The 45,374-nt window shown below is 70.3% G+C and carries 48 protein-coding genes; 27 read left to right on the forward strand and 21 right to left on the reverse strand.

From position 1 onward, the window contains the following. Nucleotides 1–126: 126 nt before the first annotated feature. The 4 genes from QQ657_RS51675 to QQ657_RS51690 all read right to left on the reverse strand — a co-directional run bounded on the left by QQ657_RS51675 (nucleotide 127) and on the right by QQ657_RS51690 (nucleotide 4,428). Complete coding sequence (locus QQ657_RS51675) at nucleotides 127–879, reverse strand: lytic polysaccharide monooxygenase (protein WP_284749831.1); 753 nt, start codon at nucleotides 877–879, stop codon at nucleotides 127–129. 145 nt (nucleotides 880–1,024) lie between these two features. Continuing rightward, nucleotides 1,025–1,741, reverse strand: a complete 717-nt coding sequence (locus QQ657_RS51680; protein WP_284749832.1) for a dienelactone hydrolase family protein — start codon at nucleotides 1,739–1,741, stop codon at nucleotides 1,025–1,027. Between the two features lie 52 nt (nucleotides 1,742–1,793). Then, nucleotides 1,794–2,969, reverse strand: a complete 1,176-nt coding sequence (locus QQ657_RS51685; protein ID WP_284749833.1) for a globin domain-containing protein — start codon at nucleotides 2,967–2,969, stop codon at nucleotides 1,794–1,796. A 283-nt stretch (nucleotides 2,970–3,252) separates the two neighbouring features. Then, nucleotides 3,253–4,428, reverse strand: a complete 1,176-nt coding sequence (locus tag QQ657_RS51690; protein ID WP_284749834.1) for a globin domain-containing protein — start codon at nucleotides 4,426–4,428, stop codon at nucleotides 3,253–3,255. Between the two features lie 321 nt (nucleotides 4,429–4,749). On the opposite strand from QQ657_RS51690, the gene QQ657_RS51695 reads away from it, so the two are divergent. The 4 genes from QQ657_RS51695 (at nucleotide 4,750) to QQ657_RS51710 (ending at nucleotide 10,181) form a co-directional block, all read left to right on the forward strand. Further along, nucleotides 4,750–5,232, forward strand: coding sequence for a MarR family winged helix-turn-helix transcriptional regulator (locus tag QQ657_RS51695; RefSeq protein WP_284749835.1), 483 nt, complete (start codon nucleotides 4,750–4,752; stop codon nucleotides 5,230–5,232). 100 nt (nucleotides 5,233–5,332) lie between these two features. Beyond that, nucleotides 5,333–6,520 carry an MFS transporter gene (locus QQ657_RS51700; RefSeq protein WP_284749836.1) on the forward strand — a complete coding sequence of 396 codons (1,188 nt, stop codon included), beginning with the start codon at nucleotides 5,333–5,335 and terminating at the stop codon, nucleotides 6,518–6,520. 108 nt (nucleotides 6,521–6,628) lie between these two features. Next, on the forward strand, nucleotides 6,629–9,223 hold the full coding sequence (clpB, locus tag QQ657_RS51705) for an ATP-dependent chaperone ClpB (RefSeq protein WP_284749837.1): 2,595 nt from the start codon (nucleotides 6,629–6,631) through the stop codon (nucleotides 9,221–9,223). 199 nt (nucleotides 9,224–9,422) lie between these two features. Beyond that, nucleotides 9,423–10,181 (forward strand): type III secretion system chaperone family protein, encoded by a 759-nt coding sequence (locus tag QQ657_RS51710; RefSeq protein ID WP_284749838.1) that lies wholly within the window; start codon nucleotides 9,423–9,425, stop codon nucleotides 10,179–10,181. Here the strand turns inward: QQ657_RS51710 and QQ657_RS51715 are convergent. Continuing rightward, nucleotides 10,178–10,864, reverse strand: a complete 687-nt coding sequence (locus QQ657_RS51715) for a hypothetical protein (RefSeq protein WP_284749839.1) — start codon at nucleotides 10,862–10,864, stop codon at nucleotides 10,178–10,180. The two genes, QQ657_RS51710 and QQ657_RS51715, sit on opposite strands and share 4 nt — an antisense overlap. A gap of 71 nt (nucleotides 10,865–10,935) precedes the next feature. Between QQ657_RS51715 and QQ657_RS51720 the strand changes: the two genes are divergently transcribed. The 4 genes from QQ657_RS51720 (at nucleotide 10,936) to pyrE (ending at nucleotide 15,605) form a co-directional block, all read left to right on the forward strand. Next, on the forward strand, nucleotides 10,936–11,703 hold the full coding sequence (locus QQ657_RS51720) for an SDR family NAD(P)-dependent oxidoreductase (RefSeq protein WP_284749840.1): 768 nt from the start codon (nucleotides 10,936–10,938) through the stop codon (nucleotides 11,701–11,703). Between the two features lie 102 nt (nucleotides 11,704–11,805). After that, nucleotides 11,806–12,567, forward strand: a complete 762-nt coding sequence (locus tag QQ657_RS51725) for an ABC transporter ATP-binding protein (RefSeq protein WP_284749841.1) — start codon at nucleotides 11,806–11,808, stop codon at nucleotides 12,565–12,567. Continuing rightward, complete coding sequence (locus QQ657_RS51730) at nucleotides 12,567–15,014, forward strand: ABC transporter permease (RefSeq protein WP_284749842.1); 2,448 nt, start codon at nucleotides 12,567–12,569, stop codon at nucleotides 15,012–15,014. The genes QQ657_RS51725 and QQ657_RS51730 overlap by 1 nt, the downstream gene beginning before the upstream one ends. 27 nt (nucleotides 15,015–15,041) lie before the next feature. Then, on the forward strand, nucleotides 15,042–15,605 hold the full coding sequence (pyrE, locus tag QQ657_RS51735; RefSeq protein ID WP_284749843.1) for an orotate phosphoribosyltransferase: 564 nt from the start codon (nucleotides 15,042–15,044) through the stop codon (nucleotides 15,603–15,605). 43 nt (nucleotides 15,606–15,648) lie between these two features. Here pyrE and QQ657_RS51740 read toward each other — a convergent pair whose 3' ends face one another. Further along, nucleotides 15,649–15,834, reverse strand: coding sequence for a CsbD family protein (locus QQ657_RS51740; protein WP_284749844.1), 186 nt, complete (start codon nucleotides 15,832–15,834; stop codon nucleotides 15,649–15,651). A gap of 160 nt (nucleotides 15,835–15,994) precedes the next feature. Between QQ657_RS51740 and QQ657_RS51745 the strand changes: the two genes are divergently transcribed. The 8 genes from QQ657_RS51745 to QQ657_RS51780 all read left to right on the forward strand — a co-directional run bounded on the left by QQ657_RS51745 (nucleotide 15,995) and on the right by QQ657_RS51780 (nucleotide 19,624). Then, nucleotides 15,995–16,558 (forward strand): RNA polymerase sigma factor, encoded by a 564-nt coding sequence (locus QQ657_RS51745; protein WP_284749845.1) that lies wholly within the window; start codon nucleotides 15,995–15,997, stop codon nucleotides 16,556–16,558. Next, nucleotides 16,549–17,103, forward strand: coding sequence for an Asp23/Gls24 family envelope stress response protein (locus QQ657_RS51750; RefSeq protein WP_284749846.1), 555 nt, complete (start codon nucleotides 16,549–16,551; stop codon nucleotides 17,101–17,103). The genes QQ657_RS51745 and QQ657_RS51750 overlap by 10 nt, the downstream gene beginning before the upstream one ends. Continuing rightward, complete coding sequence (locus QQ657_RS51755; RefSeq protein ID WP_284749847.1) at nucleotides 17,100–17,456, forward strand: Asp23/Gls24 family envelope stress response protein; 357 nt, start codon at nucleotides 17,100–17,102, stop codon at nucleotides 17,454–17,456. Before QQ657_RS51750 ends, QQ657_RS51755 begins: the two co-directional genes overlap by 4 nt. After that, complete coding sequence (locus QQ657_RS51760; protein WP_284749848.1) at nucleotides 17,453–17,764, forward strand: hypothetical protein; 312 nt, start codon at nucleotides 17,453–17,455, stop codon at nucleotides 17,762–17,764. The genes QQ657_RS51755 and QQ657_RS51760 overlap by 4 nt, the downstream gene beginning before the upstream one ends. Before the next feature lie 69 nt (nucleotides 17,765–17,833). Then, entirely contained in the window at nucleotides 17,834–18,259 is a 426-nt protein-coding gene (locus tag QQ657_RS51765) for an Asp23/Gls24 family envelope stress response protein (RefSeq protein WP_284749849.1), read from the forward strand. A 25-nt stretch (nucleotides 18,260–18,284) separates the two neighbouring features. Further along, complete coding sequence (locus QQ657_RS51770; RefSeq protein ID WP_284749850.1) at nucleotides 18,285–18,449, forward strand: hypothetical protein; 165 nt, start codon at nucleotides 18,285–18,287, stop codon at nucleotides 18,447–18,449. A gap of 111 nt (nucleotides 18,450–18,560) precedes the next feature. Beyond that, nucleotides 18,561–18,953 carry a DUF2784 domain-containing protein gene (locus QQ657_RS51775; protein WP_284749851.1) on the forward strand — a complete coding sequence of 131 codons (393 nt, stop codon included), beginning with the start codon at nucleotides 18,561–18,563 and terminating at the stop codon, nucleotides 18,951–18,953. A gap of 14 nt (nucleotides 18,954–18,967) precedes the next feature. Further along, nucleotides 18,968–19,624, forward strand: coding sequence for a TrmH family RNA methyltransferase (locus tag QQ657_RS51780; RefSeq protein ID WP_284749852.1), 657 nt, complete (start codon nucleotides 18,968–18,970; stop codon nucleotides 19,622–19,624). Here QQ657_RS51780 and QQ657_RS51785 read toward each other — a convergent pair whose 3' ends face one another. Both QQ657_RS51785 and QQ657_RS51790 read right to left on the reverse strand, forming a co-directional pair. Beyond that, nucleotides 19,625–20,596, reverse strand: a complete 972-nt coding sequence (locus tag QQ657_RS51785; RefSeq protein WP_284749853.1) for a cellulase family glycosylhydrolase — start codon at nucleotides 20,594–20,596, stop codon at nucleotides 19,625–19,627. Further along, on the reverse strand, nucleotides 20,593–22,728 hold the full coding sequence (locus QQ657_RS51790; RefSeq protein ID WP_284749854.1) for a molybdopterin-dependent oxidoreductase: 2,136 nt from the start codon (nucleotides 22,726–22,728) through the stop codon (nucleotides 20,593–20,595). The genes QQ657_RS51785 and QQ657_RS51790 overlap by 4 nt, the downstream gene beginning before the upstream one ends. Before the next feature lie 72 nt (nucleotides 22,729–22,800). Between QQ657_RS51790 and QQ657_RS51795 the strand changes: the two genes are divergently transcribed. Beyond that, complete coding sequence (locus QQ657_RS51795) at nucleotides 22,801–23,799, forward strand: glycoside hydrolase family 76 protein (RefSeq protein WP_284749855.1); 999 nt, start codon at nucleotides 22,801–22,803, stop codon at nucleotides 23,797–23,799. Nucleotides 23,800–23,808: 9 nt separating this feature from the next. On the opposite strand, the gene QQ657_RS51800 is transcribed toward QQ657_RS51795, so the two are convergent. The 3 genes from QQ657_RS51800 to QQ657_RS51810 form a co-directional block, all read right to left on the reverse strand. Continuing rightward, complete coding sequence (locus QQ657_RS51800; protein WP_284749856.1) at nucleotides 23,809–25,320, reverse strand: hypothetical protein; 1,512 nt, start codon at nucleotides 25,318–25,320, stop codon at nucleotides 23,809–23,811. Nucleotides 25,321–25,425: 105 nt separating this feature from the next. Further along, nucleotides 25,426–26,292, reverse strand: coding sequence for a LacI family DNA-binding transcriptional regulator (locus QQ657_RS51805; RefSeq protein ID WP_284749857.1), 867 nt, complete (start codon nucleotides 26,290–26,292; stop codon nucleotides 25,426–25,428). Between the two features lie 69 nt (nucleotides 26,293–26,361). Continuing rightward, nucleotides 26,362–27,399: a LacI family DNA-binding transcriptional regulator gene (locus QQ657_RS51810; RefSeq protein WP_284749858.1), complete on the reverse strand. Its 1,038-nt coding sequence runs from the start codon at nucleotides 27,397–27,399 to the stop codon at nucleotides 26,362–26,364. Nucleotides 27,400–27,519: 120 nt separating this feature from the next. Between QQ657_RS51810 and QQ657_RS51815 the strand changes: the two genes are divergently transcribed. The 6 genes from QQ657_RS51815 to QQ657_RS51840 are packed head-to-tail and all read left to right on the forward strand — an operon-like array spanning nucleotide 27,520 to nucleotide 32,533. After that, on the forward strand, nucleotides 27,520–28,536 hold the full coding sequence (locus QQ657_RS51815) for a substrate-binding domain-containing protein (RefSeq protein WP_284749859.1): 1,017 nt from the start codon (nucleotides 27,520–27,522) through the stop codon (nucleotides 28,534–28,536). Continuing rightward, nucleotides 28,533–29,528, forward strand: a complete 996-nt coding sequence (locus QQ657_RS51820; protein WP_284749860.1) for an ABC transporter permease — start codon at nucleotides 28,533–28,535, stop codon at nucleotides 29,526–29,528. Before QQ657_RS51815 ends, QQ657_RS51820 begins: the two co-directional genes overlap by 4 nt. After that, a complete protein-coding gene (locus QQ657_RS51825; protein WP_284749861.1) occupies nucleotides 29,525–30,334 on the forward strand; it encodes an ATP-binding cassette domain-containing protein in 810 nt (269 codons plus the stop codon). Before QQ657_RS51820 ends, QQ657_RS51825 begins: the two co-directional genes overlap by 4 nt. 2 nt (nucleotides 30,335–30,336) lie before the next feature. After that, nucleotides 30,337–31,164: a PfkB family carbohydrate kinase gene (locus tag QQ657_RS51830; protein ID WP_434056865.1), complete on the forward strand. Its 828-nt coding sequence runs from the start codon at nucleotides 30,337–30,339 to the stop codon at nucleotides 31,162–31,164. Then, on the forward strand, nucleotides 31,161–31,796 hold the full coding sequence (locus QQ657_RS51835; protein WP_284749863.1) for a nucleoside/nucleotide kinase family protein: 636 nt from the start codon (nucleotides 31,161–31,163) through the stop codon (nucleotides 31,794–31,796). The genes QQ657_RS51830 and QQ657_RS51835 overlap by 4 nt, the downstream gene beginning before the upstream one ends. Beyond that, entirely contained in the window at nucleotides 31,793–32,533 is a 741-nt protein-coding gene (locus QQ657_RS51840; RefSeq protein ID WP_284749864.1) for an SDR family oxidoreductase, read from the forward strand. The genes QQ657_RS51835 and QQ657_RS51840 overlap by 4 nt, the downstream gene beginning before the upstream one ends. A gap of 10 nt (nucleotides 32,534–32,543) precedes the next feature. On the opposite strand, the gene QQ657_RS51845 is transcribed toward QQ657_RS51840, so the two are convergent. Then, the gene (locus QQ657_RS51845; protein ID WP_284749865.1) at nucleotides 32,544–33,332 is read right to left on the reverse strand and encodes a hypothetical protein; all 789 of its coding nucleotides are present in this window, start codon (nucleotides 33,330–33,332) and stop codon (nucleotides 32,544–32,546) included. Nucleotides 33,333–33,719: 387 nt separating this feature from the next. Between QQ657_RS51845 and QQ657_RS51850 the strand changes: the two genes are divergently transcribed. Beyond that, nucleotides 33,720–34,133 carry a VOC family protein gene (locus QQ657_RS51850; RefSeq protein WP_284749866.1) on the forward strand — a complete coding sequence of 138 codons (414 nt, stop codon included), beginning with the start codon at nucleotides 33,720–33,722 and terminating at the stop codon, nucleotides 34,131–34,133. Between the two features lies 1 nt (nucleotide 34,134). On the opposite strand, the gene QQ657_RS51855 is transcribed toward QQ657_RS51850, so the two are convergent. The 4 genes from QQ657_RS51855 to QQ657_RS51870 form a co-directional block, all read right to left on the reverse strand. After that, a complete protein-coding gene (locus QQ657_RS51855; RefSeq protein WP_284749867.1) occupies nucleotides 34,135–34,803 on the reverse strand; it encodes a DedA family protein in 669 nt (222 codons plus the stop codon). Nucleotides 34,804–34,936: 133 nt separating this feature from the next. After that, complete coding sequence (locus QQ657_RS51860) at nucleotides 34,937–35,758, reverse strand: YceI family protein (protein ID WP_284749868.1); 822 nt, start codon at nucleotides 35,756–35,758, stop codon at nucleotides 34,937–34,939. Further along, the gene (locus QQ657_RS51865) at nucleotides 35,755–38,346 is read right to left on the reverse strand and encodes an MFS transporter (protein WP_284749869.1); all 2,592 of its coding nucleotides are present in this window, start codon (nucleotides 38,344–38,346) and stop codon (nucleotides 35,755–35,757) included. Before QQ657_RS51865 ends, QQ657_RS51860 begins: the two co-directional genes overlap by 4 nt. Beyond that, nucleotides 38,343–38,873, reverse strand: coding sequence for a MarR family winged helix-turn-helix transcriptional regulator (locus tag QQ657_RS51870; RefSeq protein ID WP_284749870.1), 531 nt, complete (start codon nucleotides 38,871–38,873; stop codon nucleotides 38,343–38,345). The genes QQ657_RS51865 and QQ657_RS51870 overlap by 4 nt, the downstream gene beginning before the upstream one ends. Nucleotides 38,874–39,062: 189 nt before the next feature. Between QQ657_RS51870 and QQ657_RS51875 the strand changes: the two genes are divergently transcribed. Beyond that, complete coding sequence (locus QQ657_RS51875; RefSeq protein WP_284749871.1) at nucleotides 39,063–39,488, forward strand: PPOX class F420-dependent oxidoreductase; 426 nt, start codon at nucleotides 39,063–39,065, stop codon at nucleotides 39,486–39,488. Between the two features lie 57 nt (nucleotides 39,489–39,545). Then, on the forward strand, nucleotides 39,546–40,937 hold the full coding sequence (locus QQ657_RS51880) for an FAD-binding oxidoreductase (protein ID WP_284749872.1): 1,392 nt from the start codon (nucleotides 39,546–39,548) through the stop codon (nucleotides 40,935–40,937). 114 nt (nucleotides 40,938–41,051) lie between these two features. Here QQ657_RS51880 and QQ657_RS51885 read toward each other — a convergent pair whose 3' ends face one another. The 4 genes from QQ657_RS51885 to QQ657_RS51900 all read right to left on the reverse strand — a co-directional run bounded on the left by QQ657_RS51885 (nucleotide 41,052) and on the right by QQ657_RS51900 (nucleotide 44,020). Further along, nucleotides 41,052–41,756 carry a DedA family protein gene (locus QQ657_RS51885; protein WP_284749873.1) on the reverse strand — a complete coding sequence of 235 codons (705 nt, stop codon included), beginning with the start codon at nucleotides 41,754–41,756 and terminating at the stop codon, nucleotides 41,052–41,054. 45 nt (nucleotides 41,757–41,801) lie between these two features. Then, nucleotides 41,802–42,179: a hypothetical protein gene (locus tag QQ657_RS51890; protein WP_284749874.1), complete on the reverse strand. Its 378-nt coding sequence runs from the start codon at nucleotides 42,177–42,179 to the stop codon at nucleotides 41,802–41,804. Between the two features lie 25 nt (nucleotides 42,180–42,204). Then, nucleotides 42,205–43,356, reverse strand: coding sequence for an N-acetylglucosamine-6-phosphate deacetylase (gene nagA, locus QQ657_RS51895; RefSeq protein WP_284749875.1), 1,152 nt, complete (start codon nucleotides 43,354–43,356; stop codon nucleotides 42,205–42,207). 91 nt (nucleotides 43,357–43,447) lie between these two features. Beyond that, nucleotides 43,448–44,020, reverse strand: coding sequence for an RNA polymerase sigma factor (locus tag QQ657_RS51900; RefSeq protein ID WP_284749876.1), 573 nt, complete (start codon nucleotides 44,018–44,020; stop codon nucleotides 43,448–43,450). A gap of 209 nt (nucleotides 44,021–44,229) precedes the next feature. Here QQ657_RS51900 and QQ657_RS51905 point away from each other — a divergent pair, with 209 nt between their 5' ends. Beyond that, nucleotides 44,230–44,514, forward strand: coding sequence for a YciI family protein (locus tag QQ657_RS51905; RefSeq protein WP_284749877.1), 285 nt, complete (start codon nucleotides 44,230–44,232; stop codon nucleotides 44,512–44,514). On the opposite strand, the gene QQ657_RS51910 is transcribed toward QQ657_RS51905, so the two are convergent. Next, nucleotides 44,509–45,225, reverse strand: a complete 717-nt coding sequence (locus QQ657_RS51910; protein ID WP_350310773.1) for a PDR/VanB family oxidoreductase — start codon at nucleotides 45,223–45,225, stop codon at nucleotides 44,509–44,511. The two genes, QQ657_RS51905 and QQ657_RS51910, sit on opposite strands and share 6 nt — an antisense overlap. Nucleotides 45,226–45,374 lie beyond the last annotated feature (149 nt).

A 45,374-nucleotide genomic window follows, 5' to 3' on the forward strand; every position in this document is an offset into this window, starting at 1 on the left:
GGGGGCGGTGTGTGTGGGGGGTTACCACCATCTCATGCAACAGCCGGGGGGCGGGTTTTAGGGCGGGGGGCGCGCCCGCGCCGCTCCCGCCGGCCCCCCGCCGCGCGACGACGGCCAACCACACTCTCACTGGCGCTGCCACAGCGCCGGGGTGTTCGGCGGCTCCCAGCCCGCGATCGCCGTGTGCGGCTGCAGGCAGCGGTAGCTCACGCCGTTGTACGTCACCACATCGCCGGCCTTGTACGCCGTTCCGGCCGCCCACGTGCCACTCGACGGCGGCGTGGTCGGCGTTGTGGTCGGCGGGCGGGTCGTCGTCGGGGGCGGGGTCGTCGTGGTCGGCGGCGGGGTGGTTCCGCCGCCGCCGATCTGGAGGTCGACGCAGCTGTAGAACGCGTTGGTCGTGTCGGAGATGTTCCAGATCGCCAGCACCTTCACCCGGCCCGAATAGCCGGCCAGGTTCACCGTGTGCTGCACCGTCGCCGGGGGCTGCTGGTTGTTGCCGGCGATGTTCGCGACGCGCGTGTTGCCGATGTAGTACTCGTAGTTCGAGGTGGCGTGCCGGGCGGTGAACACCCAGTTGAACGTCACCATCGTGCCGACCGACTTGGCCGGCCACGGCTTCGAATCGTCGGAGAGCTGCGAGAAGCGGGAGTTGCCGCCGTCGCAGCTGCGCAGGCCCTTGGGCCCTTCGACGCTCTGGGGTTCGTAGACGATGGCGCCGCAGTCCGGGACCTTCCCCGCCGCGCAGTTGGCCTGCCGGCTGGGTGGGTCCGAGATGTAACCGTGGGCGCTCGCGGTGGTGGCGGGGAGGACGACGACCAGCACCGGGGCGAGGAGAACACCGGCAGCGGCCGCGAAGAGCTTGCGTTTCCAGGTCATTTCGGCTCCTCGAGGGGGAACAGCGTTGTTCCGGAGGGAGGACGAACGAGCACATCCGGGGAAGATGTGGTCTAGACCATAAGGCGATTCGGGCACAACGGTCAACAAACAACAGCCGTTCGGAGACTTCGCTAGCCCGCTCGGCTCAGTGCGAAGGTCGGGCCGGTTGCTGCAGGTGTTCGCCGAAGAACGACGTCACCCGGCGCCACGCGTCTTCCGACGCCTCGTGGTGGTAGGTGAACCCGATGACCTTGAGCAGCAGGTTCAACGGCGCCGCGACCTCGATCTTGTTCGCGAACCCGTGGCTCGCGCCGGCGTACTCCTTGACGTCGTGCGGGATCTCACGCTCGGTGAGCGCCGTCTCGAGCTTCGCGGCCGCGCCGCGCAGCGAGAAGTCCTTCTTGCCGAAGCTCGCGACGATCGGGCACGCGTCGTCGAGCACGGACAGGTTCTTCGGCAGCTGCCCGTAGTAGGGCGCTGAAGCCTCGAAGCCGCGTGACACCGCGACGAGCGCGAAGCCGCCGCCCATGCAGAACCCGGCGATGCCGATGCGGCCCGAGCAGTCCTCCCGTGCCGCCAGCAGCGAACGTGACGCCTCGATGTCGTCGAACGTCCGGCCCTGGTTGGCGAACATGTCCGAGAACACGCGGCGCACGCACCGGCGAAAGCCGCCGCGCGCGTACAGGTCGGGGCTGAGGGCGAGATAGCCCTCGGCGGCGAAGCGGTCGGTGATGTTCTTCGTGTCCTGGCTCAGCCCGAACGCGTCGTGGATGAGCACCACGCCCGGGTGCGGACCCTCGCCCGCGGGCTCCGCCAGGTAACCGCCGATGGTCCCGTCCGGAACCGGAATGGTCATCTCCATATCGGCAACATAGCGAGAATCCATCCCGCACGCGCGGTCTGCTGAGAGTTCCTCAGTCCAGGGTGAACGGGTCGAAGCGGATGCGTTCGAGCTCGATGCCGATGGTCAGCAGCTTCGCGATCGTCGCCCGGATCATCGGGGGCGAGCCGGAGACGAGGATGTCGTGGTCCTTCCAGGTGCCACGCTGGCTCACCGCGTGGGCCAGCGTGCCGCGGTCGCCGCCCGGGATCGCGCCCTCTTCGGTCACCGGGGTCACCGTCAGCCACTTCGACACCGCGGTGAGCCGCCTGAGGTCGTCCAGTGCGTACAGGTCCTCGGGTCTTTTGCCGCCGAAGAACAGGTGCACCGGCGGGTTGCGCTTCCAGTGCGCGAGATCGTCGAGGATCGAGACGAACGGGGTGACCCCGGTGCCGCCGGCGATCATCAGCAGCCGTTTTCTGGTGGCGGTCGGGCGCACGTTGAGCGTGCCCATCGCCGGCCCGAGCCGCCAGGTGTCCCCCTGCTTGGTGTGGTTGACGATCGCGCCGCTCACCCAGCCGCCGGGCACCGCGCGCACGTGGAACGTCATCTGGCCGTCGCCGCGCGGCGCGGTCGCCGGGGAGAGGTAGCGCCACATCCGCGGCCGCTGCGGCACCTCCACGCTGACGTAGCTGCCGGCCCGGAACGGCAGCAGCCCCTCGGTCTGCACCCGCACCATCGCGACGTCGCGGGACAGCTTGCGGTGGTCGAGCACCCGCGCCGTCCACGACGCCGGCCCGGTCTCGGCCTGCGCGGCCTCGCGCATGGTCTTGGCGATGAGCCCGTACGCCGTCGTCCACGCGGACTCGACCTCGTGCGTCCACTTCTGCTTGAGGAACCGTTTCAGCGCGGCCAGCAGCGCGACGCCGACGGCGTCGTAGTGGCGGGCGACGACGGCGAACTTGCGGTGGTCGCGGCCCAGTTGCCCGAGGAAGGTGGTCAGCTCGTCGGGCCGGTCGACCATCTGCACCACGTACACGAGCGCGCGCAGCAGCCGGCTGCGCTGGCTCGCCATGGTGACCGGGAACAGGTCGCGGCAATCCGGGGCGACCACGAACAACGCGCCGTAGAAGTACTGGGCGACCTCGTCGGCTTTCGGTTCGATCTCCGCAAAACTTTCACGAATCAACCGGGCGAGTTCGCGACCTTCCACGGCCGAAACGGGAACGGTCTTGGGCGGTGCGGAGATCTTCAGGGATTCAGCAGTCATCGGGAACGGTAATCTCCAGTCCTGCAAAGGCATTTTTCGCGCCGTGCATGCGGCGTCGCCGTGCGGTGCCGCCCCCGAGGGTTTCCGACTGTAGGCGAATTCCCGTGCAGATGCGCGTGATTCCGCGCGGTCCGCTCGAACGGACCAATTTCGCCACACCGGGTAAACCCCATCTGGCGCAGGGTAAAAACGATCACCCGGATGGTTTACGCGAGTCGCGTAACAATTCCCGTCGTTCGTTCGATTTGTGCATCGGACCGGTGGGCCCGCAATTGACGGGGTGCTAGTCGATCGTGAACGGGTCGTACTGGATCTGGTCCAGTGCGCTGCCCGCGACCAGCATGCGCGACACCGTCGCGCGGATCATCGCCGGCGAGCCGGACACGAGGACGTCGTGGTCCGGCCAGGCGCCGTACCGCGTGATCGCCTCGGCCAGCGTCCCCTGCTCGAACCCCGGGACGTCGCCGCCGCGCTCCACCACCGGCGTCACGTTCAGCCAGGGGTTGGTCGACGCGAGCGCGCGCAGTTCCTCGAGGTCGTAGAGGTCTTCCCGGGCCGGCCCGCCGTAGAACAGCCACGTCTTCGGGTTGTCGCCCCACAGCGCGAGGTGGTCGAGGATCGACCGCAGCGGCGCGATGCCCGTCCCGCCCGCGATCATCAGCACGCCCCGCGACGTTTCGCGGTCGACCGCCAGCCTGCCGAGCGGCGGGCCGAGCCGCCAGACGTCGCCGGGCTGGGTGTGGCTGACTATCGCCCTGGACACCCAGCCGCCGTCGATCGCGCGGACGTGGAACTCGATGCCGCCGTCCTCGCGTGGCGCGTTCGCCGGCGAGAGGTAGCGCCACAGCCGCGGCCGCTGCGGGACTTCGACGCTCACGTACTGGCCGGGGTGGTAGGGCACGGGCTGGTGGGGCATCAGCCGCACCAGTGCGAGGTCCCAGGTCAGCCGCCGGTGCTCGACCACGGTGGCCTGCCACGACGGCGGGTTCGTGTCGGACGCGGCGGCGTCCTGCATGGCCCGCGCGGCGATGGTGAACGCCTCCGCCCAGGCCCGTTCGACCTCGGGTGTCCACTCCCGGCCCAGGTGGTTCTTGAGCGACGCCAGCAGCGCGGTGCCGACGGCTTCGTAGTGCCGGGGCACCACGCCGAACTTGCGGTGGTCGCGGCCCAATTGGCGCAGGAACGGCGCGAGGTCGTCGGGCCGGTCCACCATCTGCACGATGTGCACCAGCGCGCGCACCAGCCGGCCGCGCTGGATCTCCATGTTGATCGGGAAGAAGTCGCGCGTGGTCGGCGCCAGGGTGAACAGCATCCCGTAGAAGAACTGGGAGATGTCCGCGATGTACGGCTCGGACTTCGCCCAGCTGTCGCGGATGAGCTGGACCATCGCGACGACGGCGGCGGGCGCCTCACGCGGCGACGAAGACCTGGGGAGCGGGCTGACCGAGTCGGCTGTCATGGAGTGGAGTTCGCTCGCTGGGGACGGAAGGACGACGGCACCCGATCATTCACCGCCGGCCCGGGCGCGGTGACGGCAGTTTCGCTCACAGCCGCCTCCTCGCTCCTTCGTCACCACGTCCACCTCGTCACTCTTCGGGGCCGCGCGCAGGCCCGTCCGCAGGGTAGCCGTCGACCGCCCTTTTGCCTGCATTGTTGCTCCGACCGGGTGTATTGCCCCCGGTTACGGCGTGGGCGACCTCACCGGGGCTGATCCTTGCCCGCGCAAGCGATCGGCAATAAACTTGTATTGCACAAGTAATAGCTGCGGCAGGAGGGTCCGATGGGCTTCGACGACACCGACGACGTCCGGGTCGAGCTCATGCGCGAGCTGAAGACCGCGTCGCAGCTCCAGCACGCCTGGATCATGCAGGCCTGGCAGGACCAGCCGGGGTTGCACCCGGCGGCCGCGATGCTGCTGTCCGACCTCGCGAAGAACGGCGAAGCCAGGCCGTCCGAGCTGGCCAAACGCCGGTTCGTCGACCTTTCGGTGGTCAGCAGGCAGATCACGCAGCTGTCCGCGGCCGGGCTGGTCGACCGCCGTCCCGCGCCCGAAGACGGCCGCGCGTCCCTGGTGAGCGTGTCCGAGAAGGGCCGGGAAGAGCTCGGCCGCTGGCGCGCCAACTACTTGGAGTTCATGGAGAAGGCCCTCGGCGGCTGGGACGACGAGCGCGTCACCGACCTCATCGGCCGGCTCGCCGAGATGAACGCCGACCTCCGCCGCGCGCTCGGCAGCGCCGCCTACTTGGCTGACACGACCAAGTGACGTAATGGCGCCGCGAGAACACCGCCAGTGGCATCGGTCCCGCCGGAATGTCTCCGTTCGGTCCTGACTTGGCGGTGTGCCAGGGAGTTAACGTCGACGGGTGACGCGTAGCCGGGTGGCGCTGCTGTGCGCGCTGGGGACCGACAACTTCGGCTCGGGTCTGTTCCTCCCGTTGGCACTGGTCTACGTGACGCAGGTGGTCGGCGTGCCGCTCGCGGTGGCCGGGACGGCCGTCACGCTCGGCACCGTCGGCGGGCTCGTCGTGCCGCCGCTGGCCGGCCGGCTCGTGGACCGCGTCGGGCCGCGGGTCGTGGTCATCGGCGCCCAGCTGCTGCAGGCCGCCGGTGCGGGCGCGTACCTGCTCGCCGACGGCGTGGGCCCGGTGGTGGCCGCCGCGGTCCTGCTCTCCGCCGGCCAGCAGCTGTTCTACAGCTCCCTGTTCGTGCTCATCGCCGACGTCGCGGGCGACGTCCCGAAGGATCGGCCGTTCGCCGAGGTGGGGATGGTGCGGGCCGGCTGCTTCGGCCTCGGCGGCCTCGTCGCGGGGGCGTTGCTGACCTTGCTCGGCGCGGGCGGGTACCGGATCGCGCTCCTCCTCGACGTCGCGACGTTCTTCGTGGCCGCGTCGATCCTCGCCCTGTTCGTCCGGCTCGCGCGACCGCACCGGCGGCACTGCGAGCGGTCGGTCAAGGTGCTGCGCGACCGGCCGTACCTCGCCCTGATCCTCTTCAGCGGCCTGTTCGGCCTCTCGCTCGAGTTCTTCCTGATCGGCACGCCGGTGTTCGTGCTCGACCGGATGCACGGCCCGGCCTGGCTGCCCGGCGCGATCCTGGCCCTGCTGACCGTGCTGACCAGCGTCGGCGGCACGCTCGCGCTGCGGCTCACCGCCCACCTGAGCCGGATCACGGCGATGCGCGCGGGCTCGGCGCTGTTCGCCGCGTGGTGCCTGGTCAGCCTCGGCGTGCTGCTCGTGCCCGACGGCTGGCGCGTGGCCTACCTGCTGGCGTCGACGCTGATCTTCGCCGCCGGCGACCTGGTCTTCGGCCCGCGTTCGGGTGCTCTCGCCGAAGCCGCGGCACCTCCGATGGCCCGCGGCCGTTATCTCGCTGCGTACCAGTACGCGTTCACCGTGGCGCAGGTCCTCGCGCCCGCCGTGGTGGCGTTGTTCTCGGTGGCCGACTGGTTACCCTGGGTGCTGGTCGGGGCGTGCGCGGGCCTCGCCGTGGCCGGGCTCGGGATGCTCGGATCGCGGTTGCCGGCCGACGCCGTCGCACCTGGTCAGAGTTGAGCGGAACAGACTCAAGTTTTCGTGCGTTAAGGATAGTGTCAGGTCTCGGTCAGGCCTGTCACCAGGCGCTTTGAGTGTTTCAGCGAGTTATCGAGCATGAGGTGAGGGATGGACGCTTTCAACCCGACCACGAAGACCCAGCAGGCGATCTCGTCCGCGGCGCAGGCGGCCACCATGGCCGGCAACCCGCACGTGTCGGCCGCCCACCTGCTGGGCGCCCTGCTGGCGCAGGGTGAGGGGCTGACCGCACCGCTGCTGACCGCGGTCGGGGCCGACCCGGGGGTGGTGCACAAGGAGCTCGAGCCGCTCATCGCGGCGCTGCCGTCCGCGACCGGCGCGACGGTGTCGAGCCCGCAGTTCGACACCTTCGCCGTGAAGTCGCTCACCCACGCGCAGAAGCTCGCCACCGAGCTGGGCGACGAGTACGTCTCCACCGAGCACCTGCTCGTCGGGCTCGCCACCGAAGGCGGCCAGGTGGCCGACCTGCTCAAGCGCCACGGCGCGACCCCGGACGCGCTGCGCGAGGCGTTCGTCAAGGTCCGCGGCTCGGCCCGGATCACCAGCGAGGACCCGGAGAGCACGTTCAAGGCGCTCGAGAAGTACGGCGTCGACCTCACCGCGCGCGCCCGCGCCGGCGAGCTCGACCCGGTCATCGGGCGCGACACCGAGATCCGCCGCGTCGTGCAGGTGCTGTCGCGGCGCACCAAGAACAACCCGGTCCTGATCGGCGAGCCGGGCGTCGGCAAGACGGCCATCGTCGAAGGGCTGGCCCAGCGCATCGTCGCCGGGGACGTGCCGGAGTCGCTGCGCGGCAAGCGCGTCGTCGCCCTCGACCTCGGGTCGATGGTGGCCGGCGCGAAGTTCCGCGGCGAGTTCGAGGAGCGGCTGAAGGCCGTGCTCAAGGAGATCACCGACTCCGCGGGCGAGGTCGTCACGTTCATCGACGAGCTGCACACGATCGTCGGCGCCGGCGCGACCGGCGAAGGCGCGATGGACGCCGGCAACATGATCAAGCCGATGCTCGCCCGCGGCGAGCTGCGGATGGTCGGCGCGACCACCCTCGACGAGTACCGCCAGCACATCGAGAAGGACGCCGCCCTGGAGCGGCGCTTCCAGCAGGTGCTGGTCGGCGAGCCGTCGCCGGAGGACACCATCGCGATCCTTCGCGGGCTGAAGGAGCGTTACGAGGTGCACCACGGTGTCCGGATCACGGACGCCGCGCTGGTCGCCGCGTCGACGTTGTCCGACCGCTACATCACCGCGCGCTTCCTGCCGGACAAGGCCATCGACCTGGTCGACGAGGCCGCGTCCAAGCTGCGCATGGAGATCGACTCGCGGCCGGTGGAGATCGACGAGGTCGAACGCGCCGTGCGCCGCCTGGAGATCGAAGAGATGGCGCTCGCCAAGGAGAGCGACGCGGCTTCGAAGGATCGGCTCAGCGCGTTGCGCGCCGAGCTGGCCGAGAAGCGCGAGACGCTGACCGCGCTGACCGCGCGTTGGCAGAACGAGAAGGGCTCCATCGAGAAGGTCCGCGAGCTCAAGGAGCAGCTGGAGCAGCTGCGCGGTGAATCCGAGCGTGCCGAGCGCGATGGCGACCTCGGCAAGGCCGCCGAGCTGCGTTACGGCCGGATCCCGGCGCTGGAGAAGGAGTTCGAAGCGGCCACCGCGGCGAGCGAGGCCAGCCAGCAGAACGTGATGCTCAAGGAAGAGGTGGGTGCGGACGACGTCGCCGACGTCGTGGCCGCGTGGACCGGCATCCCGGCGGGCCGGCTGCTCGAAGGCGAGACCGGCAAGCTCCTCCGGATGGAGGACGAGCTGGGCCGCCGCGTCATCGGGCAGCAGGAGGCCGTGCAGGTCGTCTCGGACGCGGTGCGCCGTGCCCGGGCCGGCGTCGCCGACCCCGACCGCCCGACCGGCTCGTTCCTGTTCCTCGGCCCGACCGGCGTCGGCAAGACCGAGCTGGCGAAGGCGCTGGCCGAGTTCCTGTTCGACGACGAGCGCGCGATCCAGCGGATCGACATGAGCGAGTACGCCGAGAAGCACTCGGTGGCGCGCCTGGTCGGTGCGCCGCCGGGCTACGTCGGGTACGACCAGGGCGGGCAGCTGACCGAGGCCGTCCGGCGCCGGCCGTACTCGGTGGTGCTGCTCGACGAGGTCGAGAAGGCCCACCCGGACGTCTTCGACGTGCTGCTGCAGGTCCTCGACGACGGGCGGCTGACCGACGGCCAGGGAAGGACGGTCGACTTCCGGAACACCATCCTGATCCTGACCTCGAACCTCGGTTCGCAGGCCATCGCCGACCCTTCGCTGGACGAACGCCAGCGGCGGGACGCGGTGCTGAACGTGGTCCAGCGGCAGTTCAAGCCGGAGTTCCTCAACCGGCTCGACGACATCGTCGTGTTCCACTCGCTCGGCACCGAGCAGCTGACGTCCATTGTGGACATCCAGGTGGCGCGGCTGGCGTCGCGGCTGGCCCAGCGCCGGCTCAACCTGGAGGTCACCGACGGCGCCCGCGAGTGGCTCGCGCTCAACGGCTTCGACCCGATCTACGGCGCCCGCCCGCTCCGGCGGCTGGTCCAGTCGGCGATCGGCGACAAGCTGGCGAAGGAGCTGCTGTCGGGTGAAGTCCGCGACGGCGACACGGTCCGGGTGGACATCCCGGACATCGAGGCCGGGGACGCGCTGACGGTCACCCGCGTCTGAAGTTCACCAAGCGGTGCCATGAGGGGCACCTTCATGGACATCACGTCCATGGGGGTGCCCCTCATGGCTTTCGCGGCCGTCCAAAGTGGCTTCTCGTGGCGATTTGTCGACCCGGGGACAGGGAATTGGTCCGAACGGGCCCGGCGACACGGGTACCGGCGATCATCTCTTCGGCGTAGCAGGCGATACCCTGCACGGCGTGGGTATTCCGGCGTGGATCTGGTTCGTCATCGCCGCCGTCGCGCTGGTGGCGGGGCTGGGGCTGCTCGCGGCCGACCGGGCGAAGGAGGGCTCGCGCAACCGCGAGCGAATGCGCTGGGCGCAGTTGCGCGGCTGGCAGTTCGTCGAGGAGGACGAACGGCTGCCGCAGCAGTGGTCCAACGGCGCGATCGGCTACTTCGGCGCGGACGCCGCCGTGAACGTCGTCGCGGGCTCGACCTTCACCTCCGACGGCCGCCGTCCCGTGTTCATCTTCGACATCGAGTCCGAGGGGCAGATCCCGGCGGTCGTCGTCGCCGTGCGCTGCAACAAGAAGCACCGGATCCCGATCGAGATGTGGCTGTCCAGCGTGCCGTTCCAGCGCGCCGACATGCCCGAGATGCTCGGCCCGATCGGCTCGCGCTACGCCTTCGCCGACGACGCCGACGGGGCCCGCGCGGTGATCACCCAGGAGCTCGTCGACGCCGCGGACCAGCTCGGCGGCGACGTCGGCGTGGCCTGGCTCGAGGCCGAGTGGGTGCTCGCCAGCGTCGTCCCGACCGCCGGTCCGTCGCGGCTCGAGCGGCTGCTGCGCGACCTCGGCGAGATCGCGGACATCGTCGACCCGTTCGACGAGGACTACGACGCGGGCCGCCACCAGGCGAGCGCGCCCATCCCGTCCGTCGGCGGCACCCCGCCGACCCCGGCCGCGGGGACGCCGGTCCAGCACCAGCCCGTGGACCCGCCGGCGCAGGACTAGAAGCCGAGCACCGGCTGGTCGAGCACGCTGACCGCCAGCGTGCCGCGCAGCGACGTCGTGCCGCCCTGGACGTGGACGACGTGGTCGACCCCGAGGTCGCCGCTGAACGAGCCCGATGACGGGCTCAGGGACGTCCTGACCAGGCCGGACGCCGGTCCGATCTGGCCGCCCAGCTCGTGCGTCTGCCCCAGGTCGAGGTGGCCGGAAAGGCTGCCGATCGCGTGGAGCTCGGACGCCGTCCCGACCGCGCCGAGCTGTCCGAGGTCGACGGCCTGGCCGGACGAGTGGCGGGCCGCGACCCCGCCGGTGAGGTCTCCCGCGAACAGCCCCGCGTCGAGCTGCTCGGCGTTTTCGCTCAGGACGTCGACGCCCTTGGCGAGCCAGACGCCCTGGTGGGACCGTTCGACGGCACCCGCGCGGTCGCCGCGCGTGGCGACGGCCTCGGTGAGGTCGGACGCGAGCCGGGCGTCGCCGAGCTGCTTGACGACGACGTCGCGGCGGCTCGCGGAGAGCGTGTCGCCGTCGCTGTCGAGCGTGGTGGTGTGCCGGTGGTCGAGGGGCAGGGTGAGTTCGGCCGGGGCCGCGAGCGCCGCCGCGGGGGCCGCGAACAGGAGGGCCACGGGCGCCGCGCCGGCGGCGATCTTGGGCAGGTAGCCGCTCTTGCGCCTGCTGTGCTTACCCATGATCGGGACGATAACCCGAGGGCGAAACAGCTGCACCCGGAGGCCCTGACCTGTGGGTATCGTTCACCCACATGACCACCACCGCTGTGATCACCGGAGCCACCGCGGGCATCGGCGCGCAGTTCGCGCGCACGCTCGCCGCCGAGAAGTACGACCTGGTCCTCGTCGCCCGCGACGTCACGCGGCTGGAGGCCTACGCCGCCGAGCTGCGGGAAAAGCACGGCGTCGGCGTCGAGGTGCTCCCCGCCGACCTGTCCGAAGTGGACGGACGGACGGCGGTCGAGGAGCGGCTCGCCGCCGGCCCGGTCGACCTGCTGGTGAACAACGCCGGGTTCGGGCTGAACGGCGACTTCTGGACGATCCCGCCGGACGCGCTGCAGCGCCAGCTCGACGTCAACGTCACCGCCGTCCTGCGGCTGACGCGGGCCGTGCTGCCCGGCATGATCGAGCGCGGCCACGGCGAGATCATCCAGGTCAGCAGCGTCGCGGGGTTCTTCAGCGGCCGCGGTTCGACGTACACGGCCAGCAAGAACTGGGTCACGTCGTTCACCGAAGGCATCGCCGCGTCGCTGCCGAAGGGCGTCCGGATGATGGCGCTCTGCCCGGGTTTCACGGCGACGGAGTTCCACCAGCGGGCCGGCATCGGCAAACCGGGCCCGAAAATCGCCTGGCTGGGTGTCGAACAGGTGGTCGGCGAGGCGCTCGCGGACCTGCGCCGCGGCAAGGTGATCTCGGTGCCGAGCCTGCAGTACAAGGCCGTCGTCGCGATCGGCGGGCTGCTGCCGCGCGCGGTGCTGCGCCGGATCAGCGGTGGTTTCGGCGGCAAGGGCCGCACCTGACTCCGCACTTTCACGTGAAAGTGCGGAGTAGGGCTGTCCCTACCCCGAAGACGCGCGTGCGCACCAGGGTGGTCCGGGCGCTGCCTCCCTAGCGTTTTCCCCATGACAACTGGGTGGCACGAGGCAGCGGACGCGGTCCGGCTGGAAGCTGTGCGCAAGGAGTACGGCGAAGGCGTGGTCGCGCTGGACGGGGTCTCGATCTCGTTCCCGCGGGGCGGGTTCACGGCGGTGATGGGCCCGTCCGGGTCGGGCAAGAGCACGTTCCTGCACTGCGCGGCCGGGCTCGACCGGCCGACGTCGGGCCGCGTCGTGCTCGACGGCCAGGACCTCGACGGCAAGAGCGAGACGTACCTGACGAAGCTGCGCCGCGACCGCGTCGGCTTCGTCTTCCAGGCGTTCAACCTGCTCTCGGCGCTGACGGTCGAGCAGAACGTCGTGCTGCCGCTGCAGCTGGCCGGCAAGCGCCCGGACAAGCGGCTGGTGGCGCGGATCCTCACGCACGTCGGGCTCGACGGGCGCCGCAAGCACCTGCCCGGCCAGCTCTCCGGCGGGCAGCAGCAGCGCGTCGCGATCGCGCGGGCCCTGGTCACCGACCCCGCCGTGCTCTTCGCCGACGAACCGACCGGCGCGCTCGACACCCGCACCGCCGCCGACGTGCTCGGCCTGCTGCGCGAGTCCGTCCGGGCGTCGGGCCAGACGGTGATCATGGTGACGCACGACCCGGTCGCCGCGTCCTACGCCGACGAGGTCGTGTTCCTGGCCGACGGCCGCATCGCCGGCCGCCTCGCCCGGCCGACCGCGGCCGCCGTCGCCGAGCGGATGACCCACCTGGGTGCCTGGGACCGGCTGGCGGTGCAGGCCTGATGTTCTCCCTCGCCCTCCGGACCCTCCGCCTGCGCAAGGGGGCCTTCCTGGCGACGTTCGTCGCCGTGTTCTTCGGCGCGCTGATCGTCTCGGCGTGCGGTGGCCTGATGGAGACGGGCATCCGGTCCGAGACGCCGGTGCAGCGGCTGGCCGCCGCGCCGATCGTCGTCGGCGGGCAGCAAACGTTTGCGGTGCCCGAAGACGACCCGGCGACCCTCGACCCCGACGACAAGCACAAGTTCAAGAACGCGACCCTGCCCGAGCGCGTCCGCGTCGATGCCTCGCTGGTCGACCGCCTGCGCGCGGTCCCCGGCGTCACGAACGTCGTCGGCGAGGTCAGCTTCCCGGCGCAGGCCGGCGCCGCGAGCGCCCTCGGGCACGACTGGGATTCCGCCGCGCTGACGCCGTACACGCTGAAGGGCGAAGCGCCGAAGCCGGGCGAAGTCGTGGTCGACGCCGGCCTCGGGCTCGCCGTCGGGGACACGGTGCCGGTCGCCGCGCACGGCAGCGTCGGCGGGTACCGGATCTCCGGCATCGCCGAAGCACCGCAGGCCATGCGGGATTCCGCACTGTTCTTCTCCACTGCCGACGCGGAAAAGCTCTCCGGGCACCCGGGTCAGTTCGACACGATCGGCGTCTTCGGCGGGGACGCCGCCGCGGTGTCGGCCGTGGTCGGGGACGCCGGGGTCGTGACGACCGGCGCCGACCGTGGCAGCCTCGAGTTCCCCGAGGTGGGCCAGAGCGGCGAGAACCTCATTGTCCTGGCCGCCGTTTCCGGCGGGCTGTCGGCGATGGTCATGGTGTTCGTCGTCGCGGGCACGCTCACGCTGTCGACCCAGCAGCGCCAGCGCGAACTCGCACTGCTGCGTGCGATCGGCACGACCCCTCGCCAGCTACGGCGGATGGTCCTCGGCGAGGCGCTGGTCGTCGGCGTGCTCGCGGTCGCCGCCGCCGTCGTGCTCGGCCCGGTGCTGGGCAACTGGCTGTTCGGCGAGCTCGCGGCCAACCACGTCGTGCCGGACGTGCTCGAGTTCGAGCAGGGCTGGCTCCCGGCGACGGTCGCCGCGGGCGCGTCGCTGCTGGCCGTCATCGCCGCGTCCTTCGTCGCCGGACGGCGGGCCTCGAAGGTCCGCCCGACCGAGGCGCTGGCGGAAGCCGCCGTCGAACGCCGCTGGCTGACCCCGATCCGGGTGATCACCGCGATCCTGTGCTTCGCCGGCGGGACGGCGCTGGCCATCGTCACGGTCGCCGTGATGACCGGTCCGGTCGCGGCCAGCACGGCCGGCCCCGCGGTGATGCTGTGGGCGTTCGGGCTCGCGGCGATCAGCCCGGGCGTCACGAAGGTGACGGCGATGCTGCTGCGCTGGCCGGTCCAGGCCGTCAGCGGCGTCACCGGCCGGGTCGCGCTGCTCAACACCCGCGTCGGCGCGGTCCGGACGGCGGGCGCCGTCACCCCGATCATGCTCGCGGTCGGCATCGCGACCGCCAACATCTACCTGCAGACCACCCAGGAAGCCGTCTCCGACCAGGCGTACACCGAGGACCTGCAGGCGGACGCCGTCGTCGCCGGGCCGAGCGGGCTGGACCCGTCGGTGCTCGGCCGGGTCACCGCGGTGCCGGGGGTCGCCGGTGCGTCGGAGTACGTCACGAGCACGGTGTTCGTCGTCAAGCCGTACGACTCGAACTCCGATGACGACGGCTGGCCCGCACTCGGCGTCAGCGAGCTGACCGGGAACGCGATCGAGGTGCCGGAGAAGCTCGGCCGCCACGTCGGCGACACGCTGTCGCTGCGGCTCGGCGACGGCACGCCGGTGGACGTGCGGGTGAGCGCGGTCGTGAGCCAGCGTCCCGGGTTCGAACGGCTCGTGCTGCCCGCGTCGCTGCTCGCTCCGCACACGACGCTCGGGCTCGCCCCGCAGCTGCTGGTGCGGGCGGCCGAAGGCGTCGACACGGCGACGCTGACTTCGCGGCTTCGCGAGGCGACAGCCGGGTTGCCGGTCCAGGTCGGAGATCGTGACGCGCTCATCGCGGCGCACGCGAAGGGCAACGAGATCGGCGCGTGGGTCAACTACCTGCTCGTCGGGATGATCATCGCGTACACGGTGATTTCGGTCGTCAACACGCTGGTGATGGCCACGTCCAAGCGGCGCCGCGAGTTCGGGCTGCAGCGGCTGAGCGGGTTCACCCGCGGCCAGGTGCTGCGGATGGCCGGCGTCGAAGGCGGGCTGATCGCGACCATCGCGGTGCTGCTCGGGACGCTGGTCGCGGCGGGCTCGATCGTGCCGTTCTGCCTGGTGGTGAGCGGATCTTTGCTGCCGTCCGGGCCGATCACGATCTACCTGACGGTGCTCGCGATCGCCGTGGTGCTCTCGCTCGTCGCGATCCTCGTTCCGGCCTGGGCGGCGACGCGCGGGCGTGCGGTCGACGCCACATCCATCGGAGAGTGAGAACGGCCGTGTGTAAGACTCTCGGCCGTGGCGTACCCCGGGTTGGATCAAGCGGCGAAACTCGAACTGGCCAGGCTGGTCACCGATCTTTCCGTGGTGCACGGAAAAGTGACCCTGGCGTCCGGCAAGGAAGCCGACTACTACATCGACCTCCGGCGCGCGACGCTGCACCACGCGGCCGCACCGCTGATCGGCAAGCTGCTGCGCCAGCTCACCGCGGACTGGGACTACGTCGCCGCGGGCGGGCTGACGCTCGGCGCCGACCCGGTCGCGCTGGCGATGCTGCACTCCGCGGCGACCGACGGTGTCGTGCTCGACGCGTTCGTCGTCCGGAAGTCCGTCAAGGAACACGGCATGCAGCGGCGCATCGAGGGCATGGAGGTCCGGGGGCAGCGCGTGCTGGCGGTCGAGGACACCTCGACGACGGGCGGCAGCGTGCTCGAAGCGGTCGCGGCCCTGCGTGAAGCGGGCGCGAACGTGATCGGCGTGGTGACGGTGGTCGACCGCGACACCGGCGCGCGCGAGGCCATCGAGAAGGAAGGCCTGGAGTACCGCTACGTCCTCGGCAAGGACGACCTCGGCCTGGACTGACCGGCCGGACCCGGGGACCCCCTCGGTCCCCGGGCCGCCCGGCTCACTTCTTGAAGAGGTCCTTCGCGGCGTCCTTCACGTTCTCGACGGCGCCTTTCAGCCCGGCCTTCGCCTGGTCGGCCTGGCCCTCGGCCCGCAGCTGCTCGTCGCCGGTGGCCGACCCGGCCGCCTCCTTGGCCTTGCCACCCAGCTCTTCGGCCTTGTTGCCGATCTTGTCGCCCAGCGACATCGCGCACCTCCCGTTCCGCCGGCGCCCCGGCGGGGCACCCTCGTGCACCAAGGACCACCGAGGCGCGTGATCGTCACGGGCTCGCCCCGGTGACCCACGTCACCGACAATCACCCCGTGACGTTTCCCGCGCCTTCGTGTCTTCCCGTCGAGGAGGTGCCGTGACGACCAGCGCGGAGCCCGGTACGCCGCTCGACGACGTGACCCTCGTCGGGCGCGCGAAGGACGGCGATGTCCAGGCGTACGAGCAGCTCGTGCTGCGCTACCAGGGGCCGATGTTCCGGCTCGCCGTGAAGATGCTCGCGCACCGCGGCGACGCCGAGGACGTCGTGCAGGAGGTCTTCCTCAACGCCTGGCGCAAGCTCGACCAGCTCGGCGAGGACGCGGCGTTCGTCGGGTGGCTCTACCGGGCCACCACGAACCGCTGCCTCAACGTGATCCGTGCGCGCAAGCCCCAGGCCGACGTCGACCTGGACACCGCCGAGTCGCCGCGGGCGGACCTCCAGCCGGAGCGGGCCGCCCAGGTCAGCGGCCAGCTCGCGGCGTTGAACGCGGCGCTGGCGCAGCTGACGCCGGAGCAGAGAGCGTGCTGGCTGCTGCGCGAAGTGCACGGCCGGTCCTACGAGGAGATCGGCGAAGTCGTCGGCGCGAACGCGACCGCGGTCCGCGGCCGGATCGCGCGCGCCCGGGCTCAGCTGGCGGAGGTGATGAAGCCATGGCGATGACGGACTACGAGCTGCCCTGCGAACGCGATGTCGAGCAGGTGTGGGAACGGCTGGACGCGGTCGGCGCCGGGCTGGCCGACGAGCACGAGCTGACCTGCCCGCACTGCCGGGCCGCGCGCGAAAGCCTGCTGGCCCTGCGCGAGGCCACCACGGAGCTGGTGGCCGAGGACGACGTGCCACCGGCCTTGTTCGGCCGGATCATGTCGGCGGTGCGGGCCGAGGTGCGGCGCGGCTCGATGGTGGCGCTGCCGACCCCGGAACCGGGGTTCGTGGAGATCAGCGAGCAGGCCGTGGCCGCGGTGCTGCGGTACGCGGCGGACACGGTCGACGGCGTCCGGGCGCGACGCTGCCGGGTGCGCACGGGCGTGGACGGCGTCGTCGAGGTCGAACTCACCCTCGCGGTGAGTGTGCGGAACGTCGCCGGCGGTGCGGCGTTGGCGCTGGTGCGGGAGCGGGTGACCGCGGCGGCCGCGGCCCGGGTGGGGCTGACGCTGGCGAAGCTCGACCTGCTGGTGGACGACGTATATGGAGAGCCAGGGGAATGAGCGTGGACTACGTCATCGCCGATCCGGTGATCGCCAGCGTGGCGGCCCGGGCGGCGATCGACACTGCGGGTGTGGTGCGGCTCGAACCGGGCCTGCGTGGCCTGGTGACGGCGTGGACGCGGGCTGCCCGCCAGCGCTGGAAGGGCCTCGACCCGGCGCCGGCGGATGGCGTCCGGGTCCGCACGACGGACGGCCGGGTGACCGTCGAGATCGACCTGGTCACGGCGTCGGCCGACCAGGCCGCGGCGGTGGGCCGGGCGGTGCAGCGCGCGGTCGGGCGGTTCGTGACCGAGCAGACCGGCCTGGTCGTCGACGAGGTTTCGGTGTCCATCATGGACATCGAGAACCGGTGACCGGGACCGAAGCCGTCGAGAAGATCGTCGGCGCCCTCGCAGCGGTGGACGGCCTTCGCCTGGCCACCCCGGTTTCCCCCGGGACGACGTGGCTGCCGGTGGACTGGGCCGGGCAGGCGGTCGACCTGTCGCCGGAGGTCGTCCAGGTCCGCCTGATCGCGACGCGGCTGCCGATCCCGCCGTTGCTGGACCGGGCCGCGGCGGCGGTGCGTCCCGTGCTGGTGGGGACGGAGTGGGAGAACGCGCGGCTGCGGCTGGTCGTCACCGACCTCGACGGCGCGGCGTTCGCGAGACCCACGTCACAGTGAGCCTCTCCCGTCTCGCGGGTCCTTAGCTACGAAAAGCCTTGGGGCTCAGGACATTCAGGGAGGATCTCCATGACCGCGACGGCCGAGAAGAGTGAAATCACCGCCCTCGTCACGAAGCAGGGCACGACCACGATCGCCGACACCGTGGTGCAGAAGATCGCCGGGCTCGCCGCGCGCGAGGTCAGCGGCGTGCACGACCTCGGCGGCGGCGCGGCGCGGGCGTTCGGTGCCCTGCGCGACCGCATCCCGGGCGCGTCGGCCAGCGCCGGCCAGGGCGTCTCGGTCGAGGTCGGCGAGAAGCAGGCGGCCGTCGACCTGCAGATCCTCGTCGAGTACGGCGTCGCCATCGCCGACCTCGCGCGGTCGGTGCGCCGCAACGTCATCACCTCGATCGAGCAGATGACCGGGCTGCAGGTCGTCGAGGTGAACATCAACGTCAGCGACGTCCACCTGCCCGGCGACGAGGAGCCGGCGCCGAGCGACCGGGTGCGCTGACCTGGCCCGGCGTACCGTCGAGAGCATGGACGAGCCGTCGAAGCCCGACGAGCCGCCGGAGCGGCGCGGGCACCAGCCGCCGTGGAAGAAACCGCCTGAGCAGTACCCGCATGAGGAGCCGACGAAGTACCCGGCAAAACGCCCACCGGAATTCCCACCGGGTGTGACGCCTTCGTCACCGCCGGAGTGAACGGGTTGCTCCGGTGGGTTGAACATCACACAGCGGGGCATTCTCAGGGGCGGCCGAACTCGATCAGCGGAGTAACGTCGCTGGTAGGGGGTTCGGTGAAGGGGGCGTGTGGTGGCGAAGTTCTTGGCGGAAGTAACTGTCGCGGTGCACATCCTGGCCCTGCTGCTCATCGGTCTCGGCGGTTTTCTCGCCTGGCGCTGGCCGAAGCTGATCTTCGTGCACATGCTCGCCGTCGCCTGGGGCATCCTGGTGAACGTCGCGCCGGTGCCGTGCCCGTTCACCGCGCTGGAGAACTTCTTCCGCCACCAGCAGGGCCTCGGTGACCTGCCCGGCGGGTTCAACGCCTACTACCTGTACGGCACGGTGTTCCCCCAGTCGTGGCTGCCGGCGATCGGCGTCGTCGCGATCGCGGTGGTCGTCTACTCCTACGTCGGCGTCTACCACCGCTGGCGCCACCGCGACCACAGCGAGGACGCCCGGACGCACCGGGTGCGGCTGGGCTAGGCGACAATCGGGGGGTGAGCACTTCCCCCGACGCCGGACCCACCGAGTGGGTGAGCCGCGAAGAGGTCGGCGTCGGCCCGTGGCCGGGTGACTGGCCGTCCGACGAGCGGTACGACCCGGACCTCCTGCGCGACGGCGACCGCCGCAACGTCGTCGACGCCTACCGCTACTGGCGCCGCGAGGCGATCGTGTCCGATGTGGACCGCCGGCGGCACCCGTTCCACGTCGCGATCGAGAACTTCCAGCACGACCACAACATCGGCACGGTGGTCCGCACGGCGAACGCCTTCGCGGCGGCGGAGGTCCACATCGTCGGCCGCCGCCGCTGGAACCGCCGCGGCGCGATGGTGACGGACCGCTACCAGCACCTCCGCCACCACGACGACGTCTCGGGGCTGCTCGATTTCGCCGCGGAGAACGCGCTCGCCCTCGTCGCGGTCGACAACACCCCGGGCGCGCAGCCCGTCGAGACGGCCGACATCCCGCGTGAGTGCGTGCTGCTGTTCGGCCAGGAGGGGCCAGGGTTGTCGGAAGGCGCGCAGGAAGCGGCGTCCCTGGTGGTGTCGATCGCCCAGTTCGGGACGACGCGCTCGATCAACGCGGGCGTCGCGGCGGGCATCGTCATGCACGCGTGGGTCCGGCAGCACGCCGATTTGTCGACGGCCTGGTAGCTACAGCCCCCAGCCCCAGCGCAGCTGCACCACCCCGGACGCGTTGTTGGCCGCCAGGCCGCTGCCGCTTTGCCGCGTGATCGAGTAGGTGTCCCCCGAGCGCAGGCCGGGCCAGTAGACGACGCCCATCTGCCGTGCCCGCGCCAGGTCGGTGGTGGCGGCGAAGTACGCCGTGAAGGTGTTGCCGTCCTGGTGCCCGGCGGAGTAGTCCAGTCCGGTCGTCATCGGGGCGCCGGCCTCGTCGATGATGGTGCGCGCGGAGTACGAGCCGAGCCGGTTGCTCAGGTTGGCCGTCCACGCCGAGCGGGTCGTGTCCGAGGCCCAGAAACCGTAGAAGTGCAGGGACAGCAGCGTGCCGGTCAACGCGCTCGCCGCCCCGACGCCCGTGACGTTGTCGTTGTAGCCGGTGCCGCTGACCACGACCCGGCCGCGCGGGATGCCGGAGTGGCGGGACAGCCAGGCCGAGCAGAGCGAGACCCAGCTGTTCAGGCTGTAGCCGAACGGCTCGTTCATCGGCTCGAAGTAGACGTTGCTGTTGCTTCCGTAGTCGCCGGTGACGCGGTCCCACATGGTGTTCCACGCGGTGACGTCGTCGACGAGCCCGTCCTTGTTCGCTTCCCAGTACCCGAAGATGACCTTCATCCCGTGCGCCAGCGCCGAGTCGGCGGCGCCTTTGTACCGCGCCCACCAGTCGGAATCGACGCTCTGCGGGTTGACCGGCAGCCGCACGGTGTTCGCGCCGAGCTGCTGCTGGAAGCCGGCGATGATGCCGTCCGCCTTGGTGCGGACGACGTCGTAGCTGTCCCCGGCGGTGAGGCCGGTCGGGATGACCCAGCCGTCCACGTAGTTGTCGCGGGCGTCGGCCCAGTTGACGCCGCGGAAGGCGTTGGTGGCGGCGGAGGCGGGCTGGGGAACCGTGAGCAGGGGCGCGGTGAGGACCGCGATCAAGGTGGCGCGCAGCCAACGGGTCATACCGGCGCGACCTCCACCGGGATGCCGTTCAGCACCGACGTCCCCGACGGCACGTCGAGCAGCGTTTCGTCCGCGACCAGGTTCGAGTTGACCCCGGGGTTCGCGCTGGCCACGCGCGTCCGCGAGCCGTCGACGTCGTGACCCCAGCCGTGCGGGATGCTCACCACGCCCTGGCGGACCTCGTCGGTCACCTCCACCGGGACCTCGAGCTTGCCGGCGCGGGAGGTCACCGACGCCAGCGAACCGTCGGTGAGGCCGAGGCGCGTCGCGTCGGCCGGGTGGACCAGGACCGTGCAGCGGTTTCCGCCGCGGATCAGCGGCGCGAGGTTGTGCATCCACGAGTTGTTCGAGCTCAGGTGACGCCGGCCGATCAGCACCAGGCCGTCGTCTTCAGGCTTGGCGAGCTCGGCGCGCAGCCGCGGGACGTCGGCGACGATCGTCTCCGGCGCCAGCTCGATCCGGCCGGACGCGGTGCACAGCACCTCGGGGATCCGCGGCTTCAGCGGCCCGAAGTCCAGCCCGTGCGGCGCGGCTTCGAGGTCGGCCAGCGTGACGTCGTAGGGGCCGGCGCGCAGCAGCAGGTCGACCAGCCGCGCGGGGCCGGTGCGGCCGGGGGTGACCTCGAGCTTGGCGCGGCGCGCGACGTCGGCGGCGACGAAGTCGTCGAGCGCCTCGACGTCCGCTTCGGGGCCCTGACCGGTGACGATGCCGGTGAGCCGCAGCATCGTCTCCCACTCCTGCGGCAGCTTCGACGGCAGCGTCGCCGGTGTCCAGTTGGCGACGTTGCGCACCGAGAGCTGGTAGAACGCCAGGTCGAAGTGCGGCCGTTCGAGCGGTGACGGGCCGGGCAGGATGACGTCGGCCTGGCGCGACGTCTCGTTGAGGTAGACGTCGACGGAGATCATGAAGTCGAGCTTCTTCAGGGCTTCGGCGAGGCGTCCCGCGTTCGGCGTGCTCAGGCAGGGGTTGCCGCTGACCGTGATCAGCGCGCGGACCTGCCCGTTGCCCGGGGTTTCGATCTCGTCGGCGAGCGTCGCGACCGGCAGCTCGCCGACGACCTCGGGGTAGCCGCGCACGCGGCTGTGCCACCGCCCGACGGCGAACGGCCGCCGGTTCCCGGTCGGCTGGCACGCGGCCAGCGGGAACATCGCGCCGCCCGGCTCGTCGAGGTTGCCGGTGAGCACGTTGAGGACGTCGACCAGCCAGCTCGCGACCGTGCCGAACGTCTGCGTCGTCGTGCCGATCCGGCCGTAGACGACGGAGTTCTCGGTGGCCAGGTCGAGGGCCATCCGGCGGATGTCGGCGGCGTCGATCCCGGTGCGCGCGGCGACGGCTTCGGGAGTGAAGGGCCGGGCCAGCTCGCGGACTTCGTCGAGACCGTTGAGGTGTGCTTCCAGTCGTTCGGGCCGGACCCGGTTTTCCGCGAACAGGACGTTGACCAGGGCGAACAGCAGCAGCGCGTCGGTGCCGGGCCGGATCGCGTGGTGCTCGTCGGCGAACTGCGCGGTGCGCGTGCGGCGCGGGTCGACGACGACGATCTTGCCGCCGCGCTCGCGGATCCCGCGCAGCCGGCCGCGGATGTCCGGCGCGGTCATCAGGCTGCCGTTCGAGACGAGCGGGTTGGCGCCGAGGATCAGCAGGTGCCGCGTGCGGTCGAGGTCGGGCACGGGGATGGCGAGCGGGTCGCCGAACATCGTGCCGGACGAGTAGTGCTTCGGCATCTGGTCGACCGACGTCGCGCTGTAGAAGTTCTTGGTGCCCAAGGCTTTGTAGAGCACGCGCCCGTAGAGCGTGAGCGCGATGTTGTGCACGCCGGGGTTGCCCGCGTACACCGCGACGGCGTCCCGGCCGTGCTCCTCGAGGATCGGCGGCAGGCGGCGGTCGATCTCGTCGTAGGCCTCCTGCCAGCTGACCTCGACGAACTCGCCGTCGCGCTTGACCAGCGGCGCGGTCAGCCGGTCGGGATCGTGATGCAGTGCGCCGAGCGAAGCGCCCTTCGGGCAGATGTAGCCCTTCGAGAAGACGTCGTTCTCGTCGCCCTTCACGCGCGTGACCTGCTGGTTTTCGTCGAGCGTGACCTCCAGCCCGCAGGTCGCCTCGCACAGCGGACAGGTGACGTGTGCCGTGGTCATGGGTACCTCGCAGGCCGTCGGGGTCCTTCAACATACCCAGCGGTATGTCGATGGGCAAGGCAGGATTGCGCCATGGACGTCTCGGCTGCCGAACGCGCGGTGACTTCCCGGCACCTGCGGCGGGTGTGGGGGCTGCCGTCCACGGTGCTGGGCCGCAGCCGCTGGCCGGCGTCGCTCGACCAGCGGCTGCACTGGCATTGGAACTACTGGTGGCAGGCCCATTTGCTGGACACCCTGGTCGACGCTCAACTGCGTGCGCCCACTTCGGCGCGGCTGGCGTTGATCCGGTCGTTCGCGCGTTCGGTGCGGCTGCGCAACTTCGGCCGGTGGACGAACGAGTACTACGACGACATCGCGTGGCTCGGCCTGGCGCTGCAACGGGTTTCGCCGTTGGGAATCGAGGTCGGCCCGGCCGTCGCGGCGATCGACACGCAACTGCTGTCGGGCTGGACGTCCGCGGCGGGCGGCGGGATCTGGTGGCGTCGCGGCGACGACTTCAAGAACGCCCCGGCCAACGGCCCGGCGGCGATCTTCCACGCCCGTACGGGGAATCTCACGCGCGCCCGCGCCATGGTGGACTGGATGACGTCCACTTTGGTCGATCCTTCGTCGGGCCTGGTCTGGGACGGGATCCGCGTGGGCACGGGCGAGCTGGTGAAGCACATCTACACGTATTGCCAAGGGGTCTACCTCGGCGCGTGCCTGGAACTGTCCTTAGTGGACGACGCGGCGAGGACGGTCCGGGCGGTCGCTTCGCATTGTGCCCCGGGCGGGGTGATCCGCGGCCAGAGCGGCGGCGACGGCGGTCTGTTCGCGGCGATCCTGGCTCGGTACCTGGCTTTGGCGGCTCGTGCGTTGCCCGGCCCGGAGGCAGCGGTGGCCCGTTCGCTTGTGCTGACCTCAGCTGAAGCCTGTTGGTCCGGAGCGGTCGACGCGCCGGAGGGTCCGCTGTTCAGCGCGTTCTGGGACCGCCCGGCACCGCTGTTGCCCCTGCCGGAGGACGCGCCGGAGCGGGACATGTCCGTCCAGGTCGGCGGCTGGATGCTGCTGGAAGCGGCGGCGACGCTGTGAGCGGGCGGATCAGTTCTGGACGCCTTCCTTGCGCGGGTCGAGGTCGATCTTGTCGCGTTTGCGGTCCTCTCCGGTCTCGTGCCAATCGGCGATCGCGGCCTTGAGGCGGGCTTTCTGTTCCGCGTCGCTCTCCGCGTACTTCTCCGCGGCTTTCTTGATGCGATCGGCTGCCATGAGGTACCGCGCGGTCGTCTTCTGGAAGAACGACTCGACGTCGCTCCGCAACGCGATCAACGCGGTGTCCGCCGCGGTGGGCACGACGCCGCGGCCCACCAGCTGCCCGTCGGAGTAGGAGGCGGTCGCAACGTCGCTCAGCAGGCCGGAGTAGATCTCGGCGGCGTCGTAGCAGTGCTGGGCGATCTCCATGACCACCACGACGTCCACGGCGTACCGGCCGGAAGCGGACGGGTCGCTGCTGTCGCCGTCGGGGCTGCTCTTCGTGAAGTCGTAGAGTTCCAGCACCGTGTGGTCGACGCCGGCGATCCGGTGCTCGATGGCCGTGATGGCATTCCGGTAGCTCGTTTCGGCATCGGTCAGCTCAACGTGGAGCTTCCGGACGGCCTCGTCGAGGTGGACGAAGAAGTCGCTCAGCTGCGGGTACCGAAGGCCTTCGTTCGCGCTGCCCTCCTGGAGGCTCAGCGCGAAATCGATCAGCGTCAGCGCCGTGCCGATACTGCCCGGAGCCTCGGCCCCCAAGGCCTCGGTGACAGTCTTGGTGATGTCCCACGCCGAGCCGACGTTGCCCACCGCCAGCTTCTCCTTGGGGGTGTCCGTCGACGGCGGCGCGGCCTCGAAAAGCTCGCTGGTGGCCTGGGCGATGAGGTGGAGGGCGTTGTTCCGGGTGGCGTGGATCGTCGTTGCCCGTACCGAGTAGCAGTTGGCCAGCCACCGCACGAGAACGCTCTGGTTCTTCAGAGTGGGGCTGACCGTCGAAAGAAAGCCGCCTTTGAGGCTGTTGGCCGCGAGTCCCGTCCACCCGGCCATCCACGCCCGGTTGTTGTTGCCGTCGTCCCTGATGGAGAGCTTGTCGACCACGCCGGGCAGGGTGTAGGCATCGACCGATCCGTCCGGTCGCATCTTCCCGTCGGCGGTCAGGAGGCTTTTCCGCGCGTCTTCGAGGGACGAGAGCTCCGGCCCGCCCGCCAGGTCCGGGATCGCGGTCGCCAGCTGTTCCCGTTTCGCCCACGCCCAGTCGCCGACCTGGGAAAAGACGTCGCCCGCCCGGCATTCGACGTACTTCGTGTCCGGCACGCTCCAGCCGTCGCAGGTGGACGGCCGAGTGGCCGGGGTGCCGTCGTTGATGGCCCACGCGACGATCGGGCAGGTCGTCAGGTGGCCGCGTGACTCCACCGGGACCTGCCATCGGGCGGGCGAGGGCGCGGCGTTGATCTGGCTCGTCCCGCCCCGCAGCGTCAGCCCGGCGTCGTGGGTCCAGCGGCGTTCCAGCGTCTGCCAGAAATCGTTGAGTGCCGCCGAGAGGGAAGCCGAGTAAACGCTTCCGCTCATGTACTGCCCGCTCATCGGAACTCCCCGTTTCGCCTCCGTCGAGTGCGCCGAGGGTAGCGTCGAAGTGACGCATTTGGACCAGTTGTCACTCCGTGGCGTCCGGAAGTGGCCACTGTCCGGTCAGCAGCCGCAGGAGGCGCCGTGCAGGAAACGCGGCGTCAGCGAAACCGATTCCGGCGGCCGGTCCGGGTCGGCCATGCGGGACAGCAGCAGCTGGACCGCCCGCTGCCCGATGTCCGCCACCGGCTGGGCCAACGTTGTCATCGCCGGGCTCACCCGCCGAGCCCACTCCATGTCGCCGTAGCCGACCACCGCCAGCTCCGAGCCGATGTGGATGCCGCGGCGGTGGGCCTCGTACTGGACCCCCACCAGCATCGACTCGTCCGCCACCACCAGTGCCGTCGGGGAGGGCCAGCCGTCCAGGAGCTTGGCCGTCGCGCGGGCCGCTCCGCCCGAGGTCGACAACCCGGACTCCACCAGCTCGCGGTTGAACCGCAGCCCCGCCTGCTCCAGCCCCAGCCGGTAGCCGCGGACGCGCTCGCGGCTGATGTCCAGGCCCTCGTCGCCCGAAATCAAGCCGATCTTGCGGTGCCGGCCCGACGTCAGGTGGCGGACCAGCGACGCCACCGCGTGCACGTTCTCCGTGCCCACCTGGTCGACGTCGTTGCGGGCGGCGACGCGGTCGACCAGCACCGTCGGCACGCCCATCCGGACCAGGCCGTTGATCACCGCTTCGTCGCCGATCGAGGGGACCAGCAGCATGCCGTCCACGAGCTCCGCCCGCAGCGCGCCCACCCGCGCCGCTTCTTCACTCACCGTGTCGCCGGTGTCGGCCAGCGTGACGTCGCACCCCGCCTGCGCCGCGGCCGCCCTGATCGAGCGCAGCAGCTCACCCGAGTAAGGGTTCGCGTGCGTACCCATCGCGACGCCGATCCGGTAGGTGACCGGGGGGTCCCACAACCGGAGCTCTGGCGAAAGTGCGGTCATTGGCCCTCGCAGACGCTCAGCGGAAAGGTATCCGCTGAGCGGCCACGCCGAGGCGTCAGGACCGCAGAATCACTGATGTGAGTGAACCGGCGGGCAGCCGCACGACTCACGGTGACGCAGGGTGGGTGCCAGCCGGACCGTCTCGGCCTTGCGCGCGGGGTCGTTGATCCGGGCCAGCAGCAGCCGCACCGCCTGCCGCCCGATCTCCTCGATCGGCTGCGCCATCGTCGTCAGCGGCGGGTCCACCAGGTCCGCCCACTCGACGTCGTCGTAGACCACCACCGGCAGGTCCTGCCCGATCTTCAGCCCGCGCCGCCGCGCTTCGTGCAGCACCCCGACCATCATGCTGTCGTTCCCGACGACCAGCGCCGTCGGCGGCTCGGGCAGCGCCAGCAGCGTGCTCAACGCCAGCGCGCCGCCCTCGTGCGACGAGTTCCCGCAGGCCACGAGGTCGGACGACCACGTCAGCCCGGACCGGCCGAGGCCCAGCCGGTAGCCCAGCACGCGCTCCTCGCTGGTCGAGAGCCCGGGCGTGCCGCTGATCATCCCGATCCGCCGGTGCCCGAGCTTCGCCAGGTGCGCGGTCAGCGCCGACGTCGCCTGGATGTTCTCCGTGCCCACCTGGTCGACGTCGGCGCGGGTGGTCAGCCGGTCGATCAGCACCGTCGGCACGTCCAGCGACACCAGCTCGCCGATCACCGGGCCGTCACCCGGGGCCGGGGTGATGAGCAGGCCGTCGACGCGCCGCGAGCGCAGCGCCCGCACGGTGTCACGCTCCGTGCCCGCGGTGTCGTGCGTGTCGGCCAGCAGCACGGTGTACCCGTGCGCCGACGCCTCCCGCTCGATTGCCTGCATCAGCGTCGCGAAGTACGGGTTGGCCACCAGCGAGATGGCCATCCCGATCGACCGCGTCCCGCCGGTGACCAGCGATCGGGCGATCGCGTCGCCGGTGTAGCCGGTCGTCTCGATCGCCCGGAGGACGGCCGCCTTGGTGTCCTCGGCGACCGCCCGCGTCCCGTTGACGACGTGCGAGACGGTCGTGATCGAGACGCCGGCGAGCTCGGCGATGTCCCGCTGGGTCGGCCGCGATGATCTCGGCTGGGGCATGCCAATCCTTTCCGGCAAGCGTTTGCGCAAACGCTTGCGTCCACGGTGCAGTCTGTCTACCTTCCCGACCATCGGCAAGCACTCGATCACACCGTGTCTTCCATAAAGGGGTGGGAACCCATGAGACAGCGAAGTCTCACCGCACTCACGCTGGCCGCCGTCCTCGCCGCGACGACCGGATGCACCGTCGAACGCCATTGGGGTGGCAGCACCAACACCGGCGGGAGTGGTAAAGCGAAGGTCGGCCTGGTCACCAAGACCGACACCAACCCCTACTTCGTCGAACTGCGCAACTCCGCCAGAGCGGCCGCGCAGGCCAACGGCGCCGACTTCAACGCCCTCGCCGGCCAGTTCGACGGGGACAACGACGGCCAGGTCCGCGCCATCGAAAACCTCATGCAGCAGGGCGTGAACACGATCCTCATCACGCCCAGCTCCTCGACCGGCGTGCTCAAGGCGATCAAGGACGCCCGCGACGCCGGGGTCCTGGTCATCGCCCTCGACACCGCCACCGAACCGCCCGACGCCGTCGACGCCACCTTCGCCACCGACAACTTCGCCGCCGGCGAGCAGCAGGGCGCCTACGTCAAGGCCGCACTCAAGGGCACCCCGCCCAAGCTGCTGATGGTCGACGGCACCGCCGGCAGTTCGGTCGACACCCAGCGCCACGGCGGATTCCTCAAGGGCATCGGGCTGACCGACGGCTCGCCGGAGATCAAGGGCCACACCGCGGCCAACGGCGACCAGAGCCTCGCCCAGCAGGGCATGGAGAACCTGCTGCAGCGCAGCACCGACATCAACGCCGTCTACTCGATGAACGAGCCGATGGGCCGCGGCGCGTACGCGGCGCTGAAGGCCCGCGGGCTCACCGGCCAGATCGTCATGGGCTCGATCGACGGCGGCTGCGAAGGCGTCCAGAACGTCAAGGACGGCCAGTACGCCGCGACCGTCATGCAGTTCCCGAAGAAGATGGCCGAACAAGGCGTGCTCGCCGCCGTCGAGTACGCGAAGACCGGCAAGAAGCCGACCGGCTTCGTCAACACCGGGTCCGCCGTGATCACCGACAAGCCGCTGCCCGGCATCGAAAGCCACGACACCGCGTGGGGCCTGCAGAACTGCTGGGGAGGCGCGAAGTGACGACGGCAACCGCAGTGTCCACAAAGGAACGTGAGTCGCTCGGCGAGTTCCTCCTCCGCGCTCCCGCGGTCGGCCCGGCGCTCGCGCTGGTCGTCGCGATCGTGGTGTTCTCGCTGGCCACGGACACGTTCTTCGACCTCGACAACCTGTCCACGGTGGTCCAGCAGTCGCTGGTCGTCGGGACGCTCGCGCTGGGCCAGACGCTCGTCATCCTCATCGCGGGCATCGACCTGTCCAACGCGTCGTCCATGGTCGTCGCGACGCTGATCATGGCGAAGCTCGCCGCGGCCGGCACGAACGGCTTCGTCGCGCTCCTGGCCGGCGTCGTGCTGACGATCATCGTCGGCATCTTCATCGGCTCGCTCGCGACGCGGATCAAGCTCCCGGCGTTCATCATCACGCTCGGCACGTTCACCATGCTGACCGCGGTGTCGAAGCTGATCGCCGGCGGCCAGGCCGTGCCGGTGACCGACGGGCTGCTCCAGTGGCTCGGCACCAAGCGCTACCTCTTCGGCGGCATCCCCATCACCTACGGCATGACGCTGGCGCTGCTGATGTACCTCGGGATCTGGTACGCGCTGACGAAAACCGCGTGGGGCAAGCACGTCTACGCGGTCGGCAACGCGCCGGAGTCCGCGCGGCTGTCCGGCATCAAGGTCAACCGCACGGTCCTCTCGGTGTACATCGTGGCCGGTTTGGCCTTCGGCCTCGCCGCGTGGCAGGCGCTCGGCCGGACGCCGAACGCCGACCCGAACCAGTTCCAGCTCGGCAACCTCGACTCGATCACCGCCGTCGTCCTCGGCGGGACGAGCCTCTTCGGCGGCCGCGGTTCGGTGCTCGGGACGCTGATGGGCGCGCTGGTCGTGGCGGTGCTGCGGTCCGGGCTGACGCAGATGAACGTGGACGGCAACTACCAGGACCTCGCCACCGGGGCCCTGCTGATCGCCGCCGTCGTGGTGGACCGGATCGCGAGGAGGCAGCAGCAGTCATGACCGATCCCATCCTCCAGGCCCGCGGGCTGGTGAAACGCTACGGCCGCGTCACCGCGATCGACGGTGCCGACTTCGACCTGCTCCCCGGCGAGGTGCTCGCCGTGGTCGGGGACAACGGCGCCGGCAAGTCCTCACTCATCAAAACCCTTTCCGGGGCCGTGATCCCGGACGAGGGAGAGATCAAAGTGGACGGTCGGACCGTTCACTTCAAGTCCCCTTTGGACGCCCGGCACTACGGGATCGAGACGGTGTACCAGGATCTCGCCGTCGCGCCCGCGCTCGACATCGCGTCGAACATGTTCCTGGGCCGCGAAAAGCGGCTCAAGGGGCCGTTCGGGCTGTTCCGGAAGCTCGACACCGCGACCATGCGGTCCGAGGCGCAGCGGATCCTCGACGAGCTGGGCATCAACATCAAGTCGATCTCCCAGCCCGTGGAGACGCTTTCCGGTGGTCAGCGCCAAGGTGTCGCCGTGGCCCGCGCGGCCGCGTTCGGCACCAAGGCCGTGATCATGGACGAGCCCACCGCCGCGCTCGGCGTCGCCGAGTCCGGCAAGGTGCTCGACCTCATCGGCCGGATCCGCGACCGCGGCCTGCCGGTGGTGCTGATCAGCCACAACATGCCCCACGTGTTCGACATCGCCGACCGCATCCACGTGCACCGCCTCGGCAAGCGCGTCGCGGTCGTCTCGCCGAAGACGCACTCGATGAACCAGGTCGTCGGCCTGCTCACGGGTGCGTTGCGGCTCAACGAAAACGGCGAGATCGAAGAAGCCGCCGCTGCGACACACGTGGCCGGCTTGAAGTGAGAGTGCTGCTGGCGGGCTTGTGCACCGTGGACGTGATCCAGCGGGTCGACGAGCTTCCGGCACCGGGCGAAAAGGTGCAGTCACTGCGGGTGGACGTCGCGGCCGGGGGGCCCGCGACGAACGCCGCGGTGACGGCCGCCGCGCTCGGTGCCGAGGCGACCTTGCTGACCGTCCTCGGTGCACACCCGCTGGCGGCGCTCGCCCGCGCCGACCTCGAAGCGCACGGGGTCCGGCTGATCGACCTCGCTCCCGACCTGCCCGATCCGCCGCCGGTCAGTGCCGTCGCCGTCCGCGACCGCGACGGCGAGAGGACGGTGGTTTCCCGCAACGCCGCCGAGCGCCACTTTCGCGTGAAAGCGGCGCTTCCGGAGGCCGACGTCGTGCTGCTCGACGGGCACTACCCGGAACTCGCGCTGGACGTCGCGCGGCGCGCGAAGGCACCGGTCGTGCTCGACGCCGGGAGCTGGAAGCCCGTGCTCGACGAGCTCCTCCCGCTGGTCGACATCGCCGCCTGCTCCGCCCACTTCCGGGCGCCGGAACCGGGGCTGCACGAGCGCGGCGTCCCCACCGTCATCACCACCGCGGGACCCGGCCCGGTGCGGTGGTCCACTGCGGACGGCGGCTCGGGTGAGGTGCCTGTCGCGGGAGTCGAAGCGCGAGACACACTAGGTGCGGGCGACGTCTGGCACGGCGCGCTCGCCGTGGCCGTGACGCGCGAACGGACGGTGACGGACCGGATCCGCTTCGCCAACGAGGTGGCCGCCGAACGGGTGCGGCAGGTGGGACCGCGGTCGTGGACGACCGCGATCGCAGGAAGGAACAGGACATGACGGCGTTCGACGACCTGCTGGCCCGGGCCGAGGGCCTGACCGTGCGCGGGCAGCGCAACGTGCTGGGCATCATCGGCGCGCCCGCGTCCGGCAAGACCACGCTGGCGTGGGCGCTGGCCAACGCGCTCGGTTCGCGCGCCGCGGTGGTCGGCATGGACGGCTTCCACCTCGCGCAGGTCGAACTGCGCCGGCTGGAGCGCACCGAGCGCAAGGGCGCCCCGGACACGTTCGACGCGGCCGGCTACTTCCACATGATCAAGCGGCTCGCCGAAGGCCGCGAGACGGTGTACGCGCCGGAGTTCCGCCGTGAGATCGAGGAGCCGATCGCCGGGGCCGTCGCGGTGCCGCCGGAGGTCCAGCTGGTGATCACGGAGGGCAATTACCTGCTGTTGCCGGACGACCCGTGGAGCGGCATCCGGCCGCTGCTGACCGAGGCCTGGTTCCTGGCGCCGGACGAGCCCGAGCGGATCGAACGGCTGGTGTCGCGCCACCGCCGCTACGGCCGTTCGCTGGTCGAGGCCCGGCAGCGCGCGCTCGGCTCGGACCAGCGCAACGCCGACCTCATCTCGCAGACGCGCGACCGTGCGGACCTGGTGCTGGAAAACCTCCCGCTGGCCAACTTCGCGATTTGACTCTCATAGTCACGGGCGGCAGCCGAGGTATCGGGGCGGCCATCTGCACCCTGGCGGCTCAGCGCGGCCACGACGTCGTCGTCAACTACTCAGGCGATCCCGCGCCGGCGGCGGAGGTCGCTTCGCTGGTTCGTTCGCACGGCCGGCAGGCGCTGGTGGTCCGCGCGGACGTCTCCGTCGAGGACGACGTCCGCGCGCTGTTCGACGCCGCGGAGGAGCTGGGGCCGGTGAAAGCGCTGGTCAACAACGCCGCGATCGTCGGCAACACGCCCGGGCGGCTCGACTCCTACGACGTCGAGGTCGTCCGGCGCACGCTCGACGTCAACGTCACCGGCGTGTTCCTGTGCTGCCGCGAGGCGGTCCGCCGGATGTCGACGCGGTACGGCGGCGACGGCGGCGCGATCGTCAACATCTCCTCGACGGCCGCGCGCACGGGCTCGGCCGGGGAGTGGGTGCACTACGCGGCGTCGAAGGCCGCCGTCGACACGCTGACGTTCGGGCTCGCGCAGGAGGTCGCGGGCGAGGGCGTGCGGGTGAACGCGGTCGCGCCCGGGATGATCCACACCGGCCTGCACGAGGCGGCCGGGCTGCCGGACCGGATGGCGAAGTACGCGCCGCAGATCCCGATGGGGCGCGCCGGTGAGCCGGCCGAGATCGCCGAAGCGGTGCTGTTCCTGCTGTCGCCCGCGTCGTCGTTCACCACGGGGTCGGTGCTCGACGTCGGTGGCGGCCGGTGACCGTCCGGGCTCAGCTCGGACGGCTTTCGACCCTGCGAACGGCTTCGGCGAACGGCACGGACAGGCCGGTGAGCCTGCGGTACCGCTCGATGTAATCGTTGACGATCTGGCGGTCGGAGTAAACGATCGCGGACTGAACTGTTCCTGTCACGCCACCGACAACGCCTACTGACACGCGGCGGGTGCCGAAGATGAGGTAGTCGAAGTCTTCGTGCTGCGGCGCCTCGTCGTGGAGCAACACCATCACGGCGATCCTCTTGTTGAGATCTTTGAGGTGGTTGAGCAGGACCTCGTCCCTGAACATCCCCTCGTCGCGGAAGAGGTACACACGCGTCACCTTGACACCACGCTGAGCCGCAGCGAGGTGTGCCTTGACCGAGGCGCGGTACCGGGCGTCGGCGATTTGCCCTCGGGCTTTCTCGGCGGAGACGGTGGAGATCGGGCAGGTGGAGCGCAGCACTTCGTTCGCGGTCATCTCGTCGATCGACCGGACATCGTCCTCGAACACCGAATCGATGGTGCGGAGCTGGTAGATCCCGGACGCGAGATCGTCCATCTCTTTCCGCAGTTCGTTGTACCTGGTGAGGACAAACCGATCGCTCTTTGCCCATTGCTGGATTTGGGCCGCGCGTTGAGGTTCCAGGCCGAGACCGGCGAGGCTCTGCTTGATCTCGCCCAGCTCCAGCCTGCTGCTCAAGGTGAGTGAGACAGCCGAGCCGGCGAGTGTAAGGATCAGAGCGATCTTGGTGTCCAGCTGCGGCCAGAAGAAGGTGACCAGGGCGACGGCGACGGTGATCACGAGGCCGATCAGCAGGACTGCGTTCGCGGATGGTCGATGGCGGTGGGTCCGCGGGGGAAGACTTGTATTCAGTGGATCCCTCCTCGCTCGCGTCGCCCGCCGGCGCCGCCGAGCATCCAGGCTACTGAGTTGAGCCAAACGCGAAGGTGTCCATCTCACTAGTTGTCCAGCTAATGTCACCTTGAGTCGCAGGATGTGGCGACTGCCGGTGACCGTCCGAACACTGTCCGATAGACCTGAATGACCTTCAGTCACCGGCGTCCGCCTGCTGGGACGCCCGGAGACGGCGAGATCACGATCGGACGGGAACTTGGTCACCCTGGTTTCGGTGGGCGAACGCTGTGCAACTCTGGGGAGCCGCCACGCGAAAGGACGGCTTCGAAAGCCATGGCAAAACTCATGTCCGTGCACCATCTCGCGCTCACCGTGACCGACGTGGACCGCAGCGTGCCCTGGTACGTCCGCGTCCTCGACCTCGAGGAGGTCACCCGGCGCGAAGAGCCGGACACGGGACTGCGCAAGGTCGTGCTCCGGTCCGCCGGGGACGAGTTCTCCGTGGTGCTGGTCCAGCACGCGGACACCGGAAGACGCGGGTTCGACGAACGCAGAACCGGGCTCGACCACGTCGCGTTCCGCGTGCGGTCGACCGCCGAGCTGGCCGAATGGGAGTGCCGGCTCGCCGAGTTCGGCGTCTCGTACCTGCCCGCCGCGCCGTCGCGCACGTTCGAAGGCTCGAAGGTCGTGGTGTTCCGCGACCCGGACGGCATCCAGCTCGAGATCTGGGCCGACCCGGAGCTCTGAGTCAGGCCCGCGCGTCGTCCGTCTCTTCGACGGGGCGGCGCATCTCCTGGCGGTAGCGCAGCACGCCGTACCCGGTCCCGACCACGAAGAACGCGATGCTGATCCACAGCGCGGCCGTCTTCAGCCACGGCAGCGCGTCCAGCAGGCCGGCGCCGTAGTAGCCGAGCAGCACCAGGGTCGGCACCCACAGCAGGCCGCCCAGCGCCGTCGCCGCCATGAAGCGGCGCGGGTCCATCCGGGCGGCGCCCGCGATCAGCGGGGCCAGCGTGCGGATCCACGGGATCCACCGGGCCGCCACGATCGCGAAGAAGCCCCGTTTGTCCAGGAACCGCTGCGCGCGTTCGAGGGCTTGGCGGTTCAGCACCTTGCCGTCGCGGCGGGCGATGAGCTTGGTGCCACCGGTCCGGCCGATGTAGTAGCCGATCTGGTTCCCGAGCACGGCGACGATCAGCGCGGCCCCCGAGAGGAACCACGCGTTCGCGTCCGAACCGTGCTGGGCCAGCACCACGCCGGCCCCGAACAGCAGCGAGTCGCCGGGCAGGAACAGCCCGATGATCAGCGCGCATTCGACCAGCACGAAGCTCAGCACGATCACCCAGACGAGCAGCGGACCGGCGGTGTCCAGCCAGCTCACGCCGACGCCCGCGGCCTCGATGCTCACGAAGTTCACACAAGGAGCCTACGTGCCCCAGGTGAACGGCCCACGGCGAACGGTCGAATCGAGCGCTCCGGGATATTCAGGATCTACGAACGGTGAGGGCCCCCTCACCAGCGGTGAGAGGGCCTTCACGAACTCGACGCGCTCAGAACTGCGGCAGCGACTCGCCTTGCACCGCTTCGACGTCCAGCTCGATCTTCACCGTCGTGCCGACCGCCGCGACGCCCGCCCGGACCATCGCGCTGTAGTTGATCGCGAAGTCGTTGCGGTGCAGCGTCGTCTCGGCGTGGAACGCCACGCGCACGCCGCCCCACGGGTCCGGGCCCCAGCCGCCGTACGTCAGCTCCAGCTCGATCTCGCGGCGCTCGCCGTGCAGCGTCAGGTCGCCCAGCAACGTCCACGAGTCCACGCCGCGCTGGCGCATCCCCGTGCTCGCGAACGTGATCACCGGGTGGACGTCGACGTCGAGGAAGTCCGGCGAGCGCAGGTGGTCGTCGCGCATCCGGATGTTCGTGTCGATGCTCGCCGCCTTGATCTCGGCGTGCACCGACGACCGCTCGGCCGGGCGGCCGATCTCGATCCGGCCGGACACGTCCGGGAACCGCGCCTTGATGCTCGCGATGCCCAGGTGCCGGGCGGTCGCGACCACCGAGGAGTGCATCGGGTCGATCACCCACGGCCCGGCGGGCGGCAGGTCGATCGCCTCGGCGACCGGGGCCAGCACGACGTCGCCGAGCGAGCCCGAACCGTCCGAAGCGACCTGCGCCATCCGGGCGACCGGGGTGTATCCGGCCGCCGTGACGACCGCGGTGTACGTCCCCGGCGCGAGCGCGTCGGTGACGACGTCGCCGCGGACGTCGGCCGCCTGCCGGGCGACCTGCCGCCCGGCCGGGTCGGTCACGGTGAGCACGGCGTGCTCCACCGCCCAGCCCTCGGCCGTGCGGAAGGTCGCGCGCAGACCGGTCATGACCGGTCGACCAGCTCGTCGAGGGCCTGGTCGTAGCTCAGCCGGACGTCGTGGCCGGCTTCGCCGCCGGTCAGCTCCACCTGGCTGGTCGCCGGCGGGTAGCCGCTCGCGACCACCGTGTACGCGCCCGCGGGCAGGTCGCTCACCAGGTACCGGCCCTCGCCGTCGGTCCGGGCCACGGCCGCGACGTTGCCTTCGGCGTCGAGCACGGTGATCCGCGCGTCCGGGACGACCCGGTCGCCCTCGGTCCGCGCGACCCCGCTGAGCTGCACCGAGCTGGCCAGCTCGACGTCGTGGCGCAGCACGCCGCTGTCCGGCACGGTCAGCGTCACCGCGACGGGCCGGTGACCCGCGCCGCTGGCGACCAGGGTGTAGGCGCCGGCGCCGACCCCGACGAAGGCGTAGGTGCCGTCCGTGGTCGTGATGAACGCGCCGTTCACCTCGCCGCGGCTGTCGGTCAGCGTCACCGTGACGTTCGGCAGCGGCGAGCCGGTCGCCGCGGCCTTCACGGTGCCGGTCAGCTCGCCGGACCCGGTGAGCGTGACGTCGACCGTCGCCGGCCCGCTGCCGATCACGACGCTGGAGGCCTGCGGCTGGTGGCCGTGGGCCGACACGATGAGGACGTACGCGCCCGGGCCCTGGCTGGGGACCGAGTAGCTGCCGTCCACGGAGCCGGTGGCCCGCGCGACCTGGCGGCCGCGCTGGTCGATCAGGGTCAGCGCCGCGCCCGCGACGTGGCTGCCGTCCTGACGGCGCACGTGCCCGACGACCGGCACTCCACCCGCACCGACCGGGACGTCCACCTCGGAGTCCGCGACGGAGTTCGAGATCGGCATCGGCAGCGCGCCCGACACGGCCTGGTAGTCACCGTGCCCGTTGGTGCTCAAGGCGTGCTTCCCGCCGCCGACCAGGGCCGGCTCGCGATCGAGCGGCTTGACCGGCTCGACGATCTCGGTGGGCTCGTCGGTGAAGTCGTGCTCGTCCGCCTCGAGCAGCGCCTCGCCGCCCTCCATGGCCGCCGCGGCCGGGGCCGCGTTGGACAGCGGGATCTCCTTCATGAACAGCAGCACCAGCGTGGCCAGCAGCGACACCGCGCCCGCGATGTAGAACACCGTCGTGATCGACTCGGTGAAGCCGATCAGGATCGGCGTCTTGATCGCCTCCGGCAGGGTCTGGATCACGCTGGTGTTCTCGGACAGGTTGCCGATGCCCGCGCCGGCGCCGGCCGGCAGCTGACCGCCGAACGCCTTCGTGATGTTGGGCATCAGGGTGTTGAACAGGACCGTCAGGAAGATCGCGACACCCGCGGTACCACCGATCTGGCGGAAGAACGTCGCCGACGCGGTCGAGACGCCCATGTCGCTGCGCGGGCCCGCGTTCTGCACCGCGATGATCAGCGTCTGCATGCACTGGCCCAGGCCGAGACCGATGATGGCGGCCGCGACCAGCGGGTGCCACAGCGGCGAGTCGTACTTGACCTGCGCGAAGAAGAACGCGCCACCGGCGATCAGGATGGTGCCGACGATCGGGAAGATCTTGTAGCGCCCGGTCTTCCCGGTGAGCCGGCCCGAAACGATCGAGCTGGTCATGATGCCCGCCATCAGCGGCAGCATCAGCAACCCGGACTCGGTCGGCGTGTAGCCCTGCACGACCTGCATGAACTGCGGGATCATCGTGATCGCGCCGAACATCGCGACACCGACGATGACACCGCCGATGATCGCCACGGTGAACGTCGAGTTCTTGAACAGCCGCAGCGGGATCAGCGCGGCGTCCTTCATCACCTTCTCGACCAGGATGAACGAGATGACGCCGATGCCGCCCACGACGTAGCAGAGGATGGCCTTCTGGTCGCCCCAGCCCCACTTCTGGCCCTGCTCGGCGACGATCAGGAACGGCACGACCGCGACGACCAGCGTCAGCGCGCCCCACCAGTCGATCTTGTGCTTGTGCGGCGTGTGCGGCACGTTCAGCACCTTCGCCACGACGAACAGCGCGATGATGCCGATCGGGACGTTGATCAGGAAGACCCAGCGCCAGCCGTGCAGGCCGGCCAGGTTGTCGATGCCGGCGAAGAAGCCGCCCAGCACCGGGCCGAGCACGGTCGACAGGCCGAACGCGGCCAGGATGTAACCCTGGTACTTCGCCCGTTCACGCGGCGGCACGATGTCGCCGAGGATCGTCATGGCCAGCGACATCAGACCGCCGGCGCCGAGACCCTGCACCGCGCGGAAGGCGGCCAGCTCGTACATCGACGTCGAGAACGTCGACGCCGCCGAACCGGCGACGAAGATCGTGATCGCGGCCAGGTAGAACGGCTTGCGGCCGTAGATGTCGGAGAGCTTGCCGTAGATCGGCGTGACGATCGTCGAGGTGATCAGGTACGCCGTGGTCGCCCACGCCTGCAGGTCGAAGCCGTGCAGGTCGTTGGCGATCTTGACGATCGACGTGCCGACGATCGTCTGGTCGAGCGCGGCGAGGAACATGCCGCACATCAGGCCGCTCAGGATCGTGACGATCTGGCGGTGGCTCAGCCGGGGTGGTTGACCCACCTCGGGCAGTGCCGGCGTTTCGGTGGTGGAACTCATGCGTTGGCCCCCTTGGCCGGTGCACCGGCGGACGCCTGGGCGTCGGCCAGCTGTGGAGAATGGTTCTCGATACCTGTGTTGAGTCGGCCGAAGAGCTTGTTCAGGGTCTGGATTTCCCCGTCGGTCCAGTCCCCGAGCACGTCGGCCAGCCATTGGTTGCGCTGCTTGCGGTTCTCTTCGAACACCCGCATGCCCTCGGCGGTCGGCGCGAGCAGGCAGGCGCGGCCGTCTTCGGGGTCGGCCTGGCGCTCGACCAGGCCGTGCTGGACGAGCGAGCTCGACTGCCTGCTGATCGTGGAGATCTCCGAGTGGAGCGACTCGGCGAGCCGGCTGGTGCGCTGCGGGCCCTCGTGGATGAGGGTGAAGAGGATCGCGTAGGCCGCCCGCTCGATTCCGTCCGGTCCCTGCTTGGACACCTGGGACTTCGCCTTGTTGATCAAGCGGACCAGGCGGACGAGCTCGTGCCCGAGCTGGTCGGCGAGGTCCAGTTCGGCCTTGGGCCGGGTGGCGGAGGTGTTCGGTGCCATGAGGGATCCTTCAACGGCGTTGGTTGGCGGCTGCAACTAGTTGCCTCAGGCAAGGATGTGCCTTCACTAGCGGTTATGCAAGTGGAGGCGTGCTCGATGTGTCGGAACACACTTTAGTTGCCGTATGCAAGCAGATTTCCTCCGGGCTGCTCCAGGAACAAGGGGGACGGCCGCGGGTTTGTAGGGGGTATGACCGACGACACAGCGTTGAAGGACTTCCTCGCCGCGCACCGCCACGGTGTCCTGGCCACGATCCGCCGCGACGGGCGGCCCCAGCTGTCCACGATCACGCACCTGTACGACCCGGAGGCGGGCACGATCACCGCGTCGATCACGGAGACGCGGGCGAAGACGAAGAACATGCGCCGCGACCCGCGGGTGACCTACCACGTGGGCAGCGAGGACGGCTGGAGCTACGTCGTCGCGGAGGGCCGCGCTTCGCTCACGGCGCCGGCCGCTTCGCGGGACGACGAGACCGTCGAGGCGCTCGTCGACTACTACCGCCGCGCGGCCGGCGAGCACCCCGACTGGGACGAGTACCGCGACGCGATGGTCAGCGACCAGCGGGTGCTGCTGCGGGTGCACGTCGACAAGCTCCTCGGCTTGGTCCGGTAGGGGCAGTTTTGAAATAGAAGTTCCGCAGTGCGGACTGGCCGGGCTTACCATGACGACATGAGCGACGAAGCTTTGGTCACCCGGCTCCGCGACCTGCTCGGCAAGAGCGCCGTGCTCACCGACTCCGACGTCACCGCGTCCTACGCGCGCGACATGATGCCGCTGGCGCCTTCCGGCCGGCCGCTCGCCGTCGTGCTGCCCGCGAACGTCGAGGAGGTGCAGGCCGTCGTCAAGGCGTGTGCCGAAGCCGGGGTGCCGATCGTGCCGCGCGGGGCGGGCAGCGGGCTGTCCGGCGCCGCGAACGCCATCGACGGCTGCGTGACGCTGTCGATGACCAAGCTGAACGAGATCGTCGAGATCGACCCGGGCAACCGGCTCGCCGTCGTGCAGCCGGGCGTCGTCAACCTGGACTTCCGCAACGCCGTCGAGAAGCACGGGCTGTTCTATCCGCCGGACCCGTCGAGCTACGACTGGTGCACGATCGGCGGCAACCTCTCGACCAACGCGGGCGGCCTCTGCTGTGTGAAGTACGGCGTCACGACGGACTCGGTGCTGGGCCTGGAGGTCGTGCTGGCCGACGGCTCCCTGCTCAAGACCGGACGGCGCACGGTCAAGGGCGTCGCCGGGTACGACCTGGCCCGGCTGTTCGTCGGCAGCGAGGGCACGCTCGGCGTCATCACGCAGGCGACGGTCCAGCTGAAGCCGCTGCCCCAGGCGCCGGCGACGCTCGTCGCCGGCTTCACGACGACCGAAGCGGCCGGGGAAGCGGTGGCCCGGATCGTGCGCGAAGGGCTCGTGCCGTCACTGCTGGAGATCATGGACGCGTCGTCGATCAAGGCGTCCGAGACGTACTTGAAGACCGACCTCGGCGCGGGTTCGGACTGCCAGGCGCTGCTGCTGGGCCAGTCGGACGCGGGCGGCGAGGTGGCCCGCCGCGAGCTGGCGGCGATCGAGCAGATCTGCAACGACTGCGGCGCGGACCTCGCGTACACGACCGAGGACCTCGAAGAGGGCCGGATGCTGCTGCAGGCCCGCCGGATGGTGCTGACGGCGCTGGAGACGTACGGGCAGTGGCTCACCGACGACGTGTGCGTGCCGCGCACGCGCATCGCCGAGCTGATCCGCGGCTGCGAGAAGATCAGTTCCGAGGTGGGGCTGCGGATCGCGGTGGTCGGCCACGCGGGCGACGGCAACATGCACCCGACGATCGTTTACCAGCCCGACGACGAGGACGAGTTCGCCCGGGCCCAGCGCGCGTTCGACGCGATCCTCGAGGTGGGGTTGTCTCTCGGCGGGACGGTGACGGGCGAGCACGGGGTGGGCAAGATCAAGCGCGAGTGGCTGGCGCGGGAGATCGGCCCGGTGGGGATCCGCGTTCACCGGCAGATCAAGGCTGCGTTGGATCCGGAGAACCTGTTCAACCCGGGTTCGATGTTCTCGATGACCTGACCTGCGCCAACAGGGGTCCCCTCCCGGGGGACCCCTGTTTTCACGTTACCGCGGGGGTACGACAAAAAAGGGCCCCACCGCCGACCGGTAGGGCCCTTCTTTGTCTGCCGAACCTCAGTCCCGCACCCGCGGGATCCGCTGCGTGACCTCGGGATCGGTCTCCGCGACGGCCGTCGCCTTCTTCTCGCGCCGCGACTTGAGGTACTCGATCACGATCGGGACCACCGAGATGAGCACGATCAGCACGAAGATCGCGTCGATGTTGTCGCGGATGAATGGGATGTCGCCGAGCATCCAACCGAGAACGGTGATGCCCGCGGCCCAGAGGATGCCGCCGATCACCGTGTACGTGAAGTAGCGCTTCGGGTCCATTCGGCCGATGCCGGCGATCCAGGTGATAAACGTCCGGACGAACGGCACGAACCGGGCCAGCACGACCGCCTTGGGCCCGTGCTTCTCAAGGAACGCGTGCGTCTTGTCGATGTGTTCTCGCTTGAAGAACTTCGAATCCGGCCGGTCGAACAGCTTGGGCCCGACGAAGTACCCGAGGTAGTAGCCGACGACGTTGCCGAGCAGCGCCGCCACCGTCACCAGGATGCAGGTCACCCAGAGCGGGTACAGCTTGCCGCTCGCGATGAGTAGACCGGCGGTGAACAGCAGCGAGTCACCGGGCAGTACCGGGAAGATGCTGCTCTCGATGAAGATCACCAGGCATAGCACCGCCACCGCGGGGCCGGCCACTTGATCGAGCAAAATGTTGGGGTCCAGCCAGGACGGCAGCAGGGACATTGTGTTGACCGTGCTCTGGGCGAGAATCACCCCAAAAACGGTACAGGGTCACCCTGAGTCGTTACTGAGACCCGGTCAGACCAGCGTGAGCAGGCCCACCACGGACCCCGCGGCGAGTCCCAGCAGCACCGCGAGCAACAAAATCCAGTACGCGGGCAGCTGCGCGCCCTGGCGGGGAGGCTCCGGGGGACGCGGGGTGTACGCCGTGGGTGCCTCGGACACCGGGTCCAGCGCCGCCCGCTCGCGCTCCAGCGAGTCCGCGCTCGCGCCGGACAGCAGCCCGTACGCCGACGGCAGCTCGTTGATCGCGCTGGTCGGGACCGCGTCCGTAGCCGGTTCCGGCGGCGAAGACGGCGAAGGAGGTGGAGCCGGCGGGGACGCCTGCGGGGCGAAGACGGCTTGCGCGCGAAGGGCGTCCGCCAGCAGCTGCTCGGGGTCCTTCGGCTCGCTCATCTCCGCCCGTCTCGCTCGCAGGATCTCAGGTACTCAAGGTAGCCGTACCCACCTCGGCGACCCATTCACCCCGGCGCAGCACCTTCGCCGGCCGCAGGTCCTGGTCGAGCACGACGATGTCGGCCACGTAACCGGGGCACAGCATCCCGGTGCGGTCGGCGATGCCGAGCAGTTCGGCGGGCCGTTGCGACGTCGCGTGCACCGCGTCGAGGATGCCGAGTTTCGCACCCCGGACCAGATTGCGGAAGGCGGTGTCCATCGTCAGGGTGCTGCCGGCCAGCGAGCCGTTGTCGGCCAGGGTGGCGACGCCGTCGTGGACGTCGACCTCGAGGCGGCCCAGCGTGTAGCGGCCGTCGGCGGCGTCGGTGGCTGACATCGCGTCGGTGATGAGCACCGTCCGGTTGCGGCCCGCGTGCTTCGCGGCCAGCCGCACCACGGTCGGGTGCAGGTGCACCAGGTCGCAGATGAGCTCGATCGTGATGCGCTCGTCATCGAGCAGTGCCCCGACCGGCCCCGGTTCGCGGTGGTGCAGCGGCCGCATGCCGTTGAACAGGTGCGTCGCCACCGAAGCTCCCGCGTCGATGGCCGGCAGCAGCTGCTCCTCGACGCCGTCGGTGTGCCCGATGGCGGCGATGACGCCCGATTCGGCCAGCTGCCGGACGGCCTTGACGCCGCCGTGGAGCTCGGGGGCGATGGTGACCATCCGGATCGCGCCCTGGCCGGCGCGCAGGAGCTTGTCGACCGTGCCGGTGTCCGGCTCGAGCAGCGTCTCCGGGTCGTGGGCCCCGCAGCGGGCCTTCGAGATGAACGGCCCCTCCAGGTGGATGCCCGCGACCTCGCCGTCCTGGACGATCTCACGCAGCGCAGCAACCTGCTCACGCAGGATGTCCACCGGGTCGGACACCAGGCTGGCGAGCATGGTCGTGGTGCCGTGACGGCGGTGCGCTCGCACCGCCGTCAGGAGTTCCTCGGGATCGAGGGAGGTGAACGAAGCACCTCCCCCGCCGTGGCAGTGGGTGTCGACGAACCCGGGCACGACCAGTGCCCCGCCGACGTCGACGTATTCGCCCGACGGCGGGGTCCCGGAACCCACGCCGGCGATCCGCCCGTCGGAGACGGCTACCCAGCCGTCATCGAGTACACGGTCCGGGGCGGCGACCCGGCCGCCCATGATCACGAAATCTCCGGCGCCTCTCACGCACCCCAGCATATATTGGTCTGGACCAAGCATGGTGATACGACTCAGTGATCGGAATGGTCCACCCGGGTCACTGTGGGGCCTGCATGGCCTTTTGGAGTGCCTCGAGCGCCCGGCTGGCGGTCGACTTAACGGTACCCTTGGAAATGCCTGCGGCCTCAGAGATTTCGGCCTCGCTCAGCCCACCGTAGTAACGCAGCACCAGCACTTCGCGCTGGCGGGGCGGCAGCTTGGACAGCGCGCTGACCACGGCCTGGTGCTCGCTGGAGAGCATCGCGAGGCTCTCCGCGGACCGCGCGTTGACCGCGTGCGGCGGCACGTACTCGCGGGCGGTCTTGCGCCGGCGCAGCACGCTGCGTGACCCGTTGACCACGGCGGTGCGCAGGTAGCCGACGGCGGCCGCGGCGTCCCGGAGCCTGCCCCAGTTGCGATGCAGGCCGGTGAAGGCCTCCTGCACCACGTCTTCCGCCGTCGCGGGCTCGTCCACCAGCAGAATCGCCAGCCGGACCAGCCGCATGCGGTGCTGGCGATAGAGGTCTTCGAGGGTCAGCGGTGTCGGCGCTTGCGCCGGGGCCGGACCGTCCATGACCCGCAGTTGGCCGAGGGTTGCCTCGACACTGCGTTCCGCATTGCCCTCGAGCATGAACCCCTGCCTGTCCTCGACCCCGGTTTGCACGGTGTGTCGCGTCAGCAGGTTCACGGTATTCACAGCGCTCACACAGGTACTGACGCACGCCCAGCCTATCGGGTTGGCTTCCCGGTGCCACACAGCCACAGATCGGATGCTGGGACACGGTGACGACCCGGGTAGCGTCGGTCCCGTCCCGCCCCTGCCCGACCCCGGAGATCCACATGGCCTGGTACCTCGTCGAAATCACCTACGTCCAGGAGAAGATGCCGGAGGTCCGGCCCCGGCACCGCGAGTTCCTGGGCAAGCTGGCCGAAGAGGGCCGCGTCGCGGTCGCCGGGCCGCTCGGCGACGGTTCCGGCGGCATCACGCTCTACCAGGCCGACGACGAAGCGGACCTGAAGGCGACGATCGACCAGGACCCGTACCTGCTGGAAGGCGTCATCGCGGAGCGGACCATCCGGGAGTTCAAGCCGGTCATCGGCGCCTGGGTGCCCCAGGAGTCATAGGTCGAGCACGGTGGTGCCTCGGTCGACGCAGATCCGCATCGACCCGCCGCCGGCCGCCGGCACCGCGCACGTCCCGCAGAAACCCTGGCGGCACGAATACGGCGTGCCCGGCCGCGCCTCGAGGAAGACGTCGAGGGCGGTCCGGCCCGCCGGGACGTCCAAGACTTGCCCTGACCTGCGGAGAGTCAGCTGGAACGGCTCGCCGTCGACGATCGGCGGCGGCGCGAACCGCTCGAAGTGGACTGCTTTCGCGCCGGTCAATCCGAGATCGACGCGGACTCCGGTGATCATCGCCACTGGGCCGCAGCAGTACACCGAAGCGCCGTCCGGGAGGCCGTCGAGGAGTTCGGCGCCCGACGCGGGGATGCCGTACTCCGTGTCCGGGCGGATCCAGACGCGGTCGTCGCTCTCCAGCTCGGCCAGGAACGGCATCGATTCGCGGCTGCGACCGGTGTAGACCAGCCGCCAGTCCGCGCCGCGGGCCTTCGCGCGGCGGACCATCGGCAGGATCGGCGTGATCCCGATGCCGCCCGCGACGAACCAGAACGGGCCCTCGCCGACGAACGGGAACGCCGTCCGCGGGCCGCGCACGGTGACCCGCGTGCCCGGCGTGAGGGCGTGGACCTCGGCCGACGCGACGCCGATCTTCCGCACCGCGATCCGGTAATGGTCCTTTTCGGACGGGTCGCCGCACAGCGAGTACTGCCGCACCAAGCCCGACGGCAGCACAAGATCGATGTGCGCACCAGGCCGCCATCCCGGGAGTGGGGGGGGGGGGGGCCCGGGACGGGACGGGGGCGCCCACAGCGGCGGTGGGCCCGCAGACCTCCACCGCCGGACGCCGGCGGGCGCCCGGACCG

Source organism: Amycolatopsis ponsaeliensis (assembly GCF_030182635.1).
GTDB lineage: Bacteria > Actinomycetota > Actinomycetes > Mycobacteriales > Pseudonocardiaceae > Amycolatopsis > Amycolatopsis ponsaeliensis.

Excerpts from the sequence above, each read along its gene's own strand:
- QQ657_RS51770 (WP_284749850.1), top strand. The coding sequence starts at position 18,285 with ATGGACGAGCCGTCGAAGCCCGACGAGCCGCCGGAGCGGCGCGGGCAC.
- QQ657_RS51870 (WP_284749870.1), bottom strand. The coding sequence starts at position 38,873 with ATGGCACCGAACACCTCCGCCACCCGGCCCAAGGCCGAACTGGACCTC.
- QQ657_RS51785 (WP_284749853.1), bottom strand. The coding sequence starts at position 20,596 with ATGACCCGTTGGCTGCGCGCCACCTTGATCGCGGTCCTCACCGCGCCC.
- QQ657_RS51765 (WP_284749849.1), top strand. The coding sequence starts at position 17,834 with ATGACCGCGACGGCCGAGAAGAGTGAAATCACCGCCCTCGTCACGAAG.
- clpB (WP_284749837.1), top strand. The coding sequence starts at position 6,629 with ATGGACGCTTTCAACCCGACCACGAAGACCCAGCAGGCGATCTCGTCC.
- QQ657_RS51720 (WP_284749840.1), top strand. The coding sequence starts at position 10,936 with ATGACCACCACCGCTGTGATCACCGGAGCCACCGCGGGCATCGGCGCG.
- QQ657_RS51730 (WP_284749842.1), top strand. The coding sequence starts at position 12,567 with ATGTTCTCCCTCGCCCTCCGGACCCTCCGCCTGCGCAAGGGGGCCTTC.
- QQ657_RS51865 (WP_284749869.1), bottom strand. The coding sequence starts at position 38,346 with ATGAGTTCCACCACCGAAACGCCGGCACTGCCCGAGGTGGGTCAACCA.
- QQ657_RS51835 (WP_284749863.1), top strand. The coding sequence starts at position 31,161 with ATGACGGCGTTCGACGACCTGCTGGCCCGGGCCGAGGGCCTGACCGTG.
- QQ657_RS51860 (WP_284749868.1), bottom strand. The coding sequence starts at position 35,758 with ATGACCGGTCTGCGCGCGACCTTCCGCACGGCCGAGGGCTGGGCGGTG.
- QQ657_RS51890 (WP_284749874.1), bottom strand. The coding sequence starts at position 42,179 with ATGAGCGAGCCGAAGGACCCCGAGCAGCTGCTGGCGGACGCCCTTCGC.
- QQ657_RS51875 (WP_284749871.1), top strand. The coding sequence starts at position 39,063 with ATGACCGACGACACAGCGTTGAAGGACTTCCTCGCCGCGCACCGCCAC.
- QQ657_RS51900 (WP_284749876.1), bottom strand. The coding sequence starts at position 44,020 with ATGCTCGAGGGCAATGCGGAACGCAGTGTCGAGGCAACCCTCGGCCAA.
- QQ657_RS51905 (WP_284749877.1), top strand. The coding sequence starts at position 44,230 with ATGGCCTGGTACCTCGTCGAAATCACCTACGTCCAGGAGAAGATGCCG.
- QQ657_RS51755 (WP_284749847.1), top strand. The coding sequence starts at position 17,100 with ATGAGCGTGGACTACGTCATCGCCGATCCGGTGATCGCCAGCGTGGCG.
- QQ657_RS51675 (WP_284749831.1), bottom strand. The coding sequence starts at position 879 with ATGACCTGGAAACGCAAGCTCTTCGCGGCCGCTGCCGGTGTTCTCCTC.
- QQ657_RS51685 (WP_284749833.1), bottom strand. The coding sequence starts at position 2,969 with ATGACTGCTGAATCCCTGAAGATCTCCGCACCGCCCAAGACCGTTCCC.
- QQ657_RS51800 (WP_284749856.1), bottom strand. The coding sequence starts at position 25,320 with ATGAGCGGGCAGTACATGAGCGGAAGCGTTTACTCGGCTTCCCTCTCG.
- QQ657_RS51740 (WP_284749844.1), bottom strand. The coding sequence starts at position 15,834 with ATGTCGCTGGGCGACAAGATCGGCAACAAGGCCGAAGAGCTGGGTGGC.
- QQ657_RS51795 (WP_284749855.1), top strand. The coding sequence starts at position 22,801 with ATGGACGTCTCGGCTGCCGAACGCGCGGTGACTTCCCGGCACCTGCGG.
- QQ657_RS51695 (WP_284749835.1), top strand. The coding sequence starts at position 4,750 with ATGGGCTTCGACGACACCGACGACGTCCGGGTCGAGCTCATGCGCGAG.
- QQ657_RS51680 (WP_284749832.1), bottom strand. The coding sequence starts at position 1,741 with ATGGAGATGACCATTCCGGTTCCGGACGGGACCATCGGCGGTTACCTG.
- QQ657_RS51810 (WP_284749858.1), bottom strand. The coding sequence starts at position 27,399 with ATGCCCCAGCCGAGATCATCGCGGCCGACCCAGCGGGACATCGCCGAG.
- QQ657_RS51725 (WP_284749841.1), top strand. The coding sequence starts at position 11,806 with ATGACAACTGGGTGGCACGAGGCAGCGGACGCGGTCCGGCTGGAAGCT.
- QQ657_RS51715 (WP_284749839.1), bottom strand. The coding sequence starts at position 10,864 with ATGGGTAAGCACAGCAGGCGCAAGAGCGGCTACCTGCCCAAGATCGCC.
- QQ657_RS51690 (WP_284749834.1), bottom strand. The coding sequence starts at position 4,428 with ATGACAGCCGACTCGGTCAGCCCGCTCCCCAGGTCTTCGTCGCCGCGT.
- QQ657_RS51805 (WP_284749857.1), bottom strand. The coding sequence starts at position 26,292 with ATGACCGCACTTTCGCCAGAGCTCCGGTTGTGGGACCCCCCGGTCACC.
- QQ657_RS51815 (WP_284749859.1), top strand. The coding sequence starts at position 27,520 with ATGAGACAGCGAAGTCTCACCGCACTCACGCTGGCCGCCGTCCTCGCC.
- QQ657_RS51880 (WP_284749872.1), top strand. The coding sequence starts at position 39,546 with ATGAGCGACGAAGCTTTGGTCACCCGGCTCCGCGACCTGCTCGGCAAG.
- QQ657_RS51825 (WP_284749861.1), top strand. The coding sequence starts at position 29,525 with ATGACCGATCCCATCCTCCAGGCCCGCGGGCTGGTGAAACGCTACGGC.
- QQ657_RS51750 (WP_284749846.1), top strand. The coding sequence starts at position 16,549 with ATGGCGATGACGGACTACGAGCTGCCCTGCGAACGCGATGTCGAGCAG.
- QQ657_RS51790 (WP_284749854.1), bottom strand. The coding sequence starts at position 22,728 with ATGACCACGGCACACGTCACCTGTCCGCTGTGCGAGGCGACCTGCGGG.
- QQ657_RS51850 (WP_284749866.1), top strand. The coding sequence starts at position 33,720 with ATGGCAAAACTCATGTCCGTGCACCATCTCGCGCTCACCGTGACCGAC.